A 57,671-nucleotide genomic window follows, 5' to 3' on the forward strand; every position below is an offset into this window, starting at 1 on the left:
TCCGCCACGAGTGCTTCGAGCCGAAGGCGATCCGAGGTGGAGAGCGTGAAAGAGATGCCACTGCGCATCCGGCCAGACTCGCAGGATGGGCCTCAAACCGAAACCCCACACGGACTCAACCGTCAGAGCTCAACCACTAGCGCCCGACCGCGCAGGCCAGCCCAACTCTTGCCCACGGCATCGGGACGGGTGATGACGAGGCTGCGCCGCATCCGGGTCACCGCCCGCCTCGATCTAGACGCTCGCCGGTATCGCGGCGGATGACGCCACCGCCGATCAACCGCTTGACCGGGCTAGCCTTGCCGCCCGGCAACGTTCGTCGATGCGGATCGGTAATGCCCGCATGCCTGTCGCGCATTCGTTGCACCCGCGCGATTACGCCGACGTCGACCGCTGTCTTGGCTGCATGACCGGGGCGGCACAGGACCTGGCAGTTCCCCAGGGAAGCATCCTCCGTCAACGCAGCTGGGACGATGTGATCGTAGTGAAATCGCCCCGCCTGCAGCGCGCATGGGCAGCGACTGCCGTCCGCCAGCACGCCCTCACAGCGTCCGTCCGCGCGGGCGAGGGCGGTGCGCAGCACCGTTTTGCTGAACTCACGGCGTACCATCACGCCACCCCCGTGGCGGTTACAGCAGCCGATCCGGTCAGGTCGGCCGCGACCGCCGCGCGCTCAGGCGCCGTCTCAGCCAATCGATAAGCGTGCAGCTCACGCGCGCCGAGCCCGGCACAGGCAGCGAGCCAACCGAGGAGGCCGCTATCGCCAGCTTCGCAGGCGCGGGCGGCGATAATTCCTGCCTGCCCGCGCTCATCGCGAGCGACCGCGAGGACGACCGCGGGATGCTCGGCGACCGGATCGGGAGCGTCGAGCGGCTGCACCACCACGACGTAGCGCCGGCTCGAATGCCCACGCCACACGCTCATGGCGAGCGGGGGCGTGCCGCGCAGGCCCGCGCTCGCGCGCAGGCGCTCCTCGCGAACTGGAGAGCGGATGGCGCGGTCCGCTTTGAGTTCGCGTAGGGCGGCAGCCCATGAGATTGTGCGGTTCGACATAGCCGCCCTCACGCTTTGAGCGCGGAGGCGCGCGGGACGCGCCAGCGCGCGGCTGAGCTTCCGGGCGATACCGGTCCTGGAACCACCTGGGACGGGGGCGACAAAGGATGGGTTTGGATTGATGTGTAGATGTTCACTGCAGTGCGCCTCAGGCTAGCGGCGGGACCAGCCCCGCCACTGACCTGGCCCCGCACATGGCCAGGAGAGACCTTGCGGGGCGACGTGATCGCCGGAAACTTTTTACAGCTTGCGCGAAGGCGCCTCAGTCCAACGACATGCAGGAGCTCACATCGCCGGGTGACGACTCATGACCGGCAGAGCAATTGGGATGACCCGCGCTAATGCTCTCCTCGTCGCGATCGCGCAGGTTAATTGGCCAACCACACGAGTATTACCGCTCCAATCGACCGATAAGTCCAGTCGAATTATGAGAAAACGACGGCCGCTCCCGCAATGCGAATTACCGCGGCCAGATCGCATGACCTCGATACCAATGCTTCCTGGAGAACACGTAGTGGGGTTCCTGGAGGGGAGGACTTCGAGAGACCGATTGCGAGATGGGCTGGCGACAGGTCGAGCTGTCGGCCTCGCGGGGCCCGCGCCAGTCCGGGAGCGAGGTCGGCCCCTAAAGCGAGTCGATACGTCGGGATACTGGATCGCGCGGAGGCTGCGTGGGTTAGAAACCGCACCGATTTCGTCGGGCGAACAGCCCAATTCAAGCCTGACGGCCTTTATTATCAGCCTGTTCGACCCGCTGACTTCAGCGTGGGGGGCTGCCGAGCGCCTGGCAAGGCCGTGCGGGTCCACGCCGTCGACCGAGAGCACGACCAACGTTCATATTTGGACTGCGACCGCAGCAATCGTGATCCGACCGTCTACTCCTGACCCCGAGATCTCGGCAGCCTGAGCTCGCAGCTCCATCTGCTCGGTCGTTCAGCCTTGAGCGCTCGCACTGCGGCAGCCCAAGAGGCGCGGCGGGTCAACACGGTCGCCCTCACGCTGCGAGCGCGGAGGGACGCGGGACATTCGGGGGTGCAGCTAGGCTGTGGGGAGCATCAACCGTGGAACTGCCCGGATGATGCCTGCAAAGAATGGCTCCGAACGGAGGATTGGATGATCGCGCAGAGGCAAGCGTACGACGCCGCCAATGACCGCTGCTATGCCATCCAGATCTGACCGAACAAGCAGCCCCAACATCAGCGACGCTCGATCTCACGCCGCACGGGATTGCGACGCCGCAAGGGCTGCGGCGGCACCGCGCGCGTCGTCAGATAATCGAGCGCCTGAGAAGTGCTATCGACCTGATCATCGTGCCGACCGTTTGGAAACGCCAGCAGCTCGGCGATGTAGTCGGCGAGCCACGGGGCTTCGGAGGGCAAATGAACCTGCCCGGCCTCGAAGCGAGCCGTCTGCGCCAACAGCCGAGCCTCCTTGTCGTAGCGTGAGCGACGCAGAATCGTCGACAAGACTCCGGTGCGACGCAGATCCTGATGCAGGGCTCGCCCCAGCTCGGTATCCTCGATCAAGGTCGCGGCCGCACTCCAATGCCGGCTTAGGCTCACAATCGCGCGCCGCAACTCCGGCGCTTCGAGCCGTTCGCGGACGACATCGAGCAGGTAGTAGTCTAACCCTATCACACCCCAGACCGTGCCCGCAGACCAGTCGCTGGCCTCACCCAAAGTCGAAGCAGTATCCCAGGATGCGACGATGCGTTCGAAGGTCTCCGGCACTTCATCATCCGTATAGGAGCGCAGCCAATCCCGGCGGATCACATTGCCCTCGGCGGGTACGGGTGCCTGTTGGTACTGCGCGCTGAACGTCAGGGCGCCGAGTTGGCGACGCAAACCTTCAAGCACGTCAAGGGGCTCGCGCTCTGGCTGAAGCACCTCGCCACGCGATCGCAAGTAGATGTCATCTACCCCGTCACTGAGACAGAACCCCTCGTCCCGGACGGCGATCGCGGGAAGCTCAACGACCTCCCAAGCGTCTGGCTCCCGGTCCCGGAGATGCCCGCATAGATCGTCGGCATGCAAGCGCTGCATCACGATGACTATCGCGCCTTTAGCCTTGTCGTTTAGGCGCGAGACCAGTGTGCCCTCGTAGAACTCAATCACTCGCCGACGCTCAGCTGCCGAGACCGCAGCAAGCGCCTTCATCGGATCGTCGATGAGGATGACATCAGCCCCGCGCCCGGTCAGGCCACCGCCGAGGCCGACAGCCAGTCGTCCGCCGCGAAGCGTCGTGGTGAGCTCCAGATCGCGCTGCCGGCCAGGAACGAGGACGCAGTCGGGAAATAGCTCGCGAAACCACGCGCCCTCCATCACGGTGCGCGTGTCTTGCGAAAGCTTCCTCGCGAGATCGGCCCCGTACGAGACAGCGATGATCCGTCGGCTCGGGACATGCCCCAGCAACCAGGCGGAGAATGCGACCGAGACGGTGATCGATTTCATCGAGCGCGGCGGCACGTTGATGATCAACCGCTTGATGTCGCCGCGCGCGATGCGCTTAAGCTGCCAAGCTAGATGATCGTGGTGCCAGCTGTGCTGGTAGGGCGTTCCAGGCTCGAGCACCTGGAACGTCCGATGCACGAACGCCGAGAACTCATGGCGGAGGAGTGCCCTCAAGAGGCGAGCCCGATCAACCATCATCGTCCTCCGCGACGCTGTTGGGCGGCTCAATATCAACAGGTCGAGCGGGGCCAAGACGCATGAAGCGGCGCAAGACCGCCTCATCATTCTCCAATCGATCTGCTTCTGAGCTTGGCTGTGGAGTAGCTGCAGCTCTTCGTTCGATGCGATCCAAAATTTTTTCGATCGCTGCGCTGTCGCCATTCAAGGCTTTCTTTTTCAAGACCATTAACATCGCTACGAAAGCGCTGGCACGCTCGGGACCATCTTTGCTATTGATAGTAATGCTGTCTTCAAAGAATGCTTGGTGGTAATAATCATCAATCGTATTTATATTTAGCTTGCCTTTCGGCCTCCCGCGCGGATTGCCAGATTTTCCTTTCTGAAATCGGTTTTTGCGCGGCGGATGACCGGGGCCGACTTTTTCGTCTTGATCATCATTCATCACAAGTCCTCAGATATATCGACGTTGAATGAAGCTCTGACCATGGGCACAGATATCCCATTACGCCTATTTAGGGCGAGGAGCGCTTAAGACATCTTTGAAGCGCTGCCTGCGCGATGCGCTTCAGCGTTCTAAGTAGACAGAAGAACCGCAACTGAGGCTCTAACATATTCCGTCGCGGATCAATATAGCATTCTTACAAACTTTAAAGGCCTCTCACAATCCGGAATACCTGCGACACTTCAAAGCACATACCTGATTCTGCGCTGATTATTACCGCCCCTCGAACCATTTGGCTTATGCCGAGATCTTACGATGATAACGCGCAGCCGCGTTCCGGCTGATACGCAGCTGCGCCCATAGGTCCGGCGGAGAGGCAACGGCGCCACTCCGGGTAAGTCACTCCATCGATCGGTCAGGCAACCCGAGTGCGGATGCGGACACGCGGCGGAGGCGGTGCGGGCGAATCCTCTGGGAGGACGGCCGATGCTACAGCTTCGCGCGCTGCCGACGTGTCATTCAGCTCCCTTACGCCATGCGGCCCCTCAGCGGCTGGCTGGCCACGCGTTTGAAGCAAGTCGTCGACGGTTGCGCCGGTCTCGACGCAGACCGCCGCACGCCCGGTCATGCGCTCCCAGCGCCGGATTGCAATCTGCGCATACCGGGGCTCGATCTCGACCGCACGCACGCGGCGGCCGACCTGCTCGCCGGCCAAGATCGTGGTCCCGGAGCCTACGAACGTATCAAGTACCGTAGCCCCGAGACGCGTGACGTCCTTCAGAGCGTCGGCAACTAGTTGGACCGGCTTCACGGTCGGATGGGTAGCGAGATTTGCCAGCCGCTCAGCGCCAAAAACATTGGCCCCGGAATAGGTCCAGACATTCGACCGGTTGCGGCCGTGCCGTCCCATCTGGACGTTGTCGAGGTGACGCGCCTGTCCGACCCGGAACACGCCGATCAACTCGTGCTGGTTGCGATAGAGGCCACCCTGGCCGGCGTTGGTTTTGTTCCACACGACGAGGTTGAGGTAGGCGCCGTAGATGCTCGAGGCCGCAGCGATCATATTCTGCACATGTCGCCAATCGATACAGATGAAATGGACCGCACCCGGCGCAGAGACCCGTGCTGCGTTTCCCAACGCGGCGGATAGGAAAGTCTCGTACTCCTGCTGGTCCATCTCCCCGGACGCGAACGCGAAATCGGCATGCTGTACCTTACCGCGCGAGCTGAGCGCGGCCTGCGCCAGGTTGTAGGGCACGTCGAGAAACGCACACTCGATCGCGGTCCCCGCCAGCAGTCGGTCTAATAATTCCGCATTGCGGGCATCGCCAACGGCGATACGATGCTCCCCGAGCTGAAACAGGTCTCCCGGGTGAAGGACGACTGGCTCTTGCAGCGATGTGGAATCGATAGGGTCGTCGACCTCATTCTGGTCGGAAAAATCGACAATCAAGGCATCGAGCTCCGCGATCTCGAAGCCCGTATCGGAAATCTCGAAGCCCGCCTCTTCGAAAAGGACGGTCAGCTCCGGGATTTGCTCGGCCAGCCGCTCGCGGTCGAGCCGCGCATCCTCACTGATGCGATTGTCGGAGAGCAGGAACAGGCGCTTCTGAGCTTCGGATAATCCGAAGATCTGCACGATGGGTATGGCGTCAGATTGCGCGCTGACGGCCTCAACTCGCGCGTGACCGGACAGAATCACGTAGTTCTCGTCGACGACCGCCGGGGCGAGCGGACCTGTCCGCTCGATAGAGCTCCGGAGCTTCTTGATCTGCTGCTTTGGATGAACGCCGACGGCGGCTGGATTGGCTTTGAGCGTAGTGCACGGGCAGAGGCCGTATCGTGCCTCAACTCCCGGCCGTATCTCTACCCGGGGGGCGTTATCGAGCGCAAACGCGTTGGGCTGAGCTGATAAAGTCGCGAGCTTTGATGTCAGTATAGACATTGCAGGTCTCCACTTCGGAGACCGAAAGCAACCCAACCGCGCAACGACCATCAACGATTCCCGCCCGCGCAGTGCACGGGTGTTCTGAGGGAAATCGTCGAAGCCGCTGCGGCATGTGGAAGGCTGCCGCCGCTGCTAGACTTTGGTGAAGCACAGCTACCGATTGCGATCGGTCGCTTGTGAGCGCTCGCCGACATGACGAGCATCAGAAAGCTAAATCCTCCCGGATGACGTTTCAAGCGCAAAAATGACTGGAACAAAACAAGAAAACGATTTGTATTAGTAATTCTACTCAGTGCTTTGGCGCGCGAGAGCCATGAAGGATCGCTCAGTCGCCCATTCTACCGTAAATCGAACATCATCTGCGCGAAAATCCTCCCTGTATTTCTCCCTGGTGCAGCGAGCGCCAGAGCGCGTTCGCCCGGCCATTTCCCCACCTGATGGGGTCGATACGTTGCCGTTCTCGTATCGACCGACAAATTCCTACGCACGCCCAGGTGGGCTCGCCCTTCATCATCGTCGGCATGGGGCAGGCGATGGTCGCCTGGGTGAGGGCCGACGTGGATTCGGGGCAATTAGGGGCTTCCAGCTGCGAGCCCCCCGCGATGGACGAGTGCTACCAGCCTAGCCGACCCCCGGGATTCGATACGGCCACCTGGCAGCCGCGCGACGAGGCGATCCGGCAGGGCGGCACACTTGGCTACGAGCCATTCGCTCCAGGGGGGTTCGTGCTGGCTGTAATGACCGTGGGAGAGCCAGTCAGGGTTGTGATCAGCGCGTGTGGTGGCATTCCGGAGAACTGATAGGCCGCACCTCACAGCTCACAGCGCTTCCGGCGATCTTTCGATCCAGGCTTGACATGGATGACGCTGCGGGTAGCGCGTGGCGCACAGTGATGCTGGGATGAGAATGAGGCAGCAGAGTTGAACATCGACGGCCAGCCGTACCGCACGATCTTCCCGGACCCGGACGGCGTCAGCGTCCAGGTGATCGACCAGACGCGCCTGCCCTTCGCGTTCGAACTGAAGCGCCTTGCCACACTGGACGAAGCAGCCGTGGCGATCCGCACCATGATCGTCCGCGGCGCGCCCCTGATCGGCGTCACGGCGGCCTACGGGTTGGCGCTCGCCATGCGGGCGGATGCCTCCGCCGAGGGCCTCGAGCAGGCTGTAGCGGCGCTGGCTGCCACGCGGCCGACCGCGATCAACCTGCGCTGGGCGTTGGACCGGGTCGCCGCCAACCTGCGGCAGGTCCAGCCGGGCGAGCGCTTCGACCGCGCCTTCGCGGAGGCCGGCCGCATCGCCGAGGAGGATGTCGCGAGCTGCCGTGCGATCGGCGCCCATGGCGGCCGGATCATCGCCGACCTGTACAAGGCCAAGGGTGGCGGTCCGATCACGGTACTGACCCACTGCAACGCCGGCTGGCTCGCCACCGTGGATTGGGGCACGGCGCTGGCGCCGGTCTACGCCGCCCACGAGCAGGGCGTGCCGGTCCACGTTCTGGTCGACGAGACCCGCCCGCGCAGCCAGGGGGCGGCGCTGACCGCGTTCGAGCTGAACGGCCACGGCGTGCCTCACACGGTGATCGCCGACAATGCCGGCGGCCATCTGATGCAGCACGGCAAAGTCGATCTGTGCATCGTCGGCTCGGACCGGACCACGGCGCGCGGCGACGTCTGCAACAAGATCGGCACCTACCTGAAGGCGCTGGCTGCCCACGATACCGGCGTGCCGTTCTACGCGGCGCTGCCTTTCTCGACGATCGATTGGACGCTGCAGGATGGCGTGAAAGAGATCCTGATCGAGGAGCGCGACGGACGCGAGGTCACCCACATGACCGGCCGGCTCGCGGATGGCGGCTTCGCCACGATCGAGGTGGTCTCGCCGGGCAGTCCCGTGGCCAACCCGGCCTTCGACGTGACGCCAGCGCGGCTGGTAACCGGCATCATCACCGAGCGCGGCGTGTGCGAGGCCAGCGCCGAAGGGCTGTACGGGCTCTATCCGGAGCGCCGAAGGGCGGCGTGAGCGGCTTCTCCCATGAACTCACGGGCGGCCGAGCGCCGTGGACAGATCCCGGTTGAACAGCGAGTACCTTCTCGATCGCCGATCCAAGGCACGCCCGCTCTGGGTTACAACAGCAAGCTCGCATGACTGGTCACCGACCTGATGCTGGCCCGCTCCATGCCGCAACACCTCCTCAAGCGAGATTGTTGATGCGGCCGATCCTGGTCCCACCAGCGAAATGGCGAGCTGCCGGCTCCCGAACACGGCCGCCAAGCGGAGCGGCGCCTTCTTCGAGCGGATCCGCCACGCGATCTTCTAGGGCGCTTTCCTGAAGCCGTTCGGCATGCCGCAGGATGTCGAGCAGCAGGCCGGGAACCGGATCGGCCTCGACGGCGGACGCGCGATCCCTTTCCAGGCTTCGGGGAACGCACCAAAAGCTGCGCTGCTACGCCGAGGCGAAATCGTCTCCTGAGGTGCAGAACCTCGTCCGGTGGGGGCTCGGAGCCGCCGCCATGGCGAACCGGGCCTGATCCGACGTTTCGACCGGGGCAGGGCGCCCATGAAAGGGCTTTCAGGATGAGCCCCTGCTGGGCCCGGTCTCCACCGCCGCCCCGGCCTCGCTCGACCGATAAACCTGCTTGAGGAAAGCGATGAACGCCCGGGTCTTGGCCGGCACGAACGCCCGGCTCGGATAGACCGCGAAGATGCCCGCCGAGGCCGCCGCCGTGTAGGCCGGTAGCACCACCTCCAGCGAGCCGTCGCGCAGCGCCGCGTGGACGTCCCAGGTGGACCGCAGCGCGATCCCGAGGCCGCCGAGCACCGCCTCCCGCACCACCTCGTTGGAATGGGTCCGCAGGGGGCCGGACGCACCCACCGTGCAGGGCCCCTCCGGCCCGACCAGCCGCCACGGGTTCTGGTTCTCCGTGGCGAGGCAGACATGCCCGCGCAGTTCATCGAGGGTCTTCGGCCGCCCCGCAGCGTCGAGGTAACCCGGCCGTGCGCACAAAACCCGGCGCACCGGGGCGAGCCGGACCGCCGTGAGCCCGGAACTTTCCAGCGCGCCGACCCGGATCGCGAGGTCGTAGCCGCGCTCCACGATCGATTCGAAATCGTCGCTCAGCTCCAAGTTGAGCACGAGGTCGGGGTGCAGGGGGAAGAAGGCCCGCAGATGCGGGACGATGTGCAGCCGCCCGAAGGAACTCGGCGCCGTCACCCGCAAGGTCCCCCGAGCCCTGCTCGCGTTCTGCGACACGAGGCTTTCGGCCTCCGCGATCGCATCGACGATCGGGGCGATCCGCTGGAAGAACGCCTCCCCGACATCGGTCGGGGCGACGCGGCGGGTGGTCCGGTGCAGCAGGCGCACGGAGAGCCGCTCCTCCAGGCGCTTCAGCCGCTTTGATACCACCGCTACCGACAGACCGAGCTCCGACCCGACTTGGGTCAGGCTGCCGGTGCGGACCACACGGGCGAAGATCTCAAGGTCGCTCTGATCGTGCATTCTCAACGCTGCGGAAAGAATCAAATCCGTTTTGCCGCCTTTTTCGCGGGTGCCAAGGGGTCTACCGAGGGGAACTCAAATAATTTTCACCTGCCGTTCGATTTATTCTGACGGCTGGCGCCCCACCCCAGGAGACAGCCATGTCGAAGCTCGTCGTCGCGGAGGACCTCCGCACCTTCCTGGCCGAGGAGGCGCTGCCCGGAACCGGGATCTCGGCCGAATCCTTCTGGTCGGGTTTCGCCGCAGTCGTGCGGGATCTCGCGCCGCGCAACCGGGCGTTGCTCGACCGGCGCGACGGCCTACAGGCCGACATCGATTCCTGGCACCGCGACCATCGCGGCCAGCCGCACGACCCGGCCGCCTACGCGGCCTACCTGACCCGGATCAGCTACCTCCAGCCGGAACCCGGCGCCGTCCGCGTGACCACCGAGAACGTGGATGCGGAGATCGCCGACATCGCCGGCCCGCAGCTCGTGGTGCCGATCTCGAACGCCCGCTACGCGCTCAACGCCGCCAATGCCCGCTGGGGTAGCCTCTACGACGCCCTCTACGGCACCGACGCGATCCCGCAGGACGGCGACCTTGAGCCCGGCAAAGGCTTCAACCCGGCCCGTGGCGCCGCCGTGGTGGCCAAGACCAAGGCCTTCCTCGACGCGACCGCGCCGCTCAGCGTCGGCTCCTGGGCCGATGCCGTCGGCTTCTCCGTGACGGGCGGGCGCCTCGCGGTTGACCTCGGCGCGGGCCGCAGCGCCGGCCCGACCGGCTCGGCCGCCTTCGCGGGCTATACCGGCACGCCTGAGGCGCCGACCGCGCTCTTGCTGCGCCACAACGGCCTGCACATCGAGATCGTCATCGACCGGACGAGCCCGATCGGCCGCACCGACCCGGCCGGCATCGCCGACGTGGTGCTGGAATCAGCCCTCTCGACCATCATGGACATGGAGGATTCGGTCGCCGCCGTGGATTCGGCCGACAAGGTCGCGGTCTACCGGAGCTGGCTCGGCCTGATGCGCGGCGACCTCGTCGCCAAGCTGTCCAAGGGCGGCCGCATTGTCGAGCGACGTCTCGCGGAAGACCGGACCTACACGGCCCCCGATGGCGGCAGCCTGACTCTGCCGGGGCGGTCGCTGATGCTGGTGCGGCATGTCGGCCACCACATGTACACCGACGCTGTCACCCTCGATGGCGCCGAGATCCCCGAGACGATCCTCGACGCGGCGGTGACCGCGCTGATCGCCCGGCACGACCTCGACGGCGCCCGGCGCAACAGCCGGACCGGCTCGGCCTACATGGTCAAGCCGAAGCTGCACGGGCCGGAGGAGGTCGCCTTCGCGGTGGAGCTGTTTGGCCGGGTCGAGGCTTTGGTCGGGCTGGCGCCGCGGACGCTCAAAATCGGCGTGATGGACGAGGAGCGGCGCACGACGCTCAACCTCAAGGCGGCGATTGCGGCGGCCTCCGACCGGCTGTTCTTCATCAACACCGGCTTCCTCGACCGGACCGGCGACGAGATCCACACCTCCCTGGAGGCCGGGCCGGTGGTCCGCAAGGATGCCATGAAGGCGACCGCCTGGATCCAGGCCTACGAGGACGGCAACGTCGATGCCGGCCTCGCCTGCGGTCTGCCGGGCCACGCCCAGATCGGCAAGGGCATGTGGGCCGCCCCCGACCGGATGGCCGCGATGCTCGACGCCAAGGGCGCCCATCCGGAGGCCGGCGCCAACACCGCCTGGGTCCCGTCTCCCACCGCAGCGACGCTGCACGCGCTGCACTACCATCAGGTCGATGTCCGCGCCCGTCAGGCGGACCTCGCCGGCCGGGCGCCCGCAACCCGCGCCGCCATGCTGACCCTGCCGCTGGCCGAGGGTCCGTTCGCGCCGGAAGCGGTGCGGGAGGAACTCGACAACAACTGCCAGGGGATCCTGGGCTACGTGGTCCGCTGGATCGACCAGGGCGTCGGCTGCTCGAAGGTGCCCGACATCCACGAGGTCGGCCTGATGGAGGACCGCGCCACCCTACGGATCTCCAGCCAGCACATCGCCAACTGGCTGCGCCACGGGATCGTCGACCGGGATCAAGTGGAGGAAGCGCTCCGGCGGATGGCCGGCGTGGTCGACCGCCAGAACGCGGGCGACCCGGCCTACCGGGCGATGGCGCCGGCCTTCGACGGGCCGGCCTTCCGGGCCGCGCAGGCGCTCATCTTCGAGGGCGCCAGCCAGCCGAACGGCTACACCGAGTTCGTGCTGCACCGGTTCCGTAGGGAGGCCAAACGCGAAGCCAACGGCCGCACGGCCTGAGTTGCTACCTCTGCCGCGGACAGAGATGTGCCGCGGCAGAGTCTGCCCTCAATTGCGACCGTCTCTCGGTCGTCCGGGATGATAAAGGTCCGCCTTGCCACTGCCTTCCACGCTCAAGGCATACGGTGATCGTCTCGATCCGGGATCGCGCATGGAAACAGCCCCGCGCGGCTGGGCAGGCGAGGCTGAGGTATCTCGGCCCGAGATGGTAGTTAGATCCGCCTAGCTGGCGAGCTGTTCCAGTCAGCGATGCGGCTGATGTCGACGCTGCGTGGCATGTCGCGAGGCGACCTCCGTACGTCGACGGGCAGCCCGGACGCGCTCGATATCAACCATACCGATCGGATGCGGGGGCGCCTCTCGGGTAAAAGGCATGTGGCTGCGAACGTCGCCGTAATAGTCCGCTCCACTCATGCCGAACGCACCGGCTACGACAGGCCCCCCGATGGCAGGCTCTTCAGCAGCGGCGTCTGTGACAATGATGGCGAGAAAGGCAACGGCGAAGATCGAGCGCATGCCAGGAAGAGGCACAGCCGCTCGGAGCTACGCAAGAACGTCGAGATAACGATATCGTAGGTCCCTGAAACGACGAACAGCGACGCGGCCAGCTCGGGGATGCCTAGGTGGGCGAGATCCTGGCCTAGCGCTTGGTCGTTCCGTCGGTCTGCGTGGGTTCCAGCGCCATTGAGAGTGCCATGCCACTCGTGTTCGACCGCCTGACCAAATTCCTGAGGCATCGCACAGGCATCGAGCTCAACGAGCGCGAGGTAGCGCGGTTTGAGCTGGATAAGCTCGTAGTCAGTGCCCCAGTTTCGGCTTAGCGCCGGCGAACGATGCAAGGCCATCCACCTCCACCATCGCCAAGAAAGCTCGATAGGCATCCTGTTCGGTATCGAAGCGCTCATGCCAGCGGGTGCAGCCCCCCGATATGCTGACCACCTCCATTCGCCAGGCATCCCGCGTGCCGGCGGTGCGATAGATCTCGACATCGACGGTGATGTCACCGCGAGTGAATTTCCCCGACAACGGGGAGTGCTCGAAATCGCAATCGTCTTCCATGTGAATGAGCCTAAGGAACGCTTCGCCCTCACAGCTTCCTATATGCAATGAGCAACGCCATCGCGCGAGCGGCCTACAGCGCCGCCTCTCGATAGCGTCCACCCCTTTCGAACGCGACTGACGGGCAAGCGGCGGTATCCGATCTGTGCGCCTGTCACGCCCTCAATTTCCTTTGCACAACCCTCGTCGGCTCTGTCGCTCGGGCCATTCCTGACAGGGGACCAGGACAGTTTGCCGGTGCAGTTGGGGCCCTCCGTCAAAGTGGCGTGCGCCTGATCGATCTCGGCTGCATGCAGATCAACCACCATTTCCATGGCGGGAAGTTCAGCTCGGTCGAGGCCATGATCGACCCGCATGCGAATGTCGAATACGCGACCCAGTTCCTCAAGGAACTGAAGCAGCGGGAGGGCAGCTGGACCCTGGCGGTGGCGCGCTACCACGCCGGGCCGAACAACAACGCGGCCCAGAAGGTCTATATCTGCCGGGTGATGACCAACATGGTCGCGACGGGCTTCGGGCAATGGACCCCGGCCGCGGCTCGGTTCTGCCGATGAGCCCGGCCGGGCTCACAGACCCCGACAGCGTCCGGCAGTGACCTTGACCTCCGTGCGATCCTCGGGGTTCAGCTGCGCCTCAACGAAGTTCAGCGTGTTGAGATCGATCAGGAAGAAGTAGACGCCGTTCTGGCACTTGATCGTGTTGCGCGGCACCCGCTCGTTCAGCCGCGGTGATGCGGGCTGGCACTCGTAATAATCCGAGCGCCCGGCCGAGATCACGGTGAGCAGGCCGCCGCTGGAGACCAGCGAGAAGGTGCGGGCCTTGCGCGGTTGCGGCTTCGCGCCCTCCGGTAGGCTGGGGGTTGCGAAATCGATCGCCGCGTCTTCGGTGCACGTCAGGGGGCGACGCAGCTGGGCCGCCGATGGTGCGATGGTCAGCAGGAGCAGCGCACCGGCGAGCGCGACCCGGTCGGCGATCATCGGTCCACCATTCGTCACGCGTGGGTCGTTTCGACCGACACGCTAGACCGTTGTCCTCCGGTGTAAATGCCGAACGTTCGGCCGACCGGTGCAATCAACAGTTTCACCGCCCTATTCGCGGTCATCGACCCCGCGCCGGGCAGTGGATCCGGGTTTCCGGGCGGCATTCGTCGGTTGAAGCAGGCTGGCAGAAGCCAACCGTGCCGTCTGCGCCCATCCGATCGGATCGTCCGTGCGGGTAACCAATTTACGGCGGGCCATGTTACGGGTCAGCGCCGGGTCCGGCTCGGCTCAGAGCACCCTAATCGTCGGCCTCGTCCGGATTGTCGTTGGCCGCACGATCGTCATCGGGCCGCGCCGCGATCGCGAAGCCGATTTCCATCAGAAGCAGGCGGGACAGGAGCTGCATCGCAGGCGTGCCATGAGAGCACATCAGCTGGTGGGTGCGGATGGCGGCTCTCACCATGCGGTCAAAACCGGCATCGTCTGGCATTGCGATGCCATACCCCGATCGATCGCCAAACCACAACCTCAGCTTTACGCGCCGCTTCAATAATTCCCGCAGAAACAGAGGGGCGGAGCGGTATCCACGGACGCGAAACCGCGTGGCGCGAGCCGCGCACCAGGATCCGCCACGGAGCGCTACGGAGCGCTACGGCGCGCTACGGCGCGGCCGGTATCGGGGCGGCTGCGAAGGTCGGGATGGAGACGGACGCCACCGTGTCGGGCTTGGTGTCAGGCTTGATGTCAGGCTTGGCCGTGCGCGTGTTGCGCTTCTCGTAAAAGGCGTTGCCGCCGGCGACGGCCACGTAATGCATGTTGCCGTAGGGGTAGTGCCGCCCGGCGGTGTGGAAATACATCGCCTTGCCGACCTGCGGGTGGCGCTCGCCCGCCAGGACGGCGTCGGTGGCGTCGGCGACCTTCTGCAGGTCTTTCTCCTGCATCGGCTTGGTCAGGACCCCCGCGGCGAACTGTCCGGGCTGGCCGACCACCGCGCAGATGCCGCCGGGGAAGATCGCGTTCTCCAGCCGGTTCATCACGACGGTGCCGACCGCGATCAGCCCGCCCGCGTCGCTCCGGTTCGATTCGAAGTACATGGCGCGGCCCAGGCAATCCCGTTCGGCATCGCTGACCGCCAGCGGCGCTGCGTGGCCGGAAATCGAGCCCGTCGTGAGCACCGGGGCGGACGTGTTGCACGCACCGAGGCCGCAGGCTGCGGCCGCCACCATCAGGACAGGACCGATTCTCGTCCGCTCGCTACCCTGCATGCAGGTGTGCTCCGTGCTGTTTCAGCCGCGTCATGCCGTCCGGCGATTGCCGGCGCCCCGCCGCGACAGGGCGTCCCGCAAGCGTGACCGTACCTTCGCGGCGAGGATGTGGCAGGCGAGCCCGGCGCGACGCGTCCGGTGGGACCGTCGCCGGAAGACCACAGGGGCGGACAACCGGCCCGGTCGTGTTGACGTCGGCTCCGTATCCGGCGGATGCTCGCCGCGACGGTTCCCCTCGGGGATCAAAAGGGAACGCGGTGCGGGCTTGCCCTAAACCGCGGCTGCCCCCGCAACTGTAAGCGGTGAGTCCTCTCGTCACCACGTCACTGGGCAGCCTCGCCCGGGAAGACGACGGGAGGGCGACGACCCGCGAGCCAGGAGACCTGCCGTCAGCCGTGGTCACACGCGAGGTCCATCGGACGGGGTGTTCCGGGGGATGCCAAGACGGCTGCCGTTGCAGCCGGCGCGGCCTCGTTCGCGGTGACGTGCCACTGCCGCCACCCGAGGTCCCGTGCCCCGTCCATCCGTGCGCTCTGCGCCGCCCCTCCTCGTCCTCGCCGCGTCGGCGGCCCTGATCGCAACGGCCGCGGCCCAAGAACCGGCACGTCCGCAGGCCGCCGCCGAGGCGCGGCTCGACGAAATCTCGGTCACGGCCGAAGGTGCCGCGCCTATTCCGACCGGCGGTCCGGCCGCGAATGCCGGCACCCTCGGTGGCGTGACCGGCATCGGCGGGCCGCTGCTCACGGTGGATTCGGCCAGCGCCGGCCTCATCACCGGGGCGCAGCTCAACAGCCGACCGGTGACCCGTCCCGGCGAGGTGCTGGAGGAGGTCCCCGGCCTGATCGTCACCCAGCATAGCGGAGAGGGGAAGGCCAACCAGTTCTTCCTGCGCGGCTTCAACCTCGATCATGGCACCGACATCGCCCTGTTCCTCGACGGCATGCCGCTCAACATGCGCACTCACGCCCACGGCCAGGGCTACGCCGACATCAACTTCCTGATCCCCGAGTTCGTCGGCGCGGTGGAATTCCACAAGGGACCGTACTTCGTGCGCGACGGCGACTTCGCTTCCGCGGGCTCGGTGCGGATCGACTATCTCGACAGCGTGCAGAAGAACCTCGCGCTCACCTCGATCGGCGCGTTCGGCTACAAGCGCGCGCTGAGTATCGCCTCGGCCCCGCTCGGGGAGGGCAATCTCCTCGTCGCCGCCGATGCGCAGGTCTATGACGGGCCCTGGACCGTGCCGGATGCGTTGCGCAAGATCAGCACGGTCGCCCGTTACAGCCAGGGAACGGCGCTGGACGGGTTCTCGGTCACCGGCATGGCCTACGCGGCGCGGTGGACCGCCACCAACCAGATCCCCGAACGCGCCGTCGTATCGGGGCTGATCGGCCGCTACGGCACGCTCAACCCGACCGATGGCGGCGACACCTCACGGTTCTCCCTGTCGAGCCGGTTCAGCGCGACGGACGATACCGGCATCACCCGGGTCTCCGCCTACGTGATCCGCTCGCAGCTCAACCTGTTCAACGACTTCACCGACTTCCTCAACGACCCGGTCAACGGCGATCAGTTTCACCAACTCGACCAGCGGATCATCGGCGGCGGCGAGGCGCTGCACATCTTCCAGGGCGACCTGTTCGGGATGCCGATGGAGAACGAGATCGGCGTCCAGACCCGCACGGATTCGATCCGGGTCGGCCTGTTCAACACGATGAACCGGCAGTACCGCTCCGGCGTGCTCGACGACCGGGTGCTGGAGACCAGCGGGGCCTTCTACGCCGACAACCGCGTGCGCTGGACCGACTGGCTGCGCACCAGCCTCGGCTTCCGGGCCGATGGGTACTCTGCCCGAGTCCTCTCCGACACGCCGGCCAATTCCGGCCGCGCCCGCGACGGGATCGTCAACCCGAAGCTCGGCCTGACGCTGGGGCCGTGGTTCGACACCGAGCTCTACGCGAATTACGGCGGCGGCTTCCACTCGAACGACGTGCGCGGCGTGACCGCCACGATCGATCCGACATCGTCGCTGTTCAACACCACCCGCTCGCCGTTCCTGGTGCCCTCGACCGGCTACGAGATCGGCCTGCGCAACCGCTCGATCGCCGGGCTCACGACGAGCCTCGCCCTGTTCCGGCTCGATTTCGCCTCCGAGAACCTGTTCCAGGGCGACACCGGCACCACGGAGCCGAGCCGCCCGACCCGGCGCTTCGGTGTGGAATGGACCAACCGTTACGCGGTGACGCCCTGGCTGTCGCTCGAAGGTGATCTGACGATCACCAATGCCCGCTTCTCGGACGACGATCCCGTGGGCAACCGGGTCCCGGAGGCCCCCACCACCATCGCGTCGGCGGGCGTCACGTTCGGCGAGCCGCTGGGTTGGTTCGGGTCGCTCCGCTTCCGCTACTTCGGACCGCGCCCGTTGATCGAAGACAATTCGATCCGCTCGCGTCAGACCGCGCTCTTCAACGGCCGAATCGGCTACGCCTTCGAGAACGGCGTCAGCGTGTCCCTGGATGTGCTCAACCTGACGAACAGCAAGTCCGACCAGATCACCTACGCGTACGTCTCGCGCCTGCCCGGCGAGCCGGCCGAGGGGCTGATCGACCGCGTGTTCCATCCTGTCGAGCCCACGGCGGTGCGGCTCACCATCGCCGGGCGGTTCTGAACCGCGGCCCCGGCGGTGCAGGACGGTCGGGTGGAGACGAACGACCTGCGCGCCGGCCGGGTAACCGGCCCAAGCCATCGGGCCGCATCAATCGACCTTGTACAAGGCAACTTGCCCGATTCCGTCGAGGCCGATCTTCCGGGCGCTCGCGCGGGACAGATCGATGGCGTACTTGCGCTTTATCTTGGTGCGCTCATTGGTACGATCGGTGATCTTCACGGTGACCGATCGGCCATTGGCCTTGTTGACGACCTTGAGCAACGTGCCGAAGGGCAACGTGTGATGCGCGGCCGTCAGCCTGTCGGGATTGTAGATCTCACCGCTCGCCGTCTTACCTTTGTGCTGATACCAACTCGCCCGGCCGCTCCCGATCAGCGTGGTTTTGCCGGCATCGGCATGCTGTTCGTCGGTCGATCCGGTCTGACGCGGCCGGTCCGTGCCTGCCGCTGCAGATTGCGACCCGTCGGAGGCTGAAGCGTCCTGGCCGCGTTGAACGGCCGGGAGATCCGTCCGCGCTGGGGCAATCTCGGTGGCTGGGTCGGTATGGCCCATCCTGTCCGCCCGGTCTTGCCTGTCCGCCCGATCTTGCCCGTCCGCCCGATCTTGCCCGTCCGCCCGGGCTTGGCCGAGCACGGGATCCGGTTCCGGCACGGACGGCCTCCCCGACGGATCAAACGACGTGGCTTCGGCGTGACCGGCCCTATCGGGTGTCGGTGCAAGCGGCGGCAACTTCGTCGTGAACTGGCGATACGTGAAGACGGGTACTGGGCGCTTCAGACCGGCCGAGCGATCGACGGACTCTTGGCCCCAAGCCTCTGCCGCCTCAGCTCGGCCGATCCCGAGGTTGGGTACGAGGGATGCGGAGACGGCAAGCAGCATATGCGCCAGCCGACAGCGTTTTTGGCCAACCGACCCGATCATGGCCTTCACCGAAGATTATCCATACCTGCGGTGGGCATAAATCGTTACGGGCAATACAGTTCCCAATGACTGATAAAGGCGCCGAATTTTAGAGCTCTGAACTTTCAGATCTGCATCTACAGTCAAGCCTGATCGCTGTTTGCATGGCGATGCAGGTCAACTCGCCGAACCGCGTCTCGCTCGATGGCGCGGCCAGCCGCGGCCACGGCTTGAAACGCCCGTCGGGCCACGCGCGGTCCAGGCGTCCGGGACGGGGGGCTTGGCGTCGGAACCCGAGGATAGCTCTCAGTGCTGGCCCTGGCCGGCCGCCAGGATGGTCACGCCGACGGTGATCACCGCGATACCCACCAGCATCGTCGGGCTCACCGATTCGCCGTAGAGCCACGCGCCACCGATCGCGGCGCCGATCATGCCGATTCCGGACCAGATCGCGTAGACGACCCCGATCGGCAGCATGTCCATGCTGGTCGACATCAGCCACAGGGCGGTCCCGTAGCCGAGGGCCACGATCAGCGTCGGGATCGGCCGGGTCAGGCCGTCGGCGGCCTTCAACGCGAGGGTGGCGGTGACCTCCGCGCCGATGGCGAGGCCGAGGAGCAGGAACGGATTCATGACGGGGTGGGCTTCCTGCGCACGGGGCTTCGTGAATTCGAGGCGGGACCGGTGTACAGATCTGCCGCGAATCGGACAGCCTCAGCAACCGAAGGATCGGGCCGCCGCGGCAAGTCTGTTTCGCTTCTCCGGCAGGACTTCGCGGGTCGACACCGGATACCTATCCCTGGAAGCCATGACCCTGTCCAAGCCGGCGCCGTGGGCGCGAACCTTCGTGGATTACGCCCTCATCCCCGGCGTGGCGCTTTCGTTAAGCCCTCCTGCCCATGGTGGCCCCGCCCCGTGCGACCCAGGCCCCGCCCCGTGCGACCCAAGCCCCGCCGGCGTGGCGATCCAGAGCGAATCAGAGTCGACATGACCGCGTCCCCCGCGCTCCCGGACAGTCCGGCCCGACCGCGCAGGGGCCGCCCCGCGGGTCGCCGCTGGGCCACGATCGCGGCGGCGGGCGCAGCCACGATCGCGGGTTGCGCCTGGGCTGCCTGCGCGCTGCTGAACGTTCCGAACCCCGTCACCCTGGCGGCGCTCGCCGTGATCGAGCCGTCCGCGGTCGGGCCGTGGTTCCCGAGCCGGGTCGTGAAGGCCCCCGATCAGGCCCGGGACCTGCCGTTCCGGCCGCGCCCGATCCTCGATCGGGTCCCCTGGAAGGGGCGGACCGTTCCGCTCGGGGACGTGCTGGCCGCGACCCACACCAACGCGTTCCTCGTGGTGCAGGACGGGGCGCTGATCCACGAGTGGCAGCGGGCCGGCAGCGGGCCGGCGACGCTGTTCCCGTCCTGGTCGGTGGCGAAATCCATCGTCTCGCTCCTGGTCGGCACCGCGGTGGCCAAGGGCCGGCTCTCGGAGACGGATCGCGTCTCCGCCCTGCTGCCGGAGTTGAAGAACGGCGCGGTCTTCGGCCAGATCACCGTGCGCAACCTCCTCGACATGGCGAGCGGGATCGCCGTGCCGGAGAACTACGATCCCGCGCGCCCCCTGACCGGCACCGCCGGGATGTACCTGACGCAGGACATCGCGGGCTTCGTGCGCGACCACGCGCACCTCGCGTTCAAGCCCGGCAGCGAGGGCCGCTACCGCAGCATCGACACCGAACTCCTCGGCCTGATCCTCGCCCGGACCGAGGGCCGGCCGCTCGCCGACATCCTCTCGGAGCGGATCTGGAAGCCGATGGGCGCCCAGGCCGACGCCACGTGGAACCTCGACCGGCCCGGGGGGATCGAGAAGGCGTTCTGCTGCATCAACGCCACCGCCCGCGACTTCGCCCGCCTCGGGCTGCTCGTGGCCGACCAGGGCCGGGCCGGGGAGAACCGCATCATCCCGGCGCGCTGGATCGAGCGGATCATGACGCCGGCCAAGCGCGCGGTCGACGGCTGGCCATACTCGGCCCAGTGGTGGCACGCGCCGGGGGGCGACGACGACGACATCTCGGCGATCGGCGTCTATGGGCAGTACGTCTACGTCAACCGCCGGGCCGGCACGGTGATCGTGAAGCTCAGCGACCACGGGGCCGAGCAGGACGAGCTCGACACGCTGGCGGTGATGCAGGCCATCGCGGCCGACCTCGCCGGGGCGTCATCGCGCTGAGCGGCCACGCCCGATCCGGACGCGGGCGGGGCCGCGCTCAGGCCTCGGTCGGCCCGGCATCCGGCAGGGTGCGGCGCCCGGTGATCTGGTGCAGCCGGGCCAGGGACCGCGCCCGCCAGTTGCGGAGGAGCCGCCAGCCGACGCGCCGCCACGCGATGGACGGCACCGGCGAGGCCGGATCGATCAGGGCGCTGAGCGCCCGCGCGTAGTCGAGCACGAGGCCCGGGGTCCAGGTCATCGACCGGGCGCCGGTGCGCAGCAGGGCGGCGGCCCAGAATTCCGGGGTGGTCAGTGCCGTGGCGAGTTGCCGCCAGGGATGGCCGCCGCGGCTGAACGCCCCCTCGATCGCGACGTCGAGCGCCCGGGCCGCCGTGGTCGAACAGTTGCGGCTGATGAAGTTGTAGGTGGTGTCCTGGCGATACTCCGCCCAGAACGCCCGGAGCCGCGCGGCATCGATGCCGTTCAGGGTGACGGCGACGGTGGGTGGGCACCAATCGGCCACCTCCGCGTCATGGGAGGGCAGGAAGCGCCCCGGCACGTCGTTCTCGGGCCCGGCGCGCAGGCTCGAGCGCAGATTGTCGGGCGAACGGTCGATCTCCACCGCGGGATAGTGGCTGATATAGAGGTCGTCCCCGTGGCCCGAAGCCCTCTGGCCCAGGGCCGCGTGGCCCGTGGAGAACCGGCCGGCCTGATCGACCGAGGCGACGTAGCGCCGGATCAGCCGCTGGCTGGCCGGGGTGGTCGCCTGCCCGGTCGGGGTCCAGACATAGACCGTCAGGCTGCCGGGCTCGGCCGCGTCCGGCTCCGGCGCGGCGCGGCGCAGGTGCCGCGCCCGGAGGCCGATCAGCGTCAGGTTGGCGCCGCTCAGGATCAGGAACATCCCGATGCAGTAGCCGACCGTGCCGGCATACCACGTCGGCCACGGCTGGAGATGGAACACGCCGAACGCGATGCTGAGCGCGCCCAGAGCGACCGAGGCCCGCCAGCCGGCGAACTTCAGCAGGCTCGCGATCGTGACCCGGACCAGGCCGTCGACCGTGAAGGCGATGCCGAAGATCATGGCGAGCAGGAAGTTGCTGTGCCGCGTGGCCATCAGGATCAGGACGGCCATGACGGTCAGGAGCACGCCCTGGAACAGGCGCATCCGGCGCGCGGTGCCGGTGACGAGCGCGCTGACCGCCAGCGAGATCAGGCCGTCGATCAGGAGGATCACGCCGAACCACCGGTCCGGGACGTGGATCGCCCCGTCGAGGGAATCGACCACCACGACGATGCCGGCGAGCGCCCACAGGAGGCCGACCGACAGGAGGAAGCGCCAGTGCCGGCCCACCGCCGCGCGTCCCACGAGCAACAGCCAGAGCGGCGCCATCCGGCCGCCGACCGGATCCGCAATCCCGGACTCGGTCGGCACGGCGGGGGAGCGCGGAAGGGACGTCGAACGCGGTCCGGACATGAACGGTCGGCCTCAAGGATGCGCAGAGAAGGATCTCTCGCACAGACGCGTCCGGACCGAAATGGCGGGACGCGAAACAGTCGATAATCGGAAGTTTTGCACGGTTCTCCGGATGCAACTTCCACAATGGGGCTGACGACTTTCTTAACGAAAACCGGACAGGGGGCAGCGCGCCCGATCCGCGACGGGATAATCTTTACGACATCTGAAGAACCGCCGCGTCGCCGGATCCCACCCGGGCGGACATCATCGCACGCGCGCCGATTGTCACCCCCTCGGTCATGTCGTGAATTGTCTGCGATTTCCCTGGGCCGGACCGGGCATCTGTCCCCGAGCGAACGGCGTCCCGCGAATGGTTTCGAGCAGCTCTAGACCTCCAGACTATTGATCTCGGTCCCGACGCCCGCACGACGCGCCCACCGGCCCGACACGCCGCGCCGCCGCCCATCTCGTGACTGATTCGCACGTTCACGGCTGGTCATCGGATGCCCGTTTGAAGTCATCGTCGGACCGATGCCATTCAATCGTGAGACGTGCACAATATTTGTTGCAATAATTTGACGCGCAACCTCATGTTAACGCAGACGATCAGAAACTACTCAAAGAACATCTCTAGCGAAATGGTAGACATTTAGTCCCGATTTTGTATCATTAGGTGTCAATGTTGGCATATCAGAAGCAGTCCGGCAGGAGTCTGGTGGGGGAATTCCGATCCAATCATCGGTTTCCGCTTCTATCTGGTTTGTTTTGCTTCGTCGCGTAACTGGGGGACCTTCATGAACACGATTGACCTGTATAAAAAATCTTCAGATCTCAATACCGATCTGATCAAGTGCACGGCTTCTCTGGTCGCGGCCTACGTCTCGCGGAACGCGGTGGGCGCGGGGGAACTGCCGGCTCTGATCGATCAGGTTCACACGGCCATCACGGTTCTGCAGAACGGCACGTCGGGCTCCGCCTGGACCGGACCGAGCGCGGCTCAGATCGAGGCGTCGATCCAGCATGACGGCCTGATCAGCTTCATCGACGGCCGGCCCTACAAGACGCTGAAGCGCCACCTCACCGCCCATGGCCTGACGCCCGAGCGGTACCGGGCCAAGTACGGCCTGCCGGCCGATTACCCGATGGTCGCCCCGGGCTACGCCGCCAAGCGGTCCGAGATCGCCAAGGCGATCCAGCTCGGCCACAAGGCGGCCTGAGGCCGGCCTGGCCGCGCGGTCACTTCGTCACCGGCACCGGCGCGAGCCGGCAACCGGCGCGAGCCGGCAACCGGTGCGAGCCGGCCGCCGGAGCCTCGCGTCGGGGCGACGCGCGACCGGGATCCGATGCCCCGGGAAATCCGGAATCCGCCTTGTCGAGGGGGCTCGGCAAGGCGGCCGGGCGGCCTCCGGGCCACGACAACGCAGCCGCTCCGGCACGTGGCACGCGATACCGGAGCCACAGGACAGGGCCGCACGATCAGCGACAGGCCCGATGGGGTCGGGTCGGATCGGGATCGGTCGCGGCGCCGCCAGCCCGGAGCGCGCCTCGCCGGGGCCTGATTCCGCGGCGGCCTTGGTCTCAGGCCTTGGTCTCAGGCCTTGGCGACCGCCAGGGTCCCGTCATCCATGATGACGAAACGCACGCCTGCGTGGCGCAAGGCCTCGACCGCTTGGAGACGCGAACGGCTGCCACGGTGCTCGCTGTCTTCCTCCAGGCGCCGGACCGTCGAATGCGACAGGTTGCTCGCCTGGGCCAGATCCATCATCGACCAGTCCAGCATGGCCCGCGCGGCGCGCAGGTGGTGGCCGGCCACGGACTGCTCGAAGCCTGCCCGCAGGGGGGCCGGCATCAGGACGCCGGCGCCGAGCGGATACTTGAGACCACATCGGCCGAGATAGGTCCCGTCGGGATCCCAGATCGGTATCGTGAAGATCCGGAAGTGGACGAGCTCCCCGTTGGCGAGGCGTTCATGGGCGGTCGCCTGGTAGAGCGTCCGCTGCTCGATGTGCTCCTCGGCCATCGCCCGGAAGGCCGTGCGCTCCTCGGGCACGATCATGAGGAAGGGATCGATGCAGATCTCCTCGAACGGCAGGCCGTGGACCTGCGCCATCTCGAACGGCAATTCGCGGATGCGGTCGACGCCCACCCAGAAGCTCGCGATATGCTGGGTCTGGTAGAGCGCGGCCCGTCGCCGCCGCTCGTCATGCCGCGCATGGACCCGCTGCTCGCGGTCGCTCACGTCGAGCGCCGTGCCACTGACCGCCACGGGCCGCCCCTCGGCTGAGAAGCGTGCCTCCATGGCCAGCGACAGGGTGCGCTGCGTGCCGTTCGGGCGGATGACCCGAACGATCGTTTCCCCCGGCACATGACCCTGCCGGACATCGGCGAGGGACGGCAACCGGTGCCGGTCCTCCGGATGGACCAGGAAGAGCAGCAGCTCGTAGCTCGCCTTCGTGGCATTGGGCACGAGACCGAGCAGACGGTAGAATCCCGGCGACCAGATCTGCTGACCACCCGCGAAAACCCAGCTCCAGGCGCCGCTGACGCCTCGACTTTCCGTAATGGTCAGGAATTCCCCGGCTGAGAATGTCAGGGCGCTTAAAGCAGAATGAAACATACCAGAGTGCCTGGATCGTTCGAGCGACCGCCACACCGGGCGTGTGTCGACTCAATGATGAGACGATTGCGTGACAAGACCCGATACTCGTCGGAGATCGGAAGAAGATCCGCGAAAAGCATTTCATAGCCCCTCTTGGCTCGCAACAACGAACATGCCGGCGGGCAGAACCGACACGGCTCCTCGAACACGAAGACATCCCCCGCCCGCCCATTCCCCTCCGAGGGCGGATGCAGAAACCGACGCCGGTCGAGGCGCGCGTCGGCCGGGGACCGAACCGCACCGCAGGGTCGCCTCATAACTCATACTAATGCGACCGTCGCATCTCCGATCCCCTTATGCAAAATATATTCAATATTTTTTGATACGGCTCGACATGACAGCAAGGCGTTGGACTTTGATATTACTTTTCTCCTACGACACACGCTTCATTTTGTATTCAATGTCATAAGATTTTTTGCGAAGTATCTTCCGAGATCGATACAAATCATTCCACCGGGCATGACCCGTGGTTCTCGCGCAATCGTGGTAGGCCGTTGACAGGCGGTCCCGGATTGTGGGGGAGCGAATGGACCATCAGGGAGGAGCCGTATGAGGGTCGCCTGCATCGGCGAGTGCATGGTCGAATTGTCGGAGCAGCCGGATGGGAGCCTTGCCCGCGGCTTCGGCGGCGACACGTTGAACACCGCGCTCTACCTCGCGCGCCTCGGCGTCGCGGTCGACTACGTGACGGCGCTGGGCGACGACGTCTGGAGCGACGAGATGGCGGCGGCCTGGGGCCGCGAGGGGATCGGCCTCGGCGAAGTCCGGCGTCTGCCCGGCCGGATGCCGGGCCTCTACATCATCCGCACCGACCCGGCCGGCGAGCGCAGCTTCCACTACTGGCGCGATCAAGCGGCGGCCCGGGACCTGTTCGCCGAGCCGGGCACGGCCGGGACCGGGGCGGCCCTGGCGGCCTACGACCTCGTCTACCTCTCCGGCATCAGCCTCTCGCTCTACGGCGAGACCGGCCGCGCGGCCCTGTTCGAGACCCTTGGGGCCCTGCGCGCCCGGGGTGGGCGCGTCGCCTTCGACACCAATTACCGGCCTCGCGGCTGGCCCGTCTGGGAAGTCGCGCAGGCCGCGTTCCGGGAGGCCCTGGCGCAGGCCGACCTGATCTTCGCCTCTGTGGAGGATCTGGACTGGCTGTTCGGCACGGAGGGCGAGGATGCGGTGCTGCGCCACCGGGGCCGGGCCGAGATCGTGCTCAAGACCTCGCTCGGCTCCTCACCCGTGGTCCGGGTGCTGCACGGGACGTCCGACTCGGTGGTGCCGGCCGGTCCGGTCGCCCGGGTCGTCGACACGACGGCTGCGGGCGACAGCTTCGCGGCGGGCTATCTCGCCGCCCGCCTCGCCGGGCTGGACCCGGAGGCGGCCGCGGCCCGGGCTCATCGCCTCGCCGGCGCCGTGATCGGGCATCGCGGCGCCGTGATTCCCCGGGACGCGATGCCGGATCTCGATCTGCCCGGATCGCGCGCCTGACCGCCGCGGAGGACGGCCCCTGCGTGAAACGGGCCGCCCTTGAGACCGGCAAGCGCAGCCGCTACCTGTGCCAGTGGGGGACGACCCCCGCAGCAGGATCGCCGCGCCTCGTGCGGCCGAGAGGACAGCCGTGGCGCCGAGTCCATCGCCGATCCAGGTTCCCGAGCCCGACGCCGCCGCGCCCGGTGGAATCCCCAAGACCCGGGTCAGCGCCCGGGGTCGGCTGCGCACCTACTTCCTCACCGGCATCATCGTGGCCGGGCCCCTCGCGATCACCGCTTACATCACGTGGTGGTTCATCGCGCTGATCGATTCCTTCGTGAAGCCGCTGGTGCCGGCGAGCTACCTGCCGGACCATTACCTGCCGTTCTCGATTCCCGGGCTCGGCCTGGTCATCGCGTTCCTGGCGGTGACGCTGCTCGGCTTCCTCACCGCCAACCTCGTGGGCCGCTCGGTGATCGAGTTCGGCGAAGTGCTGCTGGCCCGGACCCCGGTGATCTCCGGCCTCTACAAGGGCCTGCGGCAGATCTTCGAGACCCTGTTCTCGGCCAACGGCACCTCGTTCCGCACGGTCGGGCTGGTGGAGTTCCCCGTGAAGGGCACGTGGTCGGTGGTGTTCCTGTCGGCCCCGGCCGCCCCCGAGGTCGAGGGCGCGCTCCGGGCCCGGGGCGCCGCCGCGGACGAGATGGTCGGGGTGTTCCTGCCCTGCGCGCCGAACCCGACGACGGGATTCTTCTTCTATCTGCCGCGTGCCGAGGTGGTGGAGCTTCATATCAGCGTCGATGACGCGGCCAAGCTGGTGATGTCGGCCGGGGTAATCCAGCCGGAGGATCCGCAGGGCCGGCTCAACGCCATGGCGGCGTCCCTGCGGGCCGCGCACCACCCGGGCGCGGCCACCCAGCGGGAACCGCAGGACGCCTGACGGCGATCCCCGGTTTCCAAAGGGCTGACGCCCATTGGTGGGTTGTCAGGGCAAGGCCCTGACGAGTTCCAGGGCTCTGCCCTGGACCCGCGAAAGATCTCGACCTTTCGAAACCAGGACGCGACGATCAGCCGGCTATCGCCAGCCAGAGGCCGAGCAGCGCGAGCACGAGTCCGCCCTGGATCCAGCAGGCCGTGCGGTAGAGGACCAGCGCCCGGACGATGTCGTCGGCGGTGGCCGCGGCCCGGCCGTCGCCCATATGGGCGTCGGGCACGAGGGAGCCGTCATAGACCCGCGGCCCCGCGAGCTTCAGGCCGAGCGCCCCGGCCATCGCGGATTCCGGCCACCCGGCATTGGGCGAGCGGTGACGGCGGGCATCCCGGGCCATTGCCCGGACGGCACCGCGTGCATCGGCCCCGCGCAGGAGCGCCGCCCCCGCGATCAGCAGGCCGGCGAGGCGGGAGGCCGGCAGGTTCACGCCGTCGTCGAGCCGGGCCGCCGCCCAGCCGAAGGCCGCGTAGCGGGGTGTGCGGTGGCCGATCATGCTGTCGGCGGTGTTGATCGCCTTGTAGAGCGCACCGCCCGGCAGGCCGAGGCATCCGATCCAGAAGGCCGGCGCCACGATCCCGTCGGAAAAGTTCTCCGACAGGCTCTCGATCGCGGCGCGGCAGACCGCCGGTTCGTCGAGGCGCTCGGGGTCGCGGCCCACGATCATCGCCACGGCCCGCCGCCCGGCCTCCAGGCCGCCACCGCGCAGGGCCGTCTCCACCGCGGCGACATGGTCGTGCAGGCTGCGCTGGGCCGGCAGGCTCGCGCAGGCGAGGCCGAGCAGGACCAAGCCGGGGAGGGGACCGGCGAGGCCAGCAAGCGCCGTCAGGGCCAGCGCCGACAAGCCCACCGCGGCGAGCAGCAGCGCCAAAGCGAGGCAGCCCGCGATCCGGCGACGCCGCGCTGAGCCGCGGTTGAGGTTCCGCTCCAGCGCCGCGATCAGCCGGCCGATCCAGGTGACAGGGTGGCCGACCGCCCTGTAGAGCGCGTCCGGATAGCCGGCCGCCGCCTCGATCCCGAGGGCGAGGGCCAGCACGGCGAGCGTTTCAGGCGGATGGATCATTCGGGGTGGAAGTTTTCCGCGCGGGAGCCCGCCGCGATCGCCCATGGCGGCGATCTCGGAGGGCTCCGACAAGCCTTTCCCGACGCGCCGAAACCCTGGCTCGACCTCTCGACGGGGATCAACCCGGTCCCGTACCCCGTGCCGCCGGTGGAGGCCAGCGCCTGGACGCGGCTCCCCGAGGCCGCCGAGGTCCAGGCCCTGCGGGCCGCTGCCGCTTCGGCCTACGGCGCGCCGGATGCAGCCCATATCGTGCCCGCCCCCGGCACCCAGATCCTGATCGAGACCCTGCCCCGGCTCCTGGCGCCGACCCGGGTGGCGGTCCTGGGTCCGACCTATGCCGAGCACGCCGCCGCCTGGGCCCGGGCGGGGCACGCGGTGGCGGAGGTCCAGGGTATCGACGCGCTCGGCGATGCCCGGGTGGCGGTGATCGTCGATCCCAACAACCCGGACGGGCGGACGTTTCCGCTGGCCGAGCGCCGGGCGCTCGCCGAATCCTTCAGCGCCCGCGGTGGCCTGCTGGTCGCCGACGAGGCCTTCGCGGATCTCGAGCCGGTGGCGAGCCTGTGCCCCCAGGTCGGGCCGGGCCTCGTGGTACTGCGCTCCTTCGGCAAGACCTACGGACTCGCGGGCCTGCGCCTCGGCTTCGCGGTCGCCGAGCCCGGGATTGCGGCCCGGATCGCCGAGGCGCTCGGCCCCTGGGCGGTGTCCGGCCCGGCCCTGGCGATCGGGACCGCGGCCCTGTCGGATGCGGCCTGGCGCGCCGAGGCCGCCTGGGCGCGGGCGGCGGATGCGGCCCGGCTCGACCGGATGATCGCCCGGGCCGGGGGCCAAGTCGTCGGCGGCACCCGCCTGTTCCGGACCGCGGATTTTTCGGATGGGCCGAATCTCTACCGGCGCTTGGCGGTGGCCGGGATCGCGGTGCGGCGCTTCGCCGAGCGGGCGGAGCGCCTCCGTTTCGGCCTGCCGCCCGACAAGGCGGCATGGTGCCGGCTCTCGCGGGTGCTGAAGTAGACGCCCACGGTTCGGCTTCCCCGATCAGGGATTCACAAGGTCGGGACCTTGTGTAAGTGCAGGGCAAAGCCCTGCTGGGTTCGGGCGACGCCCGACATCGGGGCTCTGCCCCGATTCCCCCGCCAAAGGGCTGCGCCCTTTGGGAACCCCTCTATGTTACGGGCCGCGCCCGTGCGGATCCCGCGCGGCCACGATGACGGCCAGCGCCGAGAACACCAGCCCCACCGCGCAGACACCCGGCCAGCCGACCAGCAGAAAAGCCTGCGAGCCCGCATAGGCGCCGAGCGCCCCGAACACGAACAGGGTCGTGAACAGCACGGTGTTGATCCGCCCCCGCGCCCCCGGCACCAGGGCGTAGGCCCGGGTCTGGTTGGCGATCAGCGCGCCGTTCATGCCGATATCGATCAGCAGCACCCCGAGCGCCACGGCGATCAGAGACCACGCCCCGCCCACCCAGAGCACCACGAAGGACAAGGCGACCATCAGGCTGCCGCCAAGCACCACGGGCTTGGCGCCCTTGCGATCGGTGAACCGGCCCGAGAGCGGCGCCACGAAGGCCCCGCAGACGCCGATCACCCCGAACAGCCCGGCGCCGGCTGCCGTGAGCCCGAAGGGCGGCCCCTCCACCAGCAGCGCCAGCGTCGCCCAGAAGGCGTTGAAGGCGGCAAACAGCAGCGCCTGCGACAGGCTCGCGGTGCGCAGCACCGGCTGGCTCCGGGCGAGGTGGAGGATCGACAGCATCAGGGCGCGGTAGCGCAGCGGGTGCGTCTGCACGGTCTGAGGCAGGGTCGCCCGGGCGATGCCCGCCATGGCGAGCGCCAACAGGGACGCGATGAGGAAGACCGGCCGCCAGCCGAGATGCGCCCCCAGGAACCCGCTCGCCGTGCGGGCGAGCAGGATGCCGGTGAGCAGCCCCGTCATCACCTGCCCGACCACCCGCCCGCGGCTGGCATCCGGGGCGAGTTCGGCCGCGAACGGCACCGCCTGCTGGGCCGCGCTGGCCAGCACGCCGACGACGAGATGGGCGAGGGCGAGGCTGGCGAGGTTCGGGGCGAGGCCGACCGCCAGCAGCGCCACGGCGAGGGCGAGGCATTGCCAGACGATCAGGGCACGCCGCGGCAGCGCGTCGCCCAGCGGCACGAGCCCGACGATGCCGAGCCCGTAGCCGACCAGAGCGGTGGTCGGCACCCAGAGGGCGGCGCGGTCGCCGAACTCGGCCACGATCAGCCCGAGCAGCGGCTGGTTGTAGTAGATGTTGGCCACGGCGCCGCCGGCGATCAGCGTCAGGCCAAACCGGGCCTTCGCGTCGAGGGACGTGGTCACGGCTGGGTCGAGGGCAGGCTGGTTTGCCGCCGCGGATGGGCCATGGTCGGGTCCGTATCGTCGAGGGGGAGGGAGCGAGAAGTAGGGGTCGCGAGGCTCTACGGGCAGAGCTTGCCGCCCGGCAAGCTGCGGCGATGCATCCCTGCCGGGGGGCGGCGCGCCTCTTCACGGGTGAAGCCGCCGCACCATATGGAATCGACGCGGCGTGCGCTGCCGGCTTGCGGGCGGGTGTCGCGCAGCACGGAATCCGGGCGCCGGGTCCAACAGGCTGTAGACCCGGATTACGACCAAGAGGGCGGTTTCGTTCCGTGCGGACGCATCCGGAGCCGCCGGAACAGGGAGTACGGAATGCCGAACTACCGCATCGACTTCGCCAAGGAGATCCTTGGGGTACCGTTCACGATCGGCTCCGTCGAGATCACGAGGGCCCGCGATCCCGAGCGCGCCCGTCGCGCGGCCGAGCTCCGCTTCGCCCGCCAGCACGGCGTCGGCGACTGGCGGGAGCGGGCCGACCTCGCCACCGTGGCCGAGCGCGTCTGAGCTGATAGGCCCCGGCCCGTCACACGACCTTCGCACAGCATCTGCAAGGTCGCCCGTCGCACTTCGCTATCGGTCAAGCTCTGGTCGTCGCGACCGCGGCGCCGTAAGATGCCGGACGGGATCGGGGCTGATCCGGCCTCCCCGGCGGGAGGGTGGGCGGCGCCGGATTCGGCCGCACGCGCATCCGAACGGCGAGCCCGCCGGGCGGGGCGCGTTTCGAGTTCGGGTCGACGGGGGTCAGTGCGAAGGTCATGGCGGCGATCTCCTTCTTCGGCGACCTCCTTCAGACCATCAGCGAGCGCGGCCGCGACCTGATCGGCATCGGCCGCGGCGACCTCGGATCCCGGGCGAGTGCCGCCGACCTCGTCAAGCTGTGCGAGGATTTGATCTCCCGGCGCGGCGAGGCGTCCGGGGTGGCCCTGGCCCGCCTGATCCTCGACCGCTACGCCAGCTTCGGACCGGCCGAGCGCCACGCCTTCCTGCGAGCCATCGCGCTGGATTTCGACGCGGATCACGCCGCCGTCGACGAGGCGATCGCCGCCTATCGGGCTGACCCGTCGCGGGCCCGTCTCGGGACCCTGCACGATGCGGCCGAGCCGCGCAGCCAGGAGTTGATCCGCCGCCTCAATCTCGCCCGGGGCGGCACGCTCAGCCTCGTGCGGATGCGTGAGGACCTGTTCGATCTGCGCCAGACCCTGCGCGCCGGCGAGACCCTGGATCCCGCCCTGCTGGACGCGGTCGACAGCCTCGATTGCGACTTCGAGCACCTGTTCGCATCCTGGTTCAACCGCGGCTTCCTGGTGCTGCGCCACATCGACTGGACCACGCCGGCCCATATCCTGGAAAAAATCATCCGCTACGAGGCGGTGCACGCCATCGCCGACTGGGACGACCTGCGCGCCCGGATCGAGCCGCCGGACCGGCGCTGCTTCGCGTTCTTCCACCCGGCTTTGGCCGACGAGCCGCTGATCTTCGTCGAGGTGGCGCTGACCGGAGAGATCGCGCCGGCCATCGCGCCGATCCTGTCGCGGGAGCGCAAGCCGCTGCAGCCGCAGGCGGCGACGACCGCGATCTTCTACTCGATCTCGAACTGCCAGAAGGGGCTCGCCGGCGTCACCTTCGGCAACTTCCTGATCAAGCAGGTGGTCGAGGACCTGACCCGCGAGGTCCCGACCCTCAAGACCTTCGTGACCCTCTCGCCGGTGCCGGGCTTCGCCGCCTGGCTCGCCCGGGAGCGCCGGGCCGACAGCCCGCAGGGGCTGCTGCCCGAGGATGTCGAGACCCTGCGGGCGCTGGACGATCCCGACTGGTACGCCGACAAGGCGAAGGCCGAGGCGGTGCGCAAGGCGCTGATCCCGGCCGCCGCCGCGTATTTCCTGCGCGCCAAGAACGCGCGCGGCCGGCCCCTCGATCCGGTGGCCCGGTTCCATCTCGGCAACGGCGCACGGCTCGAGCGGATCAACTACCTGGGCGACACCTCGAAGAAGGGCCTGTCCCAGGCCCATGGCCTGATGGTGAACTACCTCTACGACCTCACCGCGATCGAGCGGAACCACGAAACCTACGCCAATCTCGGCACGGTCGTGGCCTCCCCGGCGGTGAGCCGGGAGCTGCGCGCCAAGCTGCCACCGCCGCGCGCCGTGGTGCTCGCCGAGGCGTGACTCAGCCGCCCGCCGCCAGCTGGGCGAAGGCCAGGGTGATCCGCCTTGCCGCGTCCTCAGCGGCCTCGCCCTCCAGGAGCACCCGGCGGTCGAGGATCAGCGCGGCGAGGCCGTGCACCAGGGACCACGCGGCGAGCGTCAGGTCCCCGGCCGACATCCGCGGCCCGGCCAGCGCGGCCGCCCGTCGTTCCAGGATCGCGTAGGCCTGAGACCGGTCCGCCTTGCAACCAGGCCCCATGAACATGAGCCGGAACAGGGCCGGATGCCGGCAGGCGAAGGTCACGTAGGCCACCCCCTGCGCGGCCAGCGCCTGGGCACCCTCCGCGGAGGCGTCGGCCGCCTCCAGGGAAACCGCGAGCGCCTCGAAGCCGCTGGCCGCCACAGCCTCCAGAAGATCCTCCTTGCCGGCGAAGTGACGGTAGGGCGCCATCGCCGAGACGCCGCAGGCCCGCGCCACCGCGCGCAGGGAGAGCGCCGCCTCACCCCCGGCTTCCAGCTGCTCCAAGGCCGCCGCCACTAGGGCCGTCCGCAGGTCGCCGTGGTGATAGCTTCTCTCGGGATCGGATGTTGACACTGTACACAACCTGCCGCATGTTTACAGCGCACACAATGCGCAGGAGACGGCGCCATGCAAGCTGCCCCCGTCCGCCGGTCCGTGGATCTCTCCGCCTATCCCGACCTCGTGGTGGTCTATCTCGGCTTCCGGGTCACCCGCTGGCGCGGCCTGCTCGCGCTGATGGGCCTCGGGCGCGGCATCGCCGCCTCGGTGCGGTCGCAGCCGGACGGGTTGCTGGCGCACGAAAACCTGTTCTTCGGGCTCAGCCATGTCGGCATGCGCCAGTACTGGCGCGATCTGGAAAGCCTGGAGCGCTTCACCCGCTCCGACCCGCACCGGACGTGGTGGCGGGATTTCTCCCGGGATTCGAAGGGGTCCGGGTTCTGGCACGAGGCTTATTCCCAGCGCGGCATGGAGGCGATCTATATCGGCATGCCGGCGCCCACCGGCCTCGGCCTGTTCGCGCCCGAACGGGCACCGGAGGGGGCCTTCCTGTCATCGCGGCAGCGGCTCGCCGCCTGAAAGGGCTCGCCGGGAGGCCCCTGAGGCGGCTATGGGTGCGGAAGACACGAAGGCCCGCAACAGCCCAAGCCGCCAGCAGCCCAAGCCGCCCGATGACCAATCACCTCTTCTCCCTGATCCGGGACGGCGTCCCCGATCCCGCCAAGACCGTGATCGAGACGCCGGAGGGCCGCCGCTACGCTTACGCGGAGCTGATCGCCCGCTCCGGCGCCTACGCCGCGGCCCTGCACGCGTCAGGTGTCGCGCCCGGCGACCGGGTGGCCGTGCAGGTCGAGAAGAGCCCGGAGGTCATCTTTCTGTATTTTGGCGTCGTCCGGGCCGGCGCCGTGTTCCTGCCGCTCAACACCGCCTATACCGCGGCCGAGATCGGCTATTTCCTGGGCGACGCCGAGCCCACCGTGTTCGTCTGCGATCCGGGCCAGCGCGACGCGCTCGCCGAGGCCGTAGCGAGCGTCCGGCAGATCTGGACGCTCGACGCCGCGGGCGGCGGCAGCGCCGCCGAGGCGGCGGACCGGCAGGACGGTGATTTTGCAGACGTGCCCCGGGGCCCGGAGGATCTGGCGGCGATCCTCTACACCTCGGGCACGACCGGGCGCTCCAAGGGCGCCATGCTGACCCACGACAACCTCGCCTCGAACGCCCGGACGCTGGTCGATTATTGGCGCTTCACCGCCGACGACGTGCTGATCCATGCCCTGCCGGTGTTCCACACCCACGGGCTGTTCGTGGCGACCAACACGCTGCTGGCGAGCAGCGGCTCCATGCTGTTCCTGCCCCGGCTCGACCCGAAGCTGATCCTGAGCCTGATGCCCCGGGCCACCGTGCTGATGGGCGTGCCGACCTTCTACACGCGCCTCCTGAAGGAGCCGGGCCTGACACCCGAGGCGGCCCGGGGCATGCGCCTGTTCGTGTCGGGCTCGGCCCCGCTGCTCGCCGAGACGCACCGGGAGTGGCAGGCCCGCACCGGCCACGCCATCCTCGAGCGCTACGGCATGACCGAGACCAATATGAGCACCTCGAACCCCTATGACGGCGACCGGGTCGCCGGCACGGTGGGCTTTCCGTTGCCGGGGGTCGCGCTGCGGGTGGTCGATCCGGAGGGGGGCAAGGTCCTTGGACCCGATACGGTCGGCATGATCGAGGTCAAAGGCCCGAACGTGTTCCAGGGCTACTGGCGCATGCCGGAGAAGACCGCCGCCGAATTCCGGGCCGACGGCTTCTTCATCACGGGCGATCTCGGGAAGGTCGACGGGCGGGGCTACGTCCACATCGTCGGGCGCGGGAAGGACCTGATCATCTCGGGCGGCTTCAACGTCTACCCGAAGGAGGTCGAGACCGAGATCGACGCGCTGCCCGGCGTGGTCGAATCCGCGGTGATCGGCCTGAGCCATCCGGATTTCGGCGAGGCGGTCACCGCCGTGGTGGTGGGCGGCCCGGGCTGTCCGGACGAGGCGGGCGTGCAGGCCGCCCTGGAGGGCCGCCTCGCCCGGTTCAAATGCCCCAAGCGCGTCCTGTTCGTGGAGGAACTGCCGCGCAACACCATGGGCAAGGTGCAGAAGAACCTGCTCCGGGAGGCGCATGCGGGGCTGTATCGGGAGGCGGAGACGGGGCGGTGACGGCGCGACTCCTTTACCGACACGCGCCGCAGCGATAGCAGAGACGGGCAAAGCAAGACGCGTTCTCGGTTGCCTGCAGACACAGCCTGATCCTGGCTCGGGAACCGATTTTCCGGCACGCCATTAATCTGGACATCCGCCGAACGCTCGCTACGCCTAAAGCGTGGCCATCACCTACGATTCGGCGAAGCGTGACAGGCCTCTTACGGAACGCGGCCTCGACTTTGAGGCGGCGGAGCTGCTGTTTATCGGGCCGCGCGTCACCTTCCTGGATGATCGCCGCGACTATGGCGAAGAGCGGCTCGTGACTGTCGGATTTCTCGCTGGGCGGATGGTCGTGGTGTGCTGGACACCGCGCGGCGACGATCGACACGTGTTCTCGATGAGGACGGCCAATGCCCGCGAGCAGGACAAATACATCGGGCTCATTCGCTGACGGGCTCGGCGCGACCGACTTGGCCAAAGTCGATGCCCACGCGATCACCGCGGAGGAATATGACGCGATCCCGGAACTGACCGACGCCATGATGGCGCGGGCCGTATCCGGAGACGGCCTGAACTTGCTCAAACGCGGCCGGGGTCGCCCGCGCATCGATCAGCCGAAGCGTCAGATCACGTTGCGCCTGGATGCCGACGTGATCGAAGCCATGCGCGCCGGCGGGCCAGGCTGGCAGGTCCGGGCCAACGAGGCCTTGAAGAAGCGCTTCCAGCGGTAAGTGCTTCGACCGGCGGCTGATTCAGCCACCGGTCCGTATCAATACGCCACGCGTGCGATCAGAGCGTGTGCTCTTTCCGCTCGCCAACCGGCGGCGCGTGGTCGTCCGGATCCACCACCTTGCGGGCGACGGCATTGAGATTGTCCGGGTCGAGGGCGGTTTGGACGAACTCCCGGCCGATATTGGTCACCTCGCGGGCGTAGCGCAGGCCCTGGTCGCGGACCTCGTCGGCCCAGGGACCGATGTTGCGGTCCTCCTGACGGGTACGCGGCAGCAGGGCGCCGAGCAGCAGGCCGGCGGCGACGCCCACCACCCCGACGAGGAGCGGGTTGTCGTCCACGAAACGCTCGACCGCAGTGCGTCCCCGGTGGAGGCCGTCGATCCCCTGGCTGGTCAGATCGTCGAGCGCCCGCAGGTTGCGGCGATGAACCCCCTCGGCGCGCTCCCGGACGTCGTCATAGGCCGCAGAGGCACGATCGCGGGCCTGATCGGCCGCGCCGCCCAGGCGATTGCTGATGTCGTCGGCGAAGCTCGAAACGGTTTGACTGGCCTGTCCGGCGAGATCGGCCGCCCGGTCGCCCACCGCCCGGGCGCCGTCCTTGACGGCGGAGGCCGGATCGGATGCGCGTGAACCGCCGCCGGATGTTCCGCCCGACGCGAGCGGCGCGGAGCCGTGCGGCAACGGATCGTGCAGGCCGCGCGGGTCGGGCCGCAGGGTGAAATCGCCCGCCGCCGTGCCGGGCGCACCCGGATCGCCGAGGCCGGCCGGATCGGGGCGCAGGCCGGTGCCGGCCCCGTGCGGCATACCCGCCTCGGCGGCGATCTGCTCGGGGGCGCGGGACGGCGTGGTGGGGGTACCAGGCTTGTCGGTCATGGCGGTGTCCTCGGATATCCGTCTCGGCTGCGCGGCCTTGATCGGGCGGCGCCGTTCCCTCCGGCCTGCCGGCCGGCCTCAGAGCCGTGCTCGATCGCATTGCGATCGTGCGCGGCTCTACGCTCTTGTTGCGATGCGCTCTCCGTCGAACCCATGTTCGCTTCGACGGAGAGCGCTCGGGTGCGTTCGCGTCCGGCTCACGACGCTTGTCAGATCTCGGTCTTGTCCAGGGGATCCCGCGCCGGGCGGACGGTCGGGAGATCGGGATCGTAGCCGCGCGCCGCGCCGGTGTTCAGGGTCGGTACGCGGGTGGCTGCGACCTCGGTGCGGCGACGTCCCGCGTCCTTCGCCATGCGGCTGAACAGCAGCCCGACGCCGGCTGCGATCAGCAGCACCGGCACGGGATTGCGGCGCACCGCCTCCAGGGCCGAGTCGTAGGTGGTGTTCAGGGCCGGGACACGCCGGGCATTGCCCAGCATCTCGTCCACGAGGTTCGGCACCGAGAGCCGCCCCTGAATGCGGTCGATCGTGTCGTCGAGCCGGGCGCGGCTCTCCTCGATCTCCTTCTCGAGGTCGTTCATCGAACTCATCCGGATACGCGCTCCGACAGGGCCTGGGCATCCTGGCGGACCTGGCGCGTGGTGCGCTTCGGGGCCAGGGTGGAGAGGGAGAGGACGTTACGCGCCCACAGGGCCATCCCGACGGCCAGCACCAGCAGCACACCGCCGACGATCAGGGCCGAGAGCCACTCCGACCCGACGATGGTGGCGAGCCATTTCACGAGGGCGCCGATCAGGATCAGCAGGGCGACCACGGCGAACACCGCCGAGCCGACCATGCAGGCGAGACCGACGACGAGCTGGCGGATGTTGCCCGCCATCTCGGCCCGGAACAGGGCGATTTCCTTGCGGGCGAGCTCGTTGGTCTCGCGGAGCGCGTCGCCGATCAGGCTCTGGATGCTCGAAGCACCGGTGGCGCCGTTCTGGCGCGGATCAGTCCCCTGGGCCATGGCGTCAGGCCCGGAAGCTGTCGCGGGCGTCGCCGTCCGGCGCCTCCGGCGGCAGGCTCGACGACTTGATGAAGCGGGCGGCGATCAGGCCGGCCACGAAGGTGCCGACCGCCACCGCCACCGGAGCCCGGCGGGCGATGGACTCGGCTTCGCTGTAGAAATCGCCGAGGCTGCGGCGCTCGATCGAGGAGCCGAGCTGCTCCAGCCCGTCGGCGGCGCTGTCGAAGAAGGCACGCACGTTCGTCTTGTCGCCAAGATCGCGGCCCGAATTGCGGATCGTCTGCGCGAGGTCGTGGACCGACTGGGCCGCATCGCTCTTGCGCTGCTCGACGTAGCTCTGCGCCTGGAGCCGCGCTGCGTCGATCAGCCCGCGTCCACGCTCAGCCGCCACGTCGGCCAGCCCCTCGACATCGCCCTGCAGGGCACGCCACTGGGCGCGCTCATCCGCCCCAGCATGGGGCGGCTCGTGGGGCGCCTCATGCGCCGCCCCATGAAGCGGGCCTCCAAGGGCGTCCTGCGGTAACTCGTTGCCGGCCATCTCGAAAACACTCCTCGCGCCGCGGGGTCGGCGCCGCTTGCGGCGACTGCGGCCCCCGCGATGGCTGAGTAACAGACTCAGCTGTGACCGGTTCCGGTGCCGCGTGCAGCGAACCCCATCCGAGCCGAACAGATCCGCGGCCTCCGCGACTCGGCGCAGCGGTCAGTCCCCATTCAGCCAAGGTCTGTCAGAACCGCCACGCTTCGACAACGCTCGTCGCTCGGCCCGCGCCGGCTCGGGCGGGGCGCCGCGCGATGCCCGGACGGAGCGGCCGCCCTGTCCCGGAACGGAACGGCCGCGACTTGACCCGCGCCCGGCTTCACGCTTGGGTTGCCTCAAGACCAACAAAGGATCGCGCAGGGTTTCCGCGCGTTCTGACATATAGTTGATGTCCCGATGCAGGCGTGGCGAGACCCTCGACCCGACCCGCGCCCCTGATCCGGAGCCGACCCGCGTGGCACGCCTTGTGATCGTATCGAACCGCGTCGCCGTCCCGGAGGAGGGCGGCAAGGCGGTCGCGGCAGGCGGCCTGGCGGTCGCCGTCAAGGAGGCCTTCTCGGCCTATGAGGGGCTGTGGTTCGGCTGGAGCGGCATCATCACGGACGAGCCGTCCGAGGAGCCGACCCTGATCGACCGGGGCCGCGTCCAGTACGCGGTGGTCGATCTCTCGCCCCAGGATCACCTCGAATATTATGCCGGCTTCGCGAACCGGGCGCTGTGGCCGATCATGCATTACCGGCTGGGGCTGGGGGCTTTCTCGCGCTCGGATTATGCCGGCTACTGCCGCGTGAACCGCACTTTTGCCCGCGCACTCGCCAAGCTGGTCGAGCCCGACGACATCATCTGGGTTCACGATTATCACCTGCTGCCGCTCGCCGCAGAGCTGCGCGGCCTCGGGCTGGACAACCCGATCGGCTACTTCCACCACATCCCCTGGCCCGCCGCCGATGTGTTCAACTCGCTGCCGGCGAGCACCGAATTGCTGCGCGCCATCGTCGACTACGACCTGATCGGCCTGCAGACCGAGGCGGATGTCCAGAATCTCCAGCGCAACCTGGTCGACACCCAGCGGGCGATTCCCTTGGGCGGCGGCTCGCTGATGGTCGACGGGCGCCGGACCCGGATTCGCGCCTTCCCGATCGGCATCGATGTCGCAGGCTTCAAGGAGGCGGCCGAGAAGGCCAGCGCCAACAAGGTCGTGCGCGAGACCATCGCCGGCCTGCGCACCCGCAAGCTCCTGATCGGCGTCGACCGGCTCGATTATTCCAAGGGCGTGCCCGAGCGCATGGAGGCGGTGGAGAGCTTCTTCGCCTCGAATCCCGACCAGCGCGGCAACGTCACCTACATCCAGATCACGCCGAAATCCCGCAGCGAGGTACCGGAATACGAGCAGCTCGCCCGGGACGTGAACGAGAAGGTCGGCGAGATCAACGGCGCGCTCGGCGACCCGGCCTGGACGCCGATCCAGTACATCACCAAGGCCTATCCGCGCCCGGTTCTGGCCGGCCTCTACCGGGCGGCCCGGGTCGGCATCGTCACGCCGATGCGGGACGGCATGAACCTCGTCGCCAAGGAATACGTGGTCGCTCAAGCTGAGGACGATCCGGGCGTGCTGGTCCTGTCGAAATTCGCCGGCGCCTCCCGGCAGCTGCCCGAGGCGCTGCTGATCAACCCCTACGACAAGTTCGAGGTCGCGGAGGCGATCCGCGCGGCGCTCTACATGCCGAAGGCCGAGCGCCTGGCGCGCTGGAAGCCGATGGTCGAGCGCATGACCCGCGAGGATGTCGATTGGTGGGCGCGCAACTTCCTGGCGGAACTCGAGAACTTCCGCACGATCGAGCGCGAGCCGCCGTCCACAGCTGCCGCCGCCGCCGAATAGCCGGCGATGTCCCGGGTTTCCAACGGGATCATCCCTTTGGCGGGGTCTCGGGGCAGGTCCCCAAGGCATCGGGCTTCGCCCGGCAATCGGGCAAAGCCCGACAGCAGGGCTTTGCCCTGCACCCACAAAAGGTCGAAGACCTTTTGAAACCATGACGTTGCGTGGCACCTCTCTGATCTCACATTCATATCTGGACCTCGCCCATGATCGCCGTCGATGACGGGGTGCCGGCGCCGCTCGGCGCGCATTTCGACGGGCGCGGGGTCAATTTTGCCCTGTTCTCCGAGCACGCCACGGCGGTCGATATCTGCCTGTTCGAGCCCGGCGAGCGGCACGAGACCCGCACGGTGCGGCTGCCCTGCCGGACCGACGACGTCTGGCACGGCTACCTGCGCGGGGTGCTGCCGGGCCAGCTCTACGGCTACCGGGTGCATGGCCCCTGGGATCCGGCGAACGGCCACCGGTTCAACCCCTCGAAACTGGTGCTCGACCCCTATGCGCGGGAGATCCGCGGGAAGATCCGCTGGCATGACGCGCTCTACGGCCACCGGCGGGGCGGGCGCGAGGACCGGATCGACCGGCGCGACAGCGCGGTCTACATGCCGCGCTGCGTGGTCACCGCCCCCGAGGTGTCCGACCTCGCCCTCGATCCGGTGCGCCGGCCGCTCGCCGACACGGTGGTGTACGAGGCGCACGTCAAGGCGCTGACCCGCACCCATCCGGCGATCCCCGAATCCGAGCGCGGCACCTACGCGGCCTTGGCCCACCCGGCGATCATCGAGCACCTCGTGAAACTCGGCGTGACCGCCCTGGAGCTGCTGCCGATCCAGGCTTTTGCGGATGACCGCTTCCTGGTGGAGAAGGGCCTCGTCAATTTCTGGGGCTATCAGCCGCTGAGCTACTTCGCCCCCGACCCGCGCTACCTGGGGGAGGGCGGCCTCGGCAGCCTGAAGGCGGCGATCCGGGAGCTCAACGCCGCCGGGATCGAGACCTGGCTCGACGTGGTCTACAATCACACCGCGGAGGGCGACCACACCGGCCCGACCCTGGCGTTTCGCGGCATCGACAATGCCAGCTACTACAAGCTCGACCCCGCCGACCCTCACCGCAACCTCGACTGCACCGGCTGCGGCAACACCTTCGATGTGAGCCACCCGCGGGTGATGCAGCTGGTGCTGGATTCCCTGCGCCACTGGGTGACCGCCTACGGGATCGCGGGCTTCCGGTTCGACCTCGCTTCGAGCCTCGGGCGTTCGCCGCTCGCCTTCACCCCGCAGGCGGCCTTCTTCCAGGCGCTGGCGCAGGATCCGGTGCTCGCCCGGGTCAAGATGGTGGCCGAGCCCTGGGATATCGGGGAGGGGGGCTACCAGCTCGGGAGCTACCCGCGCGGCTGGAGCGAATGGAACGACAAGTTCCGCGACGCGACCCGCGGGTTCTGGAAGGGCGATTCCGGCACGCTCGCCAAGGTCACGCAGGGGCTGACCGGCTCGCGCGAGGTGTTCGCGCCCTCCCGGCGCTCGCCGCTCGCGAGCGTCAATTTCATCGCCAGCCATGACGGCTTCACGCTGGCCGACACGGTGTCGTACGAGGCGAAGCACAACGAAGCCAACGGCGAGGACAACCGCGACGGCCACGGCCACAACGTCAGCCGGAATTACGGCGTCGAGGGCGACACCGACGATGCCGCCATCCTGGCGTTGCGCGCCCGGCAGAAGCGCAACATGCTGGCCACCGTGATGCTGGCCCAGGGCGTGCCGATGCTGCTGATGGGCGACGAGCGCTCCCGCAGCCAGGGCGGCAACAACAACGCCTATGCTCAGGACAACCCGACGAGCTGGATGGACTGGAGCGTCGATCCGGACCCCGCGCTCACGGGCTTCGTCGCCAATCTGCTGACCCTGCGCCGGACTCAAGCCGCCCTGCGCCGGCGGCGCTTCTTCACCGGTACCCTGATCGATCCGAGCCAACCCCTGCGCGACGTCCACTGGCTGGCGCCCGAGGGCACCGAGATGGGCGAAAGCCACTGGTCGGACGACGGGCTGCAGGCGTTCGGCATGCAGATCGGCAATGACGGCACGCCGGGCGACCGCCTGTTGATGCTGTTCAACGCCGGGGAGGAGGCTTGCACGTTCCACCTCGCCCCGGTGATCGGTGGCCCATGGCGGCCGGTCTTCGACACGGGCGAGCCCGAGGGGGCGCTGCCGTCGGACGCCGCGGCTTACGCGGCGGGCGCCGCGGTGCCGCTGCCCGGAAGCACGGTCCTGGTGCTGACTGGCCCGGAGATGGAGGGCGGGAGGAGTCCCGGGTGGGTGCCGGGGCCTTGACGGTCGAAGTCGTTCAAAGAATGGATCGGCGACGGACCCACAGACTCTCCCTCCCCCCTCTGCGGGGGAGGGAGACGCGTGGGCCTCCGTTCCCCCATTGCCACACCCTGCGCCCGCCATAGCTGCGCTGCGGGAACCGGATCGAGCCCGGGGCCTTCTCCCACGACAGGTGAGCCTGCCGCGCTTGCCCCGGCGCGTGCGGCCAACGACGAGGAATGTGGCCCGATGCGGCGCGCCCACAACATGGAATTCGGGGCCGAGATGGTCGGCGGTGGCGTCCGCTTCGCCCTCTGGGCACCCACTGCCCAGAGCGTCGAACTCGTCGTCGACGGCATCGATCACCCGCTGCCCGAATCCGGCGGCGGCTGGCGGCGCACCGCCCTGCCCGGCGTGAAGCCCGGTGCCCGCTACGGCTTCCGCATCGACGGCGATCTCGTGGCGCCCGATCCCGCCTCCCGGTTCCAGCCGGACGACGTCTCGGGCCTCAGCGAGGTGATCGACCCGCGTGCCTTCGAATGGTCGGACGAGGGCTGGACCGGGCGGCCATTCGAGGAGGCGGTGATCTACGAGTGTCATGTCGGCACGGCCACGCCGGAGGGTACCTATGCGGGCCTTCAGGCCCGGCTGCCCGACCTCAAGGCGCTGGGCGTCACCGCCATCGAGCTGCTGCCGCTCGCCGACTTCAAGGGCACACGCAACTGGGGCTACGACGGCGTACAGCCTTACGCCCCCGACGGCGCCTATGGCCGGCCGGACGACCTCAAGCGGCTGATCGACACCGCCCATGGGCTCGGCCTGATGGTCTATCTCGACGCGGTCTACAACCACTTCGGCCCGGCCGGGAACTACCTCCACGCCTACGCCAAGACCTTCTTCACCGAGCGCCACCAGACGCCGTGGGGCGCCGGCATCAACTTCGACGGCAAGGAGAGCGGCGCCACGGTGCGCCAGTTCTTCATCCAGAACGCCCTGTACTGGCTGGAGGAATACCGGTTCGACGGCCTGCGCTTCGACGCCGTCCACGCGATCCTGGACGATTCGCCCCGCCACTTCCTGGCCGAGCTCGGCGAGACGGTCCGCAAGACCTTCCCGGATCGCCAGATCCACCTGATGCTGGAGAACGAGGCCAACCAGGCCCGCTGGCTGGAGCGCGATGCCGCCGGGCGCCCCAAGATGCATGACGCCCAATGGGCCGACGACCTGCACCATTGCTGGCACGTCCTGCTCACCGGCGAGGATGCCGGCTACTATAAAAGCTTTGCCGACAAACCCGTCGCGCATCTCGCGCGCTGCCTCGCGGAGGGCTTTGCCTATCAGGGCGAGCCCTTCCCGACGCTCGACAACCACCCGCGCGGCGAATCCTCCGGGCACCTGCCGCCCTCGGCCTTCGTGACCTTCCTCCAGAACCACGACCAGGTCGGCAACCGGGCACTCGGCGAGCGGCTCAACCATCTGGCCGACCCGAAGAAGCTCGATCTCGCCCGGGCCGGCTTGCTGCTGGCGCCGCAGATCCCGATGCTCTGGATGGGCGAGGAATGGTCGGCCTCGGCGCCGTTCCTGTTCTTCGTCGACTTCGCGCCGGACGAAGAGCTGAACACGGCGGTGCGCGACGGCCGCCGCCGGGAATTCAAGAGCTTCGCGGCGTTTGCCGACGATACCTCGAAGATTCCGGATCCCACCGAGCGCGAGACCTTCGAGGCCTCGAAGCTCGACTGGTCCGAGCGGGACCGCTCGCCGCACCGCGAGGTGCTGGCCGAGACGACCCGGCTCCTGGGCCTGCGCCGCGACGTGGTCGTGCCGCTGGCGAAGTCCGGCTACGCAGGCGCCGCCGCCAGCCTGCCGCGGGCCGACGTGGTCGATTGCACGTGGCGCTTCGGCGCCGGCACCCTGCGGTTCGTCGCCAATGTCGGCGACGCCCCCTTCGCGCTGGATCCGGGCGGCGCCCGGGTGGTCTGGACCAACGCCCCGGACGGGGCCGGACGCGACCTACCCTCCTGGGCGGGCGTGTTCCTGACGGAGTCCCACTCGTGAGCGCCTTGAACGTGCGTGCCTTGGAACAGCTGGCCGATCTCGTCGGCGTTGCCGCGGGCTATACCGATGCCTTCGGCAAGCCCGTCGAGACGCCCCTTGAGGTGCGCCGGGGCCTGCTGGCGGCCCTGGGCTTCGCGGTAGAGGACGAGGCGGCGATCGCCGAGAGCCTGGAGCAGGTCGAGCGCCTGCGCCGCGGCCTGATTCCGCCGCTCCTGCCCGTGGAGGCCCGCCGGGCGGCCCGGGTGCCGGTGCGGCTCCAGAACGGTGCGCCCCACACCTTGGTCTGGCGCCTCGTGGATGAACGCGGCACGGCGCGCGCGGGGCGGGCGAACCCGCACGGGTCCGAGCCCGGCTTCGAGCTGCCGCCGCTGACCCCGGGCTACCATCGCCTCACCGTCCAGGCCGGGCAGAGCCGCACCGAAGCCTGGGTGATCGCCGCGCCGCAGCGTTGCTGGCGCCCGCGGCCCTACACGGAGGAGGGGGCCTCCGACTGGGGTCTGGCCGCGCAGCTCTACGGCCTGCGCTCGACGACCAATATCGGCATCGGCACCTACGCGGATGCCGGCGAGGCCGCCCGCGAGGCTGCCTTGCGCGGGGCGGCGTTCTTGGGGCTCAGCCCGGTCCACGCCCTGTTCGGCTCCGACCGGACCAAGATCTCGCCCTACTCGCCCTCCTCGCGCCTGTTCCTCGAGACCCTGTTCATCGCCCCGCGCAGCCTGCCGGGGCTCGCCGGATCCCGGGCCGAGGCGCTGCTCGCCGAGCGGGAAGACGCCATCACGGCTTTGCGCGAGGCGGCGCTTGTCGATCATCAGGGCGTGCACGACGTGCTCGACCCCGTGCTCCGGGCCCTCTGGGCGGATTCGCCGGCCCGGGCCGGGACGGACGCGGATTTCGAGCGCTTCCGCCAGGAGGGCGGCGCGGATCTGGAATCGCACGCGACCTTCGAGGCCCTGTCGGAGCATTTCCGGGGGCAGGGGGCGCACTGGCTGGGCGACTGGCCGGAGGATTATCGCCGCGCCGGCACGGAGGCCGTGACGGCCTTCGCGGCGGAGAACGCGGAACTCGTCGGCTACCATGCGTGGCTGCAACACCTCGCCGACCGTCAGCTCGAAGAGGCCTCCGCGGCGGCCCTCGGGTCGGGCATGCGGGTCGGGCTCTACCGCGACCTCGCGGTCGGCGCCGACCGGGGCGGGTCCGAGATCTGGTCCCATCCCGAGCGCTTCGCCGACAAGGTCTCGATCGGCGCGCCGCCCGACCTGCTGGCGCCCAAGGGCCAGAACTGGGGCCTGCCGGCCTTCGACCCGCTGACGATGGAGCGCGACGGCCTCGCGGCCTTCCGCGCCCTGGTCCAGGCCAACATGCGCCACGCGGGCGCGATCCGGATCGACCACGCCTTCCAGCTCGCCCGCCTGTTCCTGATCCCGCTCGGCGCGGGTGCCCAGGCCGGCGCCTACGTGGCGATGCCGTTCGAGCCGATGCTGGCGGTGCTGCGGCTGGAGAGCCACCGCAACAAGTGCCTCGTCATCGCGGAAGACCTCGGCACCGCGCCCGAAGGTTTTTCCGACGCTCTGATGCGGGCGGGCGTGCTCAGCTACCGGATCCTCGCCTTCGAGCGGGAGGCCGATGGCCGGTTCAAGGCGCCCTCGGCCTATCCGCGCGACGCGCTCACCGCCATCACCACCCACGACTTGCCGACCTTCGTTGGCTGGTGGCGCGGGGTCGATACCGACACCCGCCAGTCGCTCGGCCTGTACGATCAGGACCGGGCCGAGGCCGAGCGCGCCGAGCGCGTGGTCGAGCGCCGCCGCCTGACCGAGGCGCTGGCGGGCGAGCAGCTGCTCCCCACCGCCGAGCCGCCGGATGCCGCGCCCTTCGAGGCCGCCGCCCGCTACCTCGCCCGCGCACCCTCGATGCTCACCGCGGTCCAGTACGAGGATGTGGTCTCGGAACTTGCTCAGGCCAACGTGCCGGGCTCGACCGAGGGCTACCCGAACTGGCGGCGCAAGCTCGACCGGGACCTCGCGGCGATCGCCGCCCCCGGCGGCCCGCTGGCCAAGCTCGCCGCGGCCCTGTCGTCCGAGGCGCGGGGCCCGCGCTCGGGGGCCGCGCGGCTCGCGGTGCCGCCGCCGCGCTCGACCTACCGGCTGCAGTTCCACAAGGACTTCACCTTCGCGGATGCGGGCCGGATCGTCCCCTACCTGCACCGGCTCGGGATCAGCCACGTCTATGCCTCACCGCTCCAGAAGGCGCGGCCTGGATCGACCCACGGCTACGACATCGTCGATCACGGCGCGATCAACCCGGAACTCGGCGGCGAGGCGGGCTTCATCCAGCTCTCCGAGACGCTCCGCGCCCACGGGATCAAGCTCCTCCTCGACATCGTGCCGAACCACATGGGCGTCGGCGGGTCCGACAATCCGTGGTGGCTCTCGGTCTTGGAATGGGGCTCCCTGTCCCCGTTCGCCGATGCGTTCGACATCGACTGGCAGCGGCTCGGGGCCGGGCGCAACCTCGTGATCCCGTTCCTAGGCGAGCGCTACGGCGAGGCCCTGGAGCAGGGCACGCTGGACCTGAAGTTCGACCCTGAGAAGGGCGCCTTCAGTGTCTGGCACTACGAGCACCAATTGCCGATCCGGCCGCTGAGCTATCCGACGATCCTCAACCGGGTGATCGCCGCCATCGGGGCCGTGGACGACGACACCACCGCGGAACTGCTCGCCATCTCCGAGCGGCTGCGCGCCATGTCGATCGACACCGACGAGACCCGCCGCAAAAGCTTCCCCGAGGAGGCCGAGGGGCTGAAGCGCCGGCTCGCCGAGATCCACGGCGTCTCGCCGCTGATCCAGGAGGCCACAGCCAGCACGCTCGCGCTGCTCAACGGCTTCAAGGGCCGCCCCGACAGCTTCGGGCCGCTGCACCGCCTGTTGGAGGCGCAGGCCTATCGGCTGGCCCATTGGCGGGTGGCGTCGAGCGACATCAACTACCGCCGCTTCTTCGACGTGAACTCGTTGGCGGGATTGCGGGTCGAGCTGTCGGACATCTTCCACCGCTCGCACGAGACCGTATTCCGGCACGTCCGCGAGGGCCGGATCGACGGGTTGCGCATCGACCACATCGACGGGCTCGCCGACCCGCTGGGCTATGCACGGGCGCTTCAGGCGGCGGTCGGGCCGGGCTTCTACGTGGTGGTCGAAAAAATCCTGGAGCCGGGGGAGCGGCTGCGGCCCTGGCCGGTGGCCGGGACCACGGGCTACGACGTGCTCAACCAGCTCGACGGTATCCTGGTCGACAAGGGAAAGCGCGGGAAGGTCGAGCGGCTCTATACCTGGGCCACGGGCTTCGACGAGCCCTACGGCTTCCAGCTCCGCGCGGCCAAGGCCGAGATCCTGGAGATCAGCTTCGCCAGCGAGCTGGAGGTGCTGACCTCCGACCTCAAGGAGGCCGCCGATGCCGACCGGCGCACCCGCGACTTCACCGTCAATGCCCTGCGCCGGGCGCTGATCGAGATCATCGCGCGCTTCCCGACCTACCGGAGCTACCTGCCGCAGGAATTGGAGGAGGGCGAGGTCGAGCCCGAGGATGTCCGCCTGATCGAGGGCGCGGTCGCCAAGGCCAAGCGCTGGTCGAGCCTGCCGGATCGCTCGGTCCACGATTTCGCCGCCGAGGTCCTGCTCGGGCGGATCGAGACCACGGGGCCGGGCCGGCCGGATCCGCGGGTAGTCCTGCGCTTCCGCCGCCGGTTCCAGCAGCTCACCGGCCCGGTCATGGCCAAGAGCCTGGAGGACACGCTGTTCTACCGCTACGCGTGCCTTCTGGGCCTCAACGAGGTCGGCGGCGATCCGGGCGAGTACGGGATCGACGCCGAGCATTTCCACGACCTGCAGATCGCCCGCGCCCGGGACTGGCCGAGCGCCATGATCACCACCGCGACCCACGACACCAAGCGCGGCGAGGATGCCCGGACCCGACTGCTCGCCCTGTCGGAGATCCCGGAGGAATGGGCCAAGGCCTGGGACCTGTGGCAGCGGACGGCCGGGCCGCACCTCGCCCGGATCGACGGCGAACCGGCCCCCGACGCCAACGACCAGTGGATGTTCTTCCAGGCGATCCTGGGCGCGTGGCCCCTGGAACTGCTGGAGCAGGACGAGCCCGGAGCGATCGAAGATTTCCGCAACCGGCTGATCGCCTACGGCGAAAAGGCCATGCGCGAGGGCAAGCGCCGGTCGAGCTGGGTCAACGTCGACGAGGTTTACGAGGGCGCGGTCAAGAAGCTGTTCACGGCGCTGATCGCACCGGGATCGGACTTCCTGCGGGAGCTCCGGCCCTTCGCCCGTCGGCTCGCCCATCTCGGCATGCTGGCCAGCCTCGGCCGCACGGTCCTGAAATGCACCCTGCCGGGCCTGCCCGACACCTACCAGGGCACGGAGATCTGGGATTTCTCCTTCGTCGATCCCGACAACCGGCGCCCGGTGGATTATCCGGCCCTGGAACGGATGCTCGAACAGGGCGGCGAACCGGCGGCGCTGCTGGCGCAATGGCCGGATGGGCGGATCAAGCAGGCGACGCTGACGCGGTTGCTGGCCGAGCGGGCCGAGCGCCCGGATTTCTACGCGATCGCCGCCCACGAGCCCGTCGACGCCACGGGGGCGCGGGCCGACCATGTCGTTGCCTACCGGCGGACCGATCCCGGCCAGGAGGGTGGCGACCTGTTCGTGGCGGTGCCGCGGCTCGTTGCGGGTCTTGTGGGCGAGGCAGGCTGGTCGAGCGAGGCTTTTGCCGGCACCCGGGTCGATCTCGGGGCCGGGACCCGCTGGCGGGACCTCGTCACGGGGCGGGGGGTCGAAGGGGAGGGGGCCGATCTCGGCGACCTCCTGCGCGACCTGCCCTACGCGGTGCTGCGACGGGAGCCGTGAGGGAAGTAGGATCCACTACGCTCCCTCCCCCCTTTGCGGGGGAGGGTGGGCCGGCCGTCAGGCCGGGTCGGGAGCGGGGAACCCGGCTTCCGGAAAAGGCGTGATCTGCGTGAAGGCCACAGCCGAGTTCTGCACCGTTGCTCCCCTCTCCCGACCCCCTTCGGGGGCCACCCTCCCCCGCAGAGGGGGGAGGGGAAAACGCGCGGTTGGCAGGACCCTCCGCAGCCCTGTCACGCAACTCTGCTGAGACACGTCGAACCGGATCGCGCGGCACGCCTGCGTAGTTCGGGCGTTACGACACAGGAACGGGAGCCAGAAGCCAGCATGAACGCACCGACCAAAGCCGCTGCGACGTCCGGGGCCGAAGCCGTCCTGCCGGCGTCGCTGGCGCCGCGCGCTGCGGGGCCGCGGATCTATAATCTGTTCCCGCTCCTGGTCGGGCGCGTGTCGGATTGGACCGCCGAGCTGCCGCGGATCGCGGCGTTGAGCTTCGACTGGATCTACCTGAACCCGTTCCACCAGACCGGCGGCTCGCGCAGCCTCTACGCGGTGGCCGATCCCGAGCGGCTGGACGAGCGCTTCCGCGACCCCGACGGCACGCCGGACGATGAGCAGATCCGCGGGTTCTGCACGGCGGCCGAGGCGCTGGGCCTGTCGGTGATGACCGACCTCGTGATCAACCACACCGCCGACAACGGGCGCCTCGTGACCGAGCGGCCCGACCTGTTCATGAAGGAGCCGGACGGCTCGATCATGCACCCGGCGGCGGTGGATCCGGACGACCCGTCGATCCGCACCGTCTGGGGCGATCTGGCTGAACTCGACTACCACACCCCCGCGGCCCGGGATGAGCTGACCCGGATCTGGGGCGCCTACGTGGCGCATCTCCAGGGCCTTGGCGTCGCAGGTTTTCGCTGCGACGCGGCCTACAAGGTCCCGCCGGAGACATGGCGCGTCCTGATCGGGGAGGCCAAGGGGCGCGATCCCGCCTGCCTGTTCGCTGCCGAGACCCTCGGCTGCACCTTCGAGGAGGCCAGGGCCACGGCCGGCGCCGGCTTCGACTACCTGTTCAATTCCTTCGCGTGGTGGGACCTGAAGAAGCCCTGGGCGCTGGAGCAGTACGAGCGCCTGCGGGTGCTGGCGCCCTCCATCGCGTTCCCCGAGAACCACGACATGAAGCGGCTCGCCGCCGAGGTCGGCGGCGGCCCGGAAGCGGTGGCGCAGCACCTGCGCACCCGCTACGCGCTCGCCGCCTTCTTCTCGGCCGGCGTGCTGATGCCGATCGGCTACGAGTGGGGCTATCGCCGGGCCCTGCACGTGGTCGACACCACCCCGCGCGACCGGGAGAACGACACCGGCCTCGACATCTCCGCCTCGATCCGGGCGATCAACGCCCTGCGGGCGGAGCTGCCGGCCGCCAATGTCGAAGGTGCGCAGATCCGGGTCTCGGCCCCCGACAGCGATCTGGTGGCGCTCGCCCGCTTCGACACCGGTCATCCGGCCTCGGCCCGGCACGGGCTGATCGTGCTCTACAACCCGACCGACAGGCCGGTCCCGGTGGAGGCCGGCGCGCTGATCGCCCGCACGGGCGGGATGCTCGGGACCTTCGTCGACCGGACCCCGGAGGCCGAGCCGATCGCGTTCCACCCCGGCAGCGCCATCGACCTGATGCCGGGCGAGCTGCGTATCCTCGCGGCCAGCGCCCAGGCGGTCGCCCGCCAGCCGACGCGCGGCACGCCGAATGGCGAGGGCCGGGTGGTGATCGAGGCGGTCAGCCCTGAGCTCGACGGCGGCCGTTCGGCGGTGAAGCGGATCGTCGGCGAATCCCTGCGGGTCGAGGCCGACATCTTCTCCGACGGCCACGAGATCATCGCTGCCGCGATCCTGTCGCGCATCGTCGGCACCGCGGCGTCCGGCGGCGAGATCTGGCGCGAGGACCCGATGGTCTTCGTCGACAACGACCGCTGGGCCGGGCAATTCCCCCTGGAGCAGAACGCCCGCTACGAGTTCACCCTGATCGCGTGGCGCGATGCCTTCTCGTCCTGGGTGCGCGACACCCTGAAGAAGCGCGCCGCCGGCGTCGATGTCCGCCTGGAGACGATCGAGGGCGTGGCCCTGGTCGGGACCGCCGCCTCGCTGGCCCGGACCCAGGGCGGTCGCGACGCCGACCGGCTCGCCGCCCTGGTGGCCGCGCTCGCCGCCGAGGAGGCGGGCTCGGCCGCCCAGCTCGACCGGATCCTCCAGCCAGACGCGGCGAGCCTCGTGCGCCGCAACGCCGAGCGGGTGAACCTGACCCGCTATCCCGTGACCCTGCCGGTGATCGCCGACCGCCTCGCGGCCCGGTTCTCGGCCTGGTACGAGATCTTCCCGCGCTCCCAGTCGATGGACGTGAACCGCCACGGCACCTTCGACGACGTGATCCGGCGCCTGCCGGAGATCCGCGAACTCGGCTTCGACGTGCTCTATTTCACGCCGATCCACCCGGTGGGCCGCACCAACCGCAAGGGGAAGAACAACACCCTCAAGGCCCTGCCCGGCGATGTCGGGTCGGTCTACGCGGTGGGCGCGGAGGAGGGCGGCCACGAGGCCGTGCATCCCGACCTCGGCACGCTCGCGGATTTCGAGCGGCTGGTCGCGGCGAGCCATGCCTACGGGATGGAGATCGCCCTCGATTTCGCGATCCAGTGCTCGCCGGACCATCCCTGGATCAAGAACCATCCGGAATGGTTCGAGTGGCGCCCCGACGGCACGCTCAAATTCGCCGAGAACCCCCCGAAGAAGTACGAGGACATCTCGAACGTCCACTTCTACGGCGGCGCCCTGCCCTCGCTCTGGATCGAATTGCGCGACATCCTGCTCGGCTGGTGCGCGCGCGGCGTGCGCATCTTCCGGGTCGACAACCCGCACACCAAGCCGATTCCGTTCTGGGAATGGGTGATCGCCGAGGTGAACGGCCAGTATCCGGACGCGCTCTTCCTCGCCGAGGCCTTCACCCGGCCGAAGATGATGAAAAAGCTCGCCAAGGCTGGCTACCAGCAGAGCTACACCTACTTCACGTGGCGCAACACCAAGCAGGAACTCACCGACTACGCCCTGGAGCTGGCCGGCGAGATGGGCGAGTACTATCGCCCGAACTTCTTCGCCAATACGCCCGACATCAACCCGCACTTCCTCCAGACCAGCGGGCGCGCCGGCTTCGTGATCCGGGGCACGCTCGCCGCGACCCTGTCGTCGGTCTACGGCATCTACAACGGCTTCGAGCTGTGCGAGGCGGCGCCGTATCCCGGCAAGGAAGAGTATCTGAACTCGGAAAAGTACGAGCTGAAGGCCTGGGACTACGACCGGCCCGGCAACATCCGCGAGCACATCGTCAAGCTGAACACCATCCGCCGCGAGAACCCCGCCCTCTGGGATTTCCGCAACGTGGTCTTCACGGGCGCGTTCAACGACCAGATCATCGCCTACGCCAAGGCGACGCCGGAGCGCGACAATTGCGTCTTCACCATGGTCAACCTCGATCCGAGGAACCGCCAGGAATGCACCTACGAGGTGCCGCTCTGGCTGTTGGGTCTGCCGGACGATGGTGCCGTGGAGGTCGAGGACCTGCTCCAGGGCTACACGTTCGAGTTGCGCGGCAAGTCCCACCGCATCGCGCTGGATCCGACCGAGCGATCCTGCGTGATCTGGCGCCTCCGGGCGCCGCGGCGGGTTGCGGGTTGAGGCTACCCGTGGCACTCGATCATGGCAGTTGATGCCGGCGGGGGGCCTCCCCGTCGCCGGCCACGATATCCGCGCGGTGAGAGACCGCCCGCGCCCCGGTTGGTTCCCCCGCCGGTCCCGTCAGATCCGACCGATGAGGCAGCGACGCGATGATCGATCGCAGCGACCCGCAATGGTACCGTGACGCCATCATCTACCAAATCCATGTCAAGTCGTTCTTCGACTCGAACAACGACGGGATCGGCGATTTCGAGGGGCTGACCCAGCGCCTCGACTACGTGCGCGATCTCGGCGTCACGGCGATCTGGCTGATGCCGTTCTACCCCTCGCCGCTCCGCGACGACGGGTACGACATCGCCGATTACGAGGGCATCAACCCGTCCTACGGGACCATGGAGGACTTCAAGGCCTTCGTGGCGGCGGCGCACGAGCGCGGCCTGCGGGTGATCACCGAGCTCGTGATCAACCACACCTCGGACCAGCATCCCTGGTTCCAGGCCGCCCGCGAGGCGCCCCCCGGCTCGCCGGAGCGCGACTTCTACGTCTGGTCGGATACCGACGAGCCGTACAAGGATACCCGGATCATCTTCCTCGACACCGAGGCGTCGAACTGGACCTGGGACCCGGTCGCCAAGCAGTATTTCTGGCACCGGTTCTACAGCCACCAGCCGGACCTGAACTTCGACAATCCGAAGGTGCTGGACGCGGTCATCGCGACCATGCGCTACTGGCTCGACATGGGCGTCGATGGGCTGCGGCTGGACGCGATCCCCTACCTGATCGAGCGCGACGGCACGAACTGCGAGAACCTCGCCGAAACCCATGATGTGATCAAGAAGATCCGGGCGGCGCTGGATGTCAGCTACCCCGACCGGATGCTCCTGGCCGAGGCCAACCAGTGGCCCGAGGAAACCGCGCAGTATTTCGGCGACGGCGACGAATGCCACATGGCGTTCCACTTCCCGCTGATGCCGCGGATGTACATGGCGATCGCCCGGGAGGACCGGCACCCGATCACCGACATCATGCGCCAGACCCCGGAGATCCCCGAGGGCTGCCAGTGGGCGATCTTCCTGCGCAACCACGACGAGCTGACGCTCGAAATGGTCACGGCCGAAGAGCGTGATTACCTCTGGTCGTTCTACGCCGCCGAGCGCCGGGCCCGGATCAACCTCGGCATCCGCCGCCGCCTCGCGCCGCTCCTGGAGAACGACCGGCGCAAGATCGAATTGATGAAGTCCCTCGTCCTGTCGATGCCCGGCACGCCGGTGCTGTATTACGGCGACGAGATCGGCATGGGCGACAACATCTACCTCGGCGACCGCGACGGCGTGCGCACGCCGATGCAGTGGAGCCCCGACCGCAACGGCGGCTTCTCCCGGGCGAACCCGCAGCGGCTGTTCCTGCCGGCGATCCAGGACCCGATCTACGGCTTCGACGCGATCAACGTCGAGGCGCAGACCCAGGCGCAGACCAGCCTGCTGAACTGGACGCGGCGGATGATCGCGATCCGGAACAACAGCGTCGCCCTCGGGCGGGGCACGATCCAGTTCCTGTATCCGTCGAACCGCAAGGTGCTCGCCTGGATCCGCGAGCACGAGGACGAGCGGGTCCTGTGCGTGGCGAACCTGTCGCGGGCCCCCCAGGCCGTGCAGCTCGACCTGTCGGAGCTGCGCACCGCGGTGCCGATCGAATTGACCGGCGGCACCGAGTTCCCGCCGATCGGCGACCTGCCTTACCTCCTGACCCTGCCGTCCTACGGCTTCTACTGGTTCAGCTTGAGCGCCGCCCAGTCGGGGGTGATCGGGCCGCAGCAGGAGCCGCCGGAGCTGTTCACCCTGGTGCTCACAGGCGGCATCGAGACCCTGATGAGCGGCCGCGAGCGGGTCGCCTTCGAGCGCACCGTGGTGCCGCCCTTCCTGTCGAGCCGGCGCTGGTTCGGCGCCAAGGGCTCGCGGATCAAGGCTACGAAGGTCATCGACTGCGCGGCCCTCAAGGATGTCGATGGCAGCGCGCGCTTTCTTCTGCCGCGGCTGCAGGTGCAGCTCGCCAACGGCGAGAGCCACGAATACTTCGTGCCGGTCGGCGTCGACGAGGGCCGCGAGGACGAGACGCTCCTGCCCTACGCGGTGGCGCGTGTGCGCCGGGGCCCGCGCACCGGCCTGCTCTACGGGGCGGCCGGCTCCAACGACTTCGCGGCCTGCCTGATCGACGACATGCGTCAGGGCACCGAGATCCCCACAGAGAGCGGGCGGCTGGTCTTCGCCATCACCTCGGCCTTCGACCCGGAGGTCACGGTGGACGTGGCCGATATCCGCCGGCTCTCGGCCGAGCAGAGCAACACCTCGATCGCCATCGGCTCGAAGATGATGCTCAAGCTGCTGCGCCGCCTGCAGCCCGGCATCCACCCCGAGATCGAGGTCGGCCGCTTCCTCACCGAGCAGGCGGGGTTCACCAACACGCCCGCTTTGCTCGGTACCCTCGAGCATGTCGCCGAGGACGGCACCCGCACCGCTCTGGCGGTCCTCCAAAAGTTCGTCATGAACCAGGGCGACGCCTGGACCCTGATGCTGGAGGGCCTGCGCCGGGACTTCGAGACCATGGTGCTCACCCCGGAGAGCGAGGCTGCCGCCCCCGAGGAGGCGTTCCAGGCCCATGGGCCCTGGGCCGACCTGCTCGGGCGGCGCACCGCCGAGCTGCACGCGGCCCTGGCGATCGAGACCGACGACCCGGCCTTCGCGGCCGAGCCGTTCGAGGAGGACGACCTCGCGGTGCTGGCGCGCGACGCCCGCCACCAGGCCGAGCGCGCCTTCCGGGCGCTCAAGGGCCAGGCCGAGCGCGGCCTCGATGCCGGCCGGCCCGCCTGCACGGAACTGGCAGGCCGCCGCCGGGAGGTCGAGGCGCTGATCGAGCGGCTCTCGGCCGAGCCGCCGCGTGGTGCCCACAAGACCCGCATCCACGGCGATTATCACCTGGGTCAGGTGCTCGTCGCCGAGAACGACCTGATCATCGTCGACTTCGAGGGCGAGCCCTCGCGGCCGGCCGACGAGCGCAGGGCCAAGTCGATGCCCTTGCGGGACGTGGCCGGCCTGATGCGCTCCTTCGCGTACGGCGCCGAGACGGTGATCCGGGAGCTCACCGTCCGGTTCGCCGATTCGGAGGATCGGGCCCGCAATGCCGCCACGGCGTGGCGCGGCATGATCGAGGCGGCGTTCCTGGCCGGCTACGAGGCCGCGATCGTGGATTCACGGGCGGCCGTGACCGACCCGGACACACGGGACCGGCTGCTGCGCCTCTGCCTGCTGACCAAGGCGCTCTACGAAGTCGATTACGAGGCCAACAACCGGCCGGACTGGATCGAAATCCCCGCCCGTGGGGTTCTCACCATTCTGGACACGGATCGAAACGAGCCCGGAGCAACGGCATGACGGCGATCGACGAGACCTTCGCAGGACGGGCCGACCCGGAGGTTGGGCCGGCACGGAGCGCGGATGTCCCGGGTTCCGCCGGCACGGCGGCGAGCGTCCATCCGGACGCGATCGCCGCCCTGATGAGCGCGAGCCACGGCGACCCCTTCTCGGTGCTCGGCCCCCACCGGGTCGGCTCCGGGGCCTGGGAAGTGCGCGCCGTGCTGCCCGAGGCGAAGACCGCCGCCCTGGTGATGGAGGGCCGCACCGTGCCGTTCGAGAAGCGCCACCCGGACGGGTTCTGGGTCGCCCGGATCGAGGGGGAGGGCCGGCCGCTCTACGAGATCGAGGTCGAGGCCTGGGACGGCACCAAGCGCCGCCGCTACGATCCCTACGGCTTCGGCTCGTCGATCGAGCAATACGACGTGGCCTCGCTCCGCGAGGTCGGCACCAACCTCGTCTACCGGATCCTCG

Annotated in this window: 43 protein-coding genes, 1 pseudogene and 1 riboswitch (1 of these 45 running past the window's edge); of the genes and pseudogenes, 22 read left to right on the forward strand and 22 right to left on the reverse strand. The window is 68.5% G+C overall.

Annotation, left to right across the window (positions count from 1 at the left end; genetic code table 11):
• Positions 1–217 precede the first annotated feature (217 nt).
• From MKK63_RS19280 to MKK63_RS19300, 5 genes are all read right to left on the reverse strand, one after another.
• A complete protein-coding gene (locus tag MKK63_RS19280; RefSeq protein ID WP_244004624.1) occupies positions 218–610 on the reverse strand; it encodes an HNH endonuclease signature motif containing protein in 393 nt (130 codons plus the stop codon).
• Positions 610–1,053, reverse strand: coding sequence for a hypothetical protein (locus tag MKK63_RS19285; protein WP_244004626.1), 444 nt, complete (start codon positions 1,051–1,053; stop codon positions 610–612). The genes MKK63_RS19280 and MKK63_RS19285 overlap by 1 nt, the downstream gene beginning before the upstream one ends.
• Before the next feature lie 1,196 nt (positions 1,054–2,249).
• A complete protein-coding gene (gene terL, locus MKK63_RS19290; protein WP_244004628.1) occupies positions 2,250–3,701 on the reverse strand; it encodes a phage terminase large subunit in 1,452 nt (483 codons plus the stop codon).
• Positions 3,691–4,125, reverse strand: coding sequence for a DUF5681 domain-containing protein (locus MKK63_RS19295; protein ID WP_244004630.1), 435 nt, complete (start codon positions 4,123–4,125; stop codon positions 3,691–3,693). Before MKK63_RS19295 ends, terL begins: the two co-directional genes overlap by 11 nt.
• A gap of 415 nt (positions 4,126–4,540) precedes the next feature.
• On the reverse strand, positions 4,541–6,070 hold the full coding sequence (locus tag MKK63_RS19300; RefSeq protein ID WP_244004632.1) for a DNA modification methylase: 1,530 nt from the start codon (positions 6,068–6,070) through the stop codon (positions 4,541–4,543).
• Between the two features lie 923 nt (positions 6,071–6,993).
• Between MKK63_RS19300 and mtnA the strand changes: the two genes are divergently transcribed.
• Positions 6,994–8,094, forward strand: a complete 1,101-nt coding sequence (mtnA, locus tag MKK63_RS19305) for an S-methyl-5-thioribose-1-phosphate isomerase (RefSeq protein WP_244004634.1) — start codon at positions 6,994–6,996, stop codon at positions 8,092–8,094.
• Positions 8,095–8,644: 550 nt separating this feature from the next.
• Here mtnA and MKK63_RS19310 read toward each other — a convergent pair.
• Positions 8,645–9,571, reverse strand: coding sequence for a LysR family transcriptional regulator (locus MKK63_RS19310; protein WP_244004636.1), 927 nt, complete (start codon positions 9,569–9,571; stop codon positions 8,645–8,647).
• A gap of 140 nt (positions 9,572–9,711) precedes the next feature.
• Between MKK63_RS19310 and MKK63_RS19315 the strand changes: the two genes are divergently transcribed.
• Positions 9,712–11,865, forward strand: coding sequence for a malate synthase G (locus MKK63_RS19315; RefSeq protein WP_244004638.1), 2,154 nt, complete (start codon positions 9,712–9,714; stop codon positions 11,863–11,865).
• A gap of 428 nt (positions 11,866–12,293) precedes the next feature.
• Here the strand turns inward: MKK63_RS19315 and MKK63_RS19320 are convergent, their stop codons facing one another.
• Positions 12,294–12,710 (reverse strand): hypothetical protein, encoded by a 417-nt coding sequence (locus MKK63_RS19320; RefSeq protein WP_244004640.1) that lies wholly within the window; start codon positions 12,708–12,710, stop codon positions 12,294–12,296.
• Complete coding sequence (locus MKK63_RS19325) at positions 12,664–12,924, reverse strand: hypothetical protein (protein WP_244004642.1); 261 nt, start codon at positions 12,922–12,924, stop codon at positions 12,664–12,666. Before MKK63_RS19325 ends, MKK63_RS19320 begins: the two co-directional genes overlap by 47 nt.
• A gap of 254 nt (positions 12,925–13,178) precedes the next feature.
• Between MKK63_RS19325 and MKK63_RS19330 the strand changes: the two are divergent.
• Positions 13,179–13,478: pseudogene (locus MKK63_RS19330) on the forward strand (transglycosylase SLT domain-containing protein); the annotation flags it as partial.
• A gap of 12 nt (positions 13,479–13,490) precedes the next feature.
• On the opposite strand, the gene MKK63_RS19335 reads toward MKK63_RS19330, so the two are convergent.
• From MKK63_RS19335 to MKK63_RS19345, 3 genes are all read right to left on the reverse strand, one after another.
• Positions 13,491–13,919, reverse strand: a complete 429-nt coding sequence (locus MKK63_RS19335; protein ID WP_244004645.1) for a hypothetical protein — start codon at positions 13,917–13,919, stop codon at positions 13,491–13,493.
• 283 nt (positions 13,920–14,202) lie between these two features.
• Entirely contained in the window at positions 14,203–14,394 is a 192-nt protein-coding gene (locus MKK63_RS19340; protein ID WP_243927252.1) for a hypothetical protein, read from the reverse strand.
• Between the two features lie 169 nt (positions 14,395–14,563).
• Positions 14,564–15,169, reverse strand: coding sequence for a cell wall hydrolase (locus tag MKK63_RS19345; protein WP_244004647.1), 606 nt, complete (start codon positions 15,167–15,169; stop codon positions 14,564–14,566).
• A gap of 209 nt (positions 15,170–15,378) precedes the next feature.
• A riboswitch (cobalamin riboswitch) is annotated at positions 15,379–15,575 on the forward strand.
• A 165-nt stretch (positions 15,576–15,740) separates the two neighbouring features.
• On the opposite strand from MKK63_RS19345, the gene MKK63_RS19350 reads away from it, so the two are divergent.
• Positions 15,741–17,837 carry a TonB-dependent receptor domain-containing protein gene (locus MKK63_RS19350; protein ID WP_279574758.1) on the forward strand — a complete coding sequence of 699 codons (2,097 nt, stop codon included), beginning with the start codon at positions 15,741–15,743 and terminating at the stop codon, positions 17,835–17,837.
• An 87-nt stretch (positions 17,838–17,924) separates the two neighbouring features.
• Here the strand turns inward: MKK63_RS19350 and MKK63_RS19355 are convergent, their stop codons facing one another.
• Entirely contained in the window at positions 17,925–18,758 is an 834-nt protein-coding gene (locus tag MKK63_RS19355; protein ID WP_244004703.1) for a septal ring lytic transglycosylase RlpA family protein, read from the reverse strand.
• Positions 18,759–19,043: 285 nt separating this feature from the next.
• The gene (locus MKK63_RS19360; RefSeq protein ID WP_243927254.1) at positions 19,044–19,370 is read right to left on the reverse strand and encodes a DMT family transporter; all 327 of its coding nucleotides are present in this window, start codon (positions 19,368–19,370) and stop codon (positions 19,044–19,046) included.
• Between the two features lie 354 nt (positions 19,371–19,724).
• On the opposite strand from MKK63_RS19360, the gene MKK63_RS19365 reads away from it, so the two are divergent.
• On the forward strand, positions 19,725–20,951 hold the full coding sequence (locus MKK63_RS19365; RefSeq protein WP_244004649.1) for a serine hydrolase domain-containing protein: 1,227 nt from the start codon (positions 19,725–19,727) through the stop codon (positions 20,949–20,951).
• A gap of 37 nt (positions 20,952–20,988) precedes the next feature.
• Here MKK63_RS19365 and MKK63_RS19370 read toward each other — a convergent pair whose 3' ends face one another.
• Entirely contained in the window at positions 20,989–22,404 is a 1,416-nt protein-coding gene (locus tag MKK63_RS19370) for a DUF4105 domain-containing protein (protein ID WP_244004651.1), read from the reverse strand.
• A gap of 776 nt (positions 22,405–23,180) precedes the next feature.
• Between MKK63_RS19370 and MKK63_RS19375 the strand changes: the two genes are divergently transcribed.
• On the forward strand, positions 23,181–23,603 hold the full coding sequence (locus tag MKK63_RS19375) for a MucR family transcriptional regulator (protein WP_244004653.1): 423 nt from the start codon (positions 23,181–23,183) through the stop codon (positions 23,601–23,603).
• Between the two features lie 374 nt (positions 23,604–23,977).
• On the opposite strand, the gene MKK63_RS19380 is transcribed toward MKK63_RS19375, so the two are convergent.
• Positions 23,978–25,003: a helix-turn-helix domain-containing protein gene (locus MKK63_RS19380; protein WP_244004655.1), complete on the reverse strand. Its 1,026-nt coding sequence runs from the start codon at positions 25,001–25,003 to the stop codon at positions 23,978–23,980.
• 591 nt (positions 25,004–25,594) lie between these two features.
• On the opposite strand from MKK63_RS19380, the gene MKK63_RS19385 reads away from it, so the two are divergent.
• Complete coding sequence (locus tag MKK63_RS19385; RefSeq protein WP_244004657.1) at positions 25,595–26,524, forward strand: sugar kinase; 930 nt, start codon at positions 25,595–25,597, stop codon at positions 26,522–26,524.
• Positions 26,525–26,654: 130 nt separating this feature from the next.
• Positions 26,655–27,446 (forward strand): DUF502 domain-containing protein, encoded by a 792-nt coding sequence (locus tag MKK63_RS19390; protein ID WP_244004659.1) that lies wholly within the window; start codon positions 26,655–26,657, stop codon positions 27,444–27,446.
• A gap of 127 nt (positions 27,447–27,573) precedes the next feature.
• Here MKK63_RS19390 and cbiB read toward each other — a convergent pair whose 3' ends face one another.
• Positions 27,574–28,557, reverse strand: a complete 984-nt coding sequence (gene cbiB / locus MKK63_RS19395; protein WP_244004661.1) for an adenosylcobinamide-phosphate synthase CbiB — start codon at positions 28,555–28,557, stop codon at positions 27,574–27,576.
• Between cbiB and cobD the strand changes: the two genes are divergently transcribed.
• Positions 28,549–29,568 (forward strand): threonine-phosphate decarboxylase CobD, encoded by a 1,020-nt coding sequence (gene cobD, locus MKK63_RS19400; RefSeq protein ID WP_244004663.1) that lies wholly within the window; start codon positions 28,549–28,551, stop codon positions 29,566–29,568. The genes cbiB and cobD overlap by 9 nt on opposite strands.
• A 156-nt stretch (positions 29,569–29,724) precedes the next feature.
• On the opposite strand, the gene MKK63_RS19405 is transcribed toward cobD, so the two are convergent.
• Positions 29,725–30,891, reverse strand: a complete 1,167-nt coding sequence (locus tag MKK63_RS19405; RefSeq protein WP_244004665.1) for an MFS transporter — start codon at positions 30,889–30,891, stop codon at positions 29,725–29,727.
• A gap of 348 nt (positions 30,892–31,239) precedes the next feature.
• Here MKK63_RS19405 and MKK63_RS19410 point away from each other — a divergent pair, with 348 nt between their 5' ends.
• Positions 31,240–31,431, forward strand: a complete 192-nt coding sequence (locus MKK63_RS19410) for a hypothetical protein (RefSeq protein WP_244004667.1) — start codon at positions 31,240–31,242, stop codon at positions 31,429–31,431.
• Positions 31,432–31,682: 251 nt separating this feature from the next.
• The gene (locus MKK63_RS19415) at positions 31,683–33,092 is read left to right on the forward strand and encodes a malonyl-CoA decarboxylase (RefSeq protein WP_244004669.1); all 1,410 of its coding nucleotides are present in this window, start codon (positions 31,683–31,685) and stop codon (positions 33,090–33,092) included.
• Position 33,093: 1 nt separating this feature from the next.
• On the opposite strand, the gene MKK63_RS19420 is transcribed toward MKK63_RS19415, so the two are convergent.
• On the reverse strand, positions 33,094–33,666 hold the full coding sequence (locus MKK63_RS19420) for a TetR/AcrR family transcriptional regulator (protein WP_244004670.1): 573 nt from the start codon (positions 33,664–33,666) through the stop codon (positions 33,094–33,096).
• 54 nt (positions 33,667–33,720) lie between these two features.
• Here MKK63_RS19420 and MKK63_RS19425 point away from each other — a divergent pair, with 54 nt between their 5' ends.
• From MKK63_RS19425 to MKK63_RS19440, 4 genes are all read left to right on the forward strand, one after another.
• Complete coding sequence (locus MKK63_RS19425) at positions 33,721–34,170, forward strand: monooxygenase family protein (protein ID WP_244004672.1); 450 nt, start codon at positions 33,721–33,723, stop codon at positions 34,168–34,170.
• A gap of 92 nt (positions 34,171–34,262) precedes the next feature.
• Positions 34,263–35,786 (forward strand): malonate--CoA ligase, encoded by a 1,524-nt coding sequence (locus tag MKK63_RS19430; RefSeq protein ID WP_244004674.1) that lies wholly within the window; start codon positions 34,263–34,265, stop codon positions 35,784–35,786.
• Between the two features lie 163 nt (positions 35,787–35,949).
• Positions 35,950–36,222, forward strand: coding sequence for a BrnT family toxin (locus MKK63_RS19435; protein ID WP_244004676.1), 273 nt, complete (start codon positions 35,950–35,952; stop codon positions 36,220–36,222).
• Between the two features lie 19 nt (positions 36,223–36,241).
• Positions 36,242–36,502 carry a BrnA antitoxin family protein gene (locus MKK63_RS19440; protein ID WP_313901781.1) on the forward strand — a complete coding sequence of 87 codons (261 nt, stop codon included), beginning with the start codon at positions 36,242–36,244 and terminating at the stop codon, positions 36,500–36,502.
• Between the two features lie 58 nt (positions 36,503–36,560).
• Here the strand turns inward: MKK63_RS19440 and MKK63_RS19445 are convergent, their stop codons facing one another.
• From MKK63_RS19445 to MKK63_RS19460, 4 genes are all read right to left on the reverse strand, one after another.
• Entirely contained in the window at positions 36,561–37,376 is an 816-nt protein-coding gene (locus MKK63_RS19445; RefSeq protein WP_244004679.1) for a hypothetical protein, read from the reverse strand.
• A 209-nt stretch (positions 37,377–37,585) separates the two neighbouring features.
• Positions 37,586–37,957, reverse strand: coding sequence for a DUF3618 domain-containing protein (locus MKK63_RS19450; protein WP_243927278.1), 372 nt, complete (start codon positions 37,955–37,957; stop codon positions 37,586–37,588).
• A gap of 5 nt (positions 37,958–37,962) precedes the next feature.
• Positions 37,963–38,385 (reverse strand): phage holin family protein, encoded by a 423-nt coding sequence (locus MKK63_RS19455; RefSeq protein ID WP_244004681.1) that lies wholly within the window; start codon positions 38,383–38,385, stop codon positions 37,963–37,965.
• A 4-nt stretch (positions 38,386–38,389) separates the two neighbouring features.
• Positions 38,390–38,923 (reverse strand): hypothetical protein, encoded by a 534-nt coding sequence (locus MKK63_RS19460; protein WP_244004683.1) that lies wholly within the window; start codon positions 38,921–38,923, stop codon positions 38,390–38,392.
• Positions 38,924–39,377: 454 nt separating this feature from the next.
• On the opposite strand from MKK63_RS19460, the gene MKK63_RS19465 reads away from it, so the two are divergent.
• The 7 genes from MKK63_RS19465 to glgB form a co-directional block, all read left to right on the forward strand.
• Positions 39,378–40,802 carry a trehalose-6-phosphate synthase gene (locus tag MKK63_RS19465; protein ID WP_244004685.1) on the forward strand — a complete coding sequence of 475 codons (1,425 nt, stop codon included), beginning with the start codon at positions 39,378–39,380 and terminating at the stop codon, positions 40,800–40,802.
• 203 nt (positions 40,803–41,005) lie between these two features.
• Positions 41,006–43,126, forward strand: a complete 2,121-nt coding sequence (gene glgX / locus MKK63_RS19470; RefSeq protein WP_244004687.1) for a glycogen debranching protein GlgX — start codon at positions 41,006–41,008, stop codon at positions 43,124–43,126.
• Between the two features lie 225 nt (positions 43,127–43,351).
• Complete coding sequence (gene treZ, locus MKK63_RS19475; RefSeq protein ID WP_244004689.1) at positions 43,352–45,157, forward strand: malto-oligosyltrehalose trehalohydrolase; 1,806 nt, start codon at positions 43,352–43,354, stop codon at positions 45,155–45,157.
• A gap of 11 nt (positions 45,158–45,168) precedes the next feature.
• Entirely contained in the window at positions 45,169–50,070 is a 4,902-nt protein-coding gene (locus tag MKK63_RS19480; protein WP_244004705.1) for a malto-oligosyltrehalose synthase, read from the forward strand.
• Positions 50,071–50,394: 324 nt separating this feature from the next.
• Positions 50,395–53,790, forward strand: coding sequence for a maltotransferase domain-containing protein (locus MKK63_RS19485; RefSeq protein ID WP_244004691.1), 3,396 nt, complete (start codon positions 50,395–50,397; stop codon positions 53,788–53,790).
• A 149-nt stretch (positions 53,791–53,939) separates the two neighbouring features.
• Entirely contained in the window at positions 53,940–57,218 is a 3,279-nt protein-coding gene (gene treS / locus MKK63_RS19490) for a maltose alpha-D-glucosyltransferase (RefSeq protein ID WP_244004693.1), read from the forward strand.
• On the forward strand, positions 57,215–57,671 hold the start of the coding sequence (gene glgB, locus MKK63_RS19495) for a 1,4-alpha-glucan branching protein GlgB (protein ID WP_244004695.1). It continues 1,823 nt past the right edge of the window; the window shows 457 of its 2,280 coding nt (coding positions 1–457); the start codon lies at positions 57,215–57,217; its stop codon lies off the right edge, out of view. Before treS ends, glgB begins: the two co-directional genes overlap by 4 nt.

This window comes from Methylobacterium sp. J-088, assembly GCF_022829295.1.
In the GTDB taxonomy this organism is placed as follows: domain Bacteria; phylum Pseudomonadota; class Alphaproteobacteria; order Rhizobiales; family Beijerinckiaceae; genus Methylobacterium.

What these genes read in the sequence shown, in the direction of transcription:
- MKK63_RS19385 (WP_244004657.1), top strand. Translation starts at nt 25,595, where the DNA reads ATGAGGGTCGCCTGCATCGGCGAGTGCATGGTCGAATTGTCGGAGCAG.
- MKK63_RS19460 (WP_244004683.1), bottom strand. Translation starts at nt 38,923, where the DNA reads ATGGCCGGCAACGAGTTACCGCAGGACGCCCTTGGAGGCCCGCTTCAT.
- MKK63_RS19280 (WP_244004624.1), bottom strand. Translation starts at nt 610, where the DNA reads ATGGTACGCCGTGAGTTCAGCAAAACGGTGCTGCGCACCGCCCTCGCC.
- glgX (WP_244004687.1), top strand. Translation starts at nt 41,006, where the DNA reads ATGATCGCCGTCGATGACGGGGTGCCGGCGCCGCTCGGCGCGCATTTC.
- MKK63_RS19315 (WP_244004638.1), top strand. Translation starts at nt 9,712, where the DNA reads ATGTCGAAGCTCGTCGTCGCGGAGGACCTCCGCACCTTCCTGGCCGAG.
- MKK63_RS19345 (WP_244004647.1), bottom strand. Translation starts at nt 15,169, where the DNA reads ATGCAGGGTAGCGAGCGGACGAGAATCGGTCCTGTCCTGATGGTGGCG.
- MKK63_RS19380 (WP_244004655.1), bottom strand. Translation starts at nt 25,003, where the DNA reads ATGTTTCATTCTGCTTTAAGCGCCCTGACATTCTCAGCCGGGGAATTC.
- MKK63_RS19415 (WP_244004669.1), top strand. Translation starts at nt 31,683, where the DNA reads ATGGCGGCGATCTCCTTCTTCGGCGACCTCCTTCAGACCATCAGCGAG.
- MKK63_RS19355 (WP_244004703.1), bottom strand. Translation starts at nt 18,758, where the DNA reads ATGATCGGGTCGGTTGGCCAAAAACGCTGTCGGCTGGCGCATATGCTG.
- MKK63_RS19300 (WP_244004632.1), bottom strand. Translation starts at nt 6,070, where the DNA reads ATGTCTATACTGACATCAAAGCTCGCGACTTTATCAGCTCAGCCCAAC.
- MKK63_RS19445 (WP_244004679.1), bottom strand. Translation starts at nt 37,376, where the DNA reads ATGACCGACAAGCCTGGTACCCCCACCACGCCGTCCCGCGCCCCCGAG.
- MKK63_RS19425 (WP_244004672.1), top strand. Translation starts at nt 33,721, where the DNA reads ATGCAAGCTGCCCCCGTCCGCCGGTCCGTGGATCTCTCCGCCTATCCC.
- MKK63_RS19370 (WP_244004651.1), bottom strand. Translation starts at nt 22,404, where the DNA reads ATGTCCGGACCGCGTTCGACGTCCCTTCCGCGCTCCCCCGCCGTGCCG.
- MKK63_RS19285 (WP_244004626.1), bottom strand. Translation starts at nt 1,053, where the DNA reads ATGTCGAACCGCACAATCTCATGGGCTGCCGCCCTACGCGAACTCAAA.
- terL (WP_244004628.1), bottom strand. Translation starts at nt 3,701, where the DNA reads ATGATGGTTGATCGGGCTCGCCTCTTGAGGGCACTCCTCCGCCATGAG.
- treS (WP_244004693.1), top strand. Translation starts at nt 53,940, where the DNA reads ATGATCGATCGCAGCGACCCGCAATGGTACCGTGACGCCATCATCTAC.
- MKK63_RS19295 (WP_244004630.1), bottom strand. Translation starts at nt 4,125, where the DNA reads ATGAATGATGATCAAGACGAAAAAGTCGGCCCCGGTCATCCGCCGCGC.
- MKK63_RS19485 (WP_244004691.1), top strand. Translation starts at nt 50,395, where the DNA reads ATGAACGCACCGACCAAAGCCGCTGCGACGTCCGGGGCCGAAGCCGTC.
- MKK63_RS19310 (WP_244004636.1), bottom strand. Translation starts at nt 9,571, where the DNA reads ATGCACGATCAGAGCGACCTTGAGATCTTCGCCCGTGTGGTCCGCACC.
- MKK63_RS19365 (WP_244004649.1), top strand. Translation starts at nt 19,725, where the DNA reads ATGACCGCGTCCCCCGCGCTCCCGGACAGTCCGGCCCGACCGCGCAGG.
- cobD (WP_244004663.1), top strand. Translation starts at nt 28,549, where the DNA reads ATGGATCATTCGGGGTGGAAGTTTTCCGCGCGGGAGCCCGCCGCGATC.
- MKK63_RS19430 (WP_244004674.1), top strand. Translation starts at nt 34,263, where the DNA reads ATGACCAATCACCTCTTCTCCCTGATCCGGGACGGCGTCCCCGATCCC.
- MKK63_RS19410 (WP_244004667.1), top strand. Translation starts at nt 31,240, where the DNA reads ATGCCGAACTACCGCATCGACTTCGCCAAGGAGATCCTTGGGGTACCG.
- MKK63_RS19360 (WP_243927254.1), bottom strand. Translation starts at nt 19,370, where the DNA reads ATGAATCCGTTCCTGCTCCTCGGCCTCGCCATCGGCGCGGAGGTCACC.
- MKK63_RS19455 (WP_244004681.1), bottom strand. Translation starts at nt 38,385, where the DNA reads ATGGCCCAGGGGACTGATCCGCGCCAGAACGGCGCCACCGGTGCTTCG.
- cbiB (WP_244004661.1), bottom strand. Translation starts at nt 28,557, where the DNA reads ATGATCCATCCGCCTGAAACGCTCGCCGTGCTGGCCCTCGCCCTCGGG.
- treZ (WP_244004689.1), top strand. Translation starts at nt 43,352, where the DNA reads ATGCGGCGCGCCCACAACATGGAATTCGGGGCCGAGATGGTCGGCGGT.
- MKK63_RS19320 (WP_244004640.1), bottom strand. Translation starts at nt 12,710, where the DNA reads ATGGCCTTGCATCGTTCGCCGGCGCTAAGCCGAAACTGGGGCACTGAC.
- MKK63_RS19450 (WP_243927278.1), bottom strand. Translation starts at nt 37,957, where the DNA reads ATGAACGACCTCGAGAAGGAGATCGAGGAGAGCCGCGCCCGGCTCGAC.
- MKK63_RS19325 (WP_244004642.1), bottom strand. Translation starts at nt 12,924, where the DNA reads ATGGAAGACGATTGCGATTTCGAGCACTCCCCGTTGTCGGGGAAATTC.
- MKK63_RS19340 (WP_243927252.1), bottom strand. Translation starts at nt 14,394, where the DNA reads ATGCCAGACGATGCCGGTTTTGACCGCATGGTGAGAGCCGCCATCCGC.
- MKK63_RS19375 (WP_244004653.1), top strand. Translation starts at nt 23,181, where the DNA reads ATGAACACGATTGACCTGTATAAAAAATCTTCAGATCTCAATACCGAT.